Here is a 57,308-nt window from a genome sequence, read left to right as displayed (position 1 = left end):
ACGGGCCCTGGCGACGTCTACATCGGCACGCAACTACAGGACTCGGACAAACCAGCTTTCCGCCGAGTCGCCGAGGACCAACTCCGTCGACTGCGCTACGTACTGGTCGCTCCGCCGCGTATGGGCGAGGCTCGTGCCGTACTCGCCGACACCGGCACCGTCATCCTGGACGGTGTCCCGGGCATCGGCCGGTCGGCTGTGGCCCGTGTACTGCTGCACGAACACCACCGGGACAGTGGTGTCTTCCACGAACTCCTGCCCGGTGAGGAGGGCGAGCTCTCCCTCCAGGACCCTGCTCTGGTCGGGACCGGTGATCAGTTGCTGCTGGACCTTTCCGCCGCCCACGACCGTCGCTGGGCCGCGGCCCAGGCCGACCTCCCGGCGCTGCGCAAGGCCGTGCAGGAGCAGCGGGCTCATCTGGTCGTGGTCATGCCGCACCGCGGCGTTCTCGACCCGGACCTGCAGTACTGCCGCGTGGTGCTCGAACGGCCATCCGGTATCGGCGTTCTCCGGCGGCATCTGCGCCTGCACGGTGTGCCGCCTGATCAGTATCTCCGGCCGGACGGCACCGTCACCGGGTTCCTGACGGCGAACAGGCCGATGCGGGAGATCGCGGAATTCGCCGACCTGGTGCGCCGGGCACGCGAGGGCGGTCAGCCCGGGGATGGATTCGGTCAGTGGTGCGAGGCGGCCGGGCGGGCGCGGAATGACGGCCGAAGGGAAGCCGCCGCGCTCGTCACCACGCTGCGGGAGGCGCCGCAACGAGCTCTGCTGATCGCCGTGTCCATGCTGCACGGGGCGCATGCCGATGTCGTTCACCGCGCGGCCGAGCAACTGCTGAGCGCCCTCGGACCTCCGCCGGCGGGCGACTCGCCTCTGCAGCACCGAGACCTCGCCGAGCGACTCATCGAGATCTCGGCCACTGCCGCCCCCAACGGGCAGGTCCGGTTCGAGAAGCTGGACTTCGACTCCGCCGTTCGTGCCCATTTCTGGGACCACATGCCCGATCTCCGCCCCCACCTCGGCACCTGGGCCGCGAGTGTGGTGGAGCTGAACGACCCGCACGTCGTCACCGTCGTACGTGACGGCCTGGTGGAACGCGTGGCGGCTGAATACCTGCGGACCGGACGTGCGGACGGGCTCGGGGCCCTCGTCGAACGCTGGAGCACCGGCGCGACGAGCCGGCCTCGCCTGGAAGCGGCCGTTCATGCGCTCACCCGCGGGCTGGCGGACCCGGTGCACGCCAGGGACCTCCGCGAGCAGATCTACCAGTGGTGCGCCAACCGGCGCCTCAAGGGGGAGCTCGCGCAGGTGCTGGTCCGCGTCTGTGCCGACGTCCTCGCGACCAGTCATCCCGATCAAGCCCTGGTCAGGCTCTACCACCTGGCTCGGCGTGAGCGCAGCACGACGCGTGCCCGGCAGGCGCTGTGCGATCTGGTGGCGCGCAGCCGCCGGCTGCACCGCGTGCTGCTCGACCGTCTCGCCCGTTCCGACTTCTCACCCGCCAATCTCGGGATCTTCCTCCAGGCCAGCGACCCCGACCTGTTGACACTTCACCCCGGCACCTCGCACGCGCTGGTCGACGAGCAGAGCGTGCAGCGCTCCCTGACAACCTGCTGGCACGCGGTACTCACCGAGCTGCCGCCTCCGCAGTGGCAGGCCGAAGCACGACGCTGGCTCCACTGGGCGGCCGCCGGCACCGGACCGCACGGCGGGCTCCTGCTCGACCTCCTCGTCAGCGCGGCACAGCGGTGCACGGAGGAGCGGGGCAAGATCTTCGCCCTGCTGTACGCGTGCGCCCGCGACGCCGAGCGCACCGGTCCGGGGGATGCGGCGCGGGCCGCGGAGACCACCGGTCTGCTGCTCCACAAGATCAGTGCGGCTCAAGGCATCGCTCCGGCCACACCGCCGACAACCTCACCCAGGGGGACTCGACCATGACCACCGCACGGAAAACCACAACCGTCTTCCTCACCGTTCTGAGCGGTCTCCTGCTGAGCATCGTCGGTCTGACGCAGCGGTGGCCCGCATGGGCTTGGCCACTGCTGGCAGTGTTGCTGCTCGTCGTCCCCGCGGCCGTCTTCCGAATCGCCACGATGCGCCGCGGCACGGTACCGGTGGCTTTCCAGGAGCAGCTCACGGCCGCCCCCGTGGAACGCACGGAACACCGCGTCAGCCAGATAGTGCTGCCCAGCAAGTGGGCCGACTACGACTTCGTCTTCTCCGCGACGGTGCGCTGGTACCTCGTCGACGCTCCCACGACTGCCCCCGTCCTCAATCCGGCGGGCCTCGCCGTCGACGCGGTCCTGAAGCGGGCCCGCGCCATCACCGAGCAACGAGAACCGGTCCGGGCCTCACTCGTCGAGCAGGAACTGTCCGGCGCACTCAGCAGGATGGTGCCCGAGTCCACCGGGCACCTCCAGGCGATGGCGGAGAACATCCAGCTCGTCCTGGTGCAGCAGGACCAGGAGCGCCTCGACGAGCTCGCCGACGTACGCAAGGACGAGGCGGTCTGGGTGCACCAGCGCAAGTACGAACAGAGCAGGCGCCAGTACTTGGGCGAGGACGTCCTCAAGGACACCGGCAGCGCCGTGGTCTGGTGGCTCGCCAGGAACGACGAGCACGTGGAACGCACGGTGAACGACCTGGCCCTGCTCGCTCAGCTCACCTCGGCGGCCAATGACACCGACATTCCCGAACGGCTTCAGGATCTGATCTCTCAGCAGGGCGGCGAGCCGACGACATCGGACTCTCCCGAGACGGAGTCTCCCTCAGCGCCGCAGGGACGGGAGACGGCCACGATGCGCCTCTCCGACTTCCTCGACAGCATCGGTTTCACCGACGGAGATGTACGCCGCCCGATGCTCGCCGCACAGATCGCCGGCCTCATCAAGGAGCAGAACCGCCACGAGACCGCCGAGGAGATCCAGCACCACTTCGATCCACCGGCGTCCCTCGCTCCGGACGACGACGAGGCGCCCGCCTCCGGCTCCCCCCTCGCCTAGGAGAAGAACATGGACAGTGAACTGACCGTACTCGCGGCGTCGGGCGCCACCACACTGGTCTCCCTCATGGTCACCGACTCCTGGACACGCGCCAGGGAACTCGTCGGGCGGTACCTGACCCGCACAGGCGCGGACCCCGACGCGTTCGACGACCTACAGGACGCGAGGACCCGGCTCCTCGCCGCCGACGCCACGGAACGTGAACGGTCCGCCCGCGAGATCAGCCGACGATTCGGTAACCGTCTCCGCCGACTCGCGGAAGCCGACGACAGCAGTGACGACGGCAGCGACGAGGCCCTGCGCGCTCTGCTGACCTCGCTACTGCAACTCTCGGCGTCCACGGCAGACAACTGGCGCACGGTGGACAACCGCATCAGCGGCGGAGTCCAGCACGGTCCCGTCGTCCAGTCGGGCACCGTTGCCGGGCTGACCTTCCACCTGGATCACGTCGATCGCGTGGATCGCCAGTAGCGCCGGCACAGGGAGGGCACCGCGTGCTTCTGTGCTCGGTCAGTCGTCGACATTGCGTCGAGCGACCGGGCGGGGACCGGCAGGAGGTGTGTGTCGACCCAGGTATCCCGCCGCCGGCGGTGGCCCAGGAGTCGTCGATCACGACGGAGCCGGGTACGTGACGCCGTGGCAGAGCACTCATTGCGGGGCGTCGAAGCCTTTGATTGGCACAGTCCGTACTCCCGAACCAGCCAATGCGGCCACGTATAGCTGCTGGGCCGCTTCCACCGCGAGCACCCTGCTGTCTCCGTGCGTCTGGCCACCGCGGCGTCAGACGGCGGCTCACCCGGGCTCCTCTATGCGCTCACCGAGGGCAGCCTCGACCTCGCGTTCGTGTCGATTCCTGACTCGCCGCCGTCCAGCGTGCAGTGGAGAGACCTCACCGCCCACGCCGTTGGACCTCGTCGTTCCTGCGGGACACCGGCTTGCCGACCGGAGCCGGGTGGCGCTCGGGGAGCTGGCCGGTGAGGCGTTCATCGACTTCCCCTCCGGCTACGGCAACCGCGTTGTGACGGATCGCGCGTTCATCGCGGCCGGGCTTCGACGCCACGTCACCATCGAGATCACCGCCATCGGGGCCGGTGCCGACTTCGTCCGTCACGGCCTGGGCGTCGCCCTGTTACCCCGGGGCAGTGTCGCGCCCGACGCCCCGCGCCGCACGGTGGAAGCCGCGGACCCAGACCACCTTGTGCACCTGTGTCGGACGTCGCAGCCCTCGGCGACGTCGGGCAGCCCGAAAAGCCTCCCTCAGTGCCTGCGGGGAGGGCCGTGTGTCACGGCCCTCCGGCGTGGGCCAGGATCGCTTCCAGCCCGCCGATGACCATGGCCACGGAGAACTCGGTCGCGGTGGCCAGGTCGTAGCGCGAGTGGTCCACTGATGCGGTGTAGGCGGGAAGGGTCTCGCGGATGCGGTCGGACATGACCGGTGCCGGCAGTCCCTGGGCGAGACCGAACGCCTGGAACTCCACCATGGCGACGACCAAGCGCAGTTGGTCTCGCCGGAAGCCCCCTTCGATCAGTGCGGCGAACATCGGCTCGTACACCGCGAGGGAACGGTCGCAGGCCATCGCGGTGGTGGACAGGAGCGGCAGGATGCGTCGGTGTGTGGAGTACAGGGTGGCGAGCCGGCGCAGGAGGTTGGCCACGGCTTCGCGCCAGTCGTGCGCGGGGCCGACGGGTTCCATCCGTTCCAGCATCCGCTGCCGGGCGAGGTCGATGACCTTCGCCCGGCCTGTGACGTGGGAGTAGAGGGAGGACGGGGCGACGCCGAGGTGCCGGGCCAGTTGAGTCATCTGAACGTCACCGGTGCGGTCGGCGAGTTCGATCGCGCCGTCCGCGATCCGTGCGGCGGACAACAGCGGCGTCTTCGGCCTGGCCACGCCCGGCGCCCTCACTTCCCGTCGAATGCCCTTCAGCGCAGCAGGTAGCCGCGCTCCTCCAGCGTACGACGCAGGTTCTCACGCCCGTCCATGTAATCCAGGCCTGTGCCCACCACGACGGAGTGGCTCCACGTCTTGTCACGCAGTCCGTACTCGGCGCGGAAGTCCTTGAACGCGGTCTCGTAGTCCTCGATCCACTCCTTGGTCGGCCGTGTCCGGTAGCGCTCGCGGTGCAGCACGACGTCCTGCGCCGGGCGGGGATGCACCGCGCTGGGGCGGTGCGGGTCCGGGGTGCCGATGGCCATGCCGAATACGACGTAGGCGTACGCGGGAAGTCCGATCAGGTCGGCGAGCTCCTTGGCGTGGTTGCGCAGCGAGCCCAGGTACACGCCTCCCAGGCCGATCGCCTCTGCCGCGACGAGACCGTTCTGGGCGGCCAGGGCCGCGTCGATCGACGCCATCAGGAAGGCGTCGACGTAGTCGGTGACGACGGGCTTGGCGCCCTGCTCGACGCTGATCGCGTGGGTGCGCGACATGTCCGCCACCCACAGCAGCACGCTGGGGGCCTGGGCGACGAAGTCGAACCCGGCGAACTCCACGCCGTGTGTCAGTCTCGCGAGTTCTGCCTTCGTCTCCGGGTCCGAGACGGCCACGAGGCTCCACTGGTGAAGGTTCGACGACGTGGACGCCGACTGGGCGGCCGCCACCACCGTCTCCAGAGCGCCTTCGGGCAGCGGTTCGTCGGTGAACGCGCGCACTGAGCGGTGCGCGAGCAGCGCTTCGACCTGCTCGTTCCAGATGATGTTCCCCGGTGTCGCCTGCTGCCCGTAGCGGGCTTCCAGGAGTGCGTCCCGCCGCGAGGAGTCAGTCATGGCTGTCCTTCCATTAACCGAATCAGATTCGGTTACGGGAACCATGAGCCGGCCGGGTTCATTCCCCGCTGTCCTGGCCTGTCGGCAAGAAGCTGGACAGACGCCGCGCCAAGGGCCGCGTACGGCTTCGGCCGAGGTTGGGGGACCGAGCGGTCGGAGAGATGCTGCTGGAGGCCAAGGAAGAGCCGGCCGCGTTCGCAGACCTCCCGCGCCAGAAGTACAAGAAGAACCAGCCAACGAACCCGCTGGAACGGCCGAACCGGGAAATCAAACGCCGCACCGACGTCGTCCAGGTCTTCCCGAACCCGATCGTCCTGCCCGCATGCCGTTGGAGCGCCGGCAAGGCAGGGCCGGCGCTCCAACGCCCGTCACGTTGCCGAACGTTTCCGCTGCACCAACCAAGTAACCCCTGTCACCGCCCCCGTTATCAAAAAGCCCACCATCAGCGACATCCTGAATTCTTCCATCTTGCTGCCGTCGTCCGCCATAACCACCGACAGCGTCGTCATGACGGTCGTGATCACTAATCCAATGGCCAGATTCTTGCGCACCAGCGATTTCAGCATTTTCTCCTCGTTTCTCGATGAGCGTGCCGCGGTATCGTCCTCAATTCGGCGACACACCTGGGTTGTCATTGGTTCGGGTCGCCCCCCCCTTTGGCGGGGCCCTATGATTTCCAACGGCAGTTCTCCGATGGCCGGCGCCTCGAACGCGGACGCCACCGGGTACGCGCAGGCGAAGAACCCCAGGGCGCCGCGCCAGTCGACGCGGACACCGTCGTCACCGCGACGTGTCGGACAGCGCCATGGCTTGCGGTCCGCCCGCCTCCGTCGCCGGCCGGCGGCCTCGGATCCTTCGGGCCAGACCGACGAGGACTGAGCGCAGCGCCTCGGCCCGACGGCTGGACGGGACGAACATCTGCTGCTTGAGCCGCGCGGTGCGCTGGTGCTTGGTGATGAACGGACGCAGGCCGGTCTCCCAGGCGTCCAGGGCGGCGGCGAGGTCGTCGGGGTGCTCCCGCAGGGCCACGCCCAGTGCGGCGCCGCCGCGCAGCGAGGACGTGGCGCCCATGCCCGAGTAGAGGTTCATGCACCAGGCCGCGTCCCCCACCAGCACGACCCGTCCCGTACTCCACCGCGGCATCCGCACCTGGTGCACCGAGTCGAAGACGTGGTCGGGGGCCTCTTCCAGGGAGTCCAGGACGTGGCGCACCACGGGGTCGTCGTCCATCCCGGAGAAGACCGCGCGCAGCCGCTCGACCCGCGATCCGCTGAACTGCTCCTGGATGTCCCTCGTCCGGTAGGTCAGCAGCGCGGTGGGCGCGTGGTCGGCGAGCCCGAACACCCACACCGCCCGCTTGGCGCGCGCGATGATGACGCTGTCGCTCGCCTCGTACGTGGGCACCTGCTCCTTGAGCTGGAAGGCGCAGATCATCGCGTTCCAGGTGGTCAGGTGGTCCTCGTGCGGACCGAACACCATCCGGCGCACGCTCGAACGCATCCCGTCCGCGCCGACCACCAGGTCGAAGCTCTCGCGGTACTGGGCACCGGTGGCGGCGTTCTCGAGCAGGACCTGCGCCTCGGCAGGACCCTCGGTGATCGCGACCGGAGTGGTCGCGAACCGCACCTCGACCGCGTCCTCGGTCCCGTCGCCGGTGATGCCCTGCCACAACGCGGCCTCGATGTCGCCGCGCAGCACCGCTGCCGGCTCTCCGGGCTGGTCCAGGAATCCCAGAGCCGGCCTGCGCCTGCCCCGGCGATCCGCCGACCACGAGTTCCCGCCCGGTCGCCGTTCCGGGTTGCGGGTGTGCAGGTGGTCGGCGACCCCCAGGTCGACCGCGGCCTGCACACCCTCCGGGAACAGCCCGACGAAGTAGCCCCCGGTGCGCCGCTCGGGCGCCCGTTCGACGATCACCGGCGTCCAACCGGCCCGGCGCAGCCCGATCGCCGCAGACATCCCCGCGATCCCGAGCCCCACCACCAACGCCCTCTTCCGCACGGCCGTCACCGTGCCGTGCCGGACGGGACAGTGGCCGCCGCCGTGGTGAATTCCGCCGCCAGCCGGCGGTGGACGACCCTGCGGATCAGCTCGAGAACGCCCGAAACCAGCACCTGGACCGGGCGGCTGGACGGCACGAACCGCTGTTGCTTGATCCGTGCGGAGCGCCGCTGGCTGGTGATGTAGGGACGCAGGCCGGTCTCCCAGGCGTCCAGGGCGGCGGCGAGGTCGCCGGGGTGCTCCCGCAGGGCCACGCCCAGTGCGGCGCCGCCGCGCAGCGAGGACGAAGAGCCCATGGCCGAGTAGGTGTTCATGCACCAGGCCGCGTCGCCGACCAGCACGACCCGCCCCTTGCTCCACCGGTCCATCTTCACCTGGTGGATCGAGTCGAACACGTGGTCAGGGGCCTGTTCCAGGGAGTCCAGGACGTGGCGCACCACGGGGTCGTCGTCCATCCCGGAGAAGGCCGCGCGCACCTGCTCGATCGACGGCCCGGCGAACCGGTCCGGGATGTCCTCGGTGCGGTAGGTCAACCACGCGCAGGGCGCGTGGTCGGCGAGTCCGAACACCCACATCGCACGCTTGGGGCGCGAGACGATGATGCTGTCGCTCGCCTCGTACGTGGGCACCTGCTCCTTGAGCTGGAAGGCGCAGATCATCGCCTTCCAGTTCGCCAGGTAGTCCTCGTCCGGACCGAACACCATCCGGCGCACGCTCGAACGCATCCCGTCGGCGCCGACCACGAGATCGAAGTCCTCGCGGTACTGCTTCCCGGTGCCGGCGTCCTCGAGCAGGACCCGCACCCCGTCGGCGCCCTCGGTGATCTCGGCCGGAGTGGTCGCGAACCGCACCTCGACCGCGTCCTCGGTCCCGTCGCCGGTGATGCCCTGCCACAAAGCGGCCTCGATGTCACTGCGCAGCACCGCCGCCAGCCCGCTGGGCGCGTCCAGCAATCCCAGAGCCGGCTTCCGCCTGCCCCGGCGATCCACCGACCACGAGTTCCCGCCCGGTCGCCACTCCGGGTTGCGGGTGTGCAGGTGGTCGGCGATCCCCAGGTCGGCCGCGGCCCGCACGCCCTCCGGGAACATGAAGATGAAGTAGCCCCCGGTACGTCGCTCTGGTGCCCGTTCGACGATCACCGGCGTCCAGCCGGCCCGGCGCAGCCCGATCGCCGCGGACATCCCCGCGATCCCGAGCCTCACCACTAATGCCCTCTCCTGCTTCTGCATGGCTTTCCTTTTCAGGTCACGTTCCGATGAATGGATTGCTCAATCCGGCACGACGACGGCGCGGCTGCGGCCTGTGTGTGCCCATGCCTCACCGACCAGGCTCAGCGGGAAGGTGGTGCAGGGCGGTTGCAGGGCCGTTGCAGGGCGGTTGCAGGGACCCGTCGGCGAAGCGGGCCATGACTTCGGGCGCCTCGGCGAGCATCTCCTCGGCTGACCGCGATCCGACGCCGCTCCCGGTGATCCGGATTCGCCGGCTGCGCAGCAGGTCCGTGGGCAGCGACGCCTCCAGGCCCGCGAGCCGGCCGATCTACACGTAGGCCGTGTTCGCCTCGGTGTCCTCGCCGTCGCGACCCACCCCAGCGCGGCGAAGGCGGCCTCGGTGCCGAGCCCTCACAGGCAGTCCGGCACGGGACCGGGCGACGTCTCGGACACCGCATCGGCCAGGGCCTTCTCCGGGGCGTCGGGCCAGTCCTGGGCCGGCGACACGGTCGTCGCTCCCGTGCCGCGCAGCCGCTCCAGCACCTTCGGACGGCGCCCGGCGGCGGTGCCCCGCTCCGCCCCGAAAGCCGGCGCCCCTGCACGGCGAGGCTGCCCGACATCCTGTGGCGCCCAGCACCAGCACGGTGCCCGACGCCCCCACTTCCTTGCGCCGCGTGGTGGGGACCATTTCCTTGCGCCGCGTGGTGGGGACCATCCCAGCCGCCCCCGCCGCCGGAACCTCCGCCTGGAAGGGAGCGACCAGCCGCTCGGCCATCGCCCATCGCCCATCGCCCATCGCCCCGAAGGGCAGACGCGCGCACCCGGTGCAGACCAGTCGCCCGTACCGGCGGACACCTCATCCGGACGCGGCCGTAGTGCCGCCGGGTGGCCGGCCCGCGCAGGTTGCCGTCCGGGCCGACTCCGACGAGATGCAGGGGCTCGGAACCGGGCGGGACCGTCGGCTCGGGCAAGTCGGGGCAGACGGGCGACGCATCGGGCGCGGTGACGACTACAGCACGCATCACGGGCTCTCCTTAACTAAGTTCAGGGCCGTGACCAGCATTACTGAACGCTGTTAAGGTGTCAAGCATGACCAAGGGCATCACCCGGGAGCAGATCGTCACGACGGCGCTCGAACTCCTCGACGACCAGGGCATGGACGCCCTCACCGTCCGCACACTCGCCTCCCGACTGGACGTCCGCCCCTCCGCCCTCTACTGGCACGTGCGCAACAAGCAGGAGCTGCTCGACGAGATGGCCACCGAGGTCATGCGCCGCGTGGCCGGCGCCTTCGCCGCGATCCCGCCGGGCGACGGGTGGCGCGACGACCTCGCCGCCTACGCCCGCGTGCTGCGCTCGGAGTACCTGCTCCACCGCGACGGGGCCCGCATCTTCAGCGGAACCCGGATCACCGACCCGGACGTAATCCGCATGAAGGAGCCGTTGTTCGAACGCTGGACCGCGTCCGGCTGGAAGCCCGCCGACGCGGACGACGCCATCGACCTGGTCACCGCGTTCGCCGTCGGCTTCGTCATCGAGGAGCAGGAGAGGCGCCAGGCCGCCGGGGCCGATCCGTCGCGCTACTCGATCGACCAGCGCGACGCCTGGCTCGGCGAAGGCGCGTCACTGGTCAAGGAGGCCGGGCACCTCCGAGACGACGGCGACCGGCGTTTCGAACGGCTCCTCGGCATGGTCCTCGACGGGATCGCCGCCCGGCTGGACACATGACTCACCCGCGCCTGCGCACCAGCACCGCGGCCGCGACGAGCGCCGCGCCACCCATCAGGATGCAGAGCCGCACCGCGGCCAGGGACGCCGGGGTGTTCTTCTGGGAGGGGACCATCCCCGCGGGCGCGGGGAGCAGTCACGCTGCTCGCGGACTGGCGGGAGGAGTGCGGGACCATCCCCGCGGGCGCGGGGAGCAGTTCGTCGCAGGAGCGGACGACGGCCAGGGTGCGGGACCATCCCCGCGGGCGCGGGGAGCAGACTGGTTGACCTGGGAGTTTCTTACGCCCAGACCCTGTTTTTCAGCACTTTCTTCAACTCCGACACATATACCAAAGCAACCATTTCGTGTTACTGGCGTCCGAAGCGCCGGCGCTTGGAAGCCCTGCTCCAACCGGTAGGCGGTCCGGACGGGGACGGTGCGCTTGCGGCCGGGAGGTTCGGAGCGGGGCGGTGGATGAGGGTGAGACCTTCGTGGTCGGTCGGGTGCCAGGCGTGGTCATGGGTGCGGAAGGTGAAGCCTTGTTCGTTGTCGGTGGTGTGGGCCAGCAGGGCGCGGCCCTGGCCGGCGTACTGCTGGACTTCGTGCCAGAGGACGTCACGAACACGGGCCGAGGGGTTGCCGACGAAGACGCCTGCGGAGATTTCCAGCAGCCAGCGGGTGAGGAAGCCGCGTAGGCCGACGGGGCAGTTGGTGAGGACGATGACGGTCACCAGAGCTCATCTCCGTAGTCTCCCGGCTCTTGGCCGCCGTAGTTGATTCCGGAGGCGACCTGGTGGCCGCCGTCGCTGTGGAGGGTGACTACGTCCTGGTCGGTTCCGGGAGCAGAAGCGGCGGTGCTGCTGATGGAGTCGGGGGGCAGGAGGAGGCGTTGGATGTCGTTGACGCACCGGTCGAGGAGGGACAGTTCGGTGATGCGGTCGCGCAGGGCGCGGCGGGTGCGGGGGCCGGTGTCTTCCTCGCTTTCGGCGGCTGTGTCGAAGGCGAGGGGGATGCCGATCTCGGTCTTGTAGAGGTCGGCGATGTCCAGGACGAAGGAGAGTTCGTGGCCGGAGTGGACGAAGCCGAGGGCCGGGCTGCATCCCAGGGAGGTGACGACGGCGTGGGCGATGCCGTACATGCACTGGGCGGCGGCGGTGATGGCCTGGTTGACGGCGTCGCCGCTGGCGTAGTCGCCGGGGGTGTAGCGGCGGCCGCGCCAGCGCAGGCCGGTGCGGGCGGCCTGGGCGCGGTAGCAGTCCTTGACGCGCCGTCCTTCCCGGCCCAGGAGTTCCTGGCGGGTGAGCCCGTCGGGATTCTCGTCGGGAAAGCGCAGCCGGTACATCGCGCGGGCCACCGCCAGGCGGCTGCGGGGGTTGGCCCACTGCTTTGCCTGTGCCTCCATCAGGGCCGAGGAGCGGCTGAGGGCCCGGCCGGAGGCGTAGTAGCGCACGCCGTGTTCGCCGACCCAGCAGACGGCCGCGCCTACTTCGCCCAGCACGGTCATGGCCTGGTGGGTGACGCGGGTTCCGGGGCCCAGGAGGAGTGTGCCGATGGTGGCCGCCGGGATGTGGGTGGTGCCTTCCGCGTCCTGGGCCGTGATGGCGTTGGCGTCGCGGTGCACCAGGCAGCGCTCCAGGTAGAGGAAGGACAGGCGGTCACCGGTGCGGGTGAGCTGGCGCGGGGTGAGGGCCGCACGCTTGGCGACCGAGGTCATGCCGTAGCCCGGCGGGCGGGGGTGAGCGGGGCCAGGGTGAGCAGGCCGCAGCCGTAGGCGCGGGCTTTGCCGAGGCCCTGGGTGAGGGTGCGGCGCAGCGCCTCGGGGTCGGTGACCTCCAGGCGTCCGTCGAAAGTGGCGGTCACCACGGTGACCGGCTTGCCCTGGCGGCTGCCGTTTGTTTCGCGGGATTTGGCGAAGGAAAGGGTGCGGGTGTCGGTGACTGCGAGTTCGTAGCGGTCACCAGAATGCGGGCGGCCCTTGTGGGTGGTGCCGTCGGGCAGGAGGCGGGCTTGTGCGGATTTTTCGAGGATGCGGAAGCCGCAGCGCTGCTGGCGCTGCTCATCGAGCAGCCAGCCCTTCTGGTGTACGGGGGTGAGGTGGGCGGTGATCTTGCGGGGCTCGTCCTTGGTGCGTCGGATGGTGTGTACGGGGTTCGCGGTGAGCCGGAAGGACCAGTGCTGACCTGCGGTCAGGCGGTCGAGGAGGGGCGTGTAGGGGCGGGTCTGCCAGCCGGGATTGTCCGGGTCGGCGGCCGCTGCGGCCGGCCAGCCGGCCTGCTCCACCAGGTGGGTGAGGTCGGGTGCGGCGGGGCTGACGACGTAGAGGATGACTTGGGCGCGGGCCTGCTGGTCCAGCCGCCACAGCACCCGGGGCGCGCCCGGGGCCGGGGTGTCGCCGGGCATGAGGTCGGGGAAGGCCGACAGGACGGCCGCGTGCATGGTCTGCGGGGAGGACAGCAGGCGCCGGGCGCCGGGGCGGGCGGTGTTGAGGCGGAAGCGGGTGAGGTACATCAGGCGCTCTCGTCGTTGAGGTGGGCGGCGGCCAGCGCCTCGAACGGATCGTGTACGGGGGGCGCCGGCGGGATCGGCCGGGGCACCGTGGTGGTGATGACGGTCCGCAGCGCGTGGCGGCGGTGGGCCGCGCTGAAGCTGACCGGCTGGTCGCGCAGTAGGTCGGAGGAGTGCTGTTCGCCGGCGGCCGCTTCGCGCAGCACGGTCAGCCGTCCCTGCTGGTGCGCCGCCGGGTCGGTGTCGTGCGCTCTGCGGTACCAGGCGGACGCCTGCCAGGGCACCTGTTCCAGGACGGACTCCAACGTTGCGTCGTGCAGGCCCAGTTCGAGAGGCAGGGCGGGCGGGCACGAGCGGCGGCCGAGAAACGGCGGATACACCGGGGTGCGGACCGCCTGGTCGAGTTCGGCGAGCAGGGCGGGCGGGCCTTCGAGGGCGGCGACGAAGACGGCATCGGCGAGGTAGAAGCGTTCCGACAGCGGCATCGACTTGCCGCTGACGGCGTGGTGTGCGGTGTGGAAGTCTCGGATACGGGTGCCGGGCTGGTCGATGCGCACGCCGAAGCGCAGCGCGGCGAGCGGGGCCAGGCGGGTGTCGTCGCCGCGCTCGATGCCGCGGGCGGCGGCAAGCAGGCCGACGACGCCGCTTTTGGTGGGCGCGGACTCGGTGGTGCGGCGGGTGAAGCGGGAGGAGGCCCCCCAGGACTGCAGGGGGCCGGCCAGCCGCAGGGCGAGCACGCTCATGCGCTCTGCTCCAGCCGGTCGGCCACCGCCTGCCCGACGGCGGTGACAAGGCCGGCGAGGGTGTCGGACTCGGTGCCCAGGTCCGCGAGCGGCAGGGTGTGGGGGCCCACGCGCAGGACCCAGGTCTGGGTGGAGTCAGGTTGGCCGTAGGCGCGTTCGAGGTCGGGGACGTAGGCGGCGAGCCGGTCGGCGGCCTCGCGCAGGTGGCCGCCGTCCTCGCCGCGGACGGGGTCTTCGAAGGCGGCGACGAAGCTGATGGGGCGGGTGGTGCGCAGCTTGACGATGACGGCGTCGGGCAGGGTGTGGTGCCCGAACGTGTTGATTTTTCCGGTGGGCAGGGAGGCGACGAAGCCGTGCAGGAATGCCTCGACCGCGCGGCGGACCGGTTCGCTGCCGGGCTCGTCCTCGCGCAGGCCGTGGCCGAGGTTGGCGGCGAGCTGGTGCACGCCCAGGGCGGCGTAGCGGTAGAGGGTGGCGGAGTTGAAGTCGATGGTGCCGATCATTCCGGCGCCGGTCTCCTCCTCCCGGTTCTCGTCATCGACGGCCGTGTAGTAGTCGGATTCGTTGTCCACGCGGTGCACGCTGAGGGCGTGCGCGACCTGGACGGCCGCGTCGACGTTGAAGTCCGCGGCGTCCGCGACCATCCGGCCGAACAGGGCGATGTCGACCGAGTGGCGGCTGTCGGCGATCTCCTTGATCTGCTCCTTGTGCTTCTTGTCCTTGACGTACGCGGTGATGTCGTCGGCGCCGTCGAGGGCGAGGCGGGCCAGGCCCTCGATCTGCCGGGCGCTGAGGAAGACGAGGTATTTCGCCTCTGGCGCGGCCGGCGTGCCGGTCTCTTTGGCGGCGTCCGCCTTCCGCTTGGGCACCTCGGTCTTCAGCCCGGCGGCCTTGACCGTCTCGTCCGCCAACAGAAGGGCCTGCTCGTCGGCGATCGTGGTGTCGAGGGCGGTGATCCGTCCGGCGATCAGCTCCACGATCTTCTTCGTCCGCACGCCCAGTTCGCTCGGATTCAGCAGTTCCTCGTCGCTGAAGTAGGTGCGGGTGGCCCGCTTCCACGCCTGGCTGGAGACCCGGGCCCGCGGTACACCGCCGTAGACGGCCGTCTTGGGGGCGCCGGTCTCGTCCCGGTTGAGGTTGCTGGGCGGGACGGTCTGCAGGGCGTGCACGTCCAAAAAGATGCGGCTCACGGCGTGTCCTTGTCACTGTCCGAGGGGGCGGGGGCGCTAGGGGCGGCGGAGGTGGTCGGGTCGTTGGCGGCGGGTTCCTGCCAGGCGTGAAAGGAGCGGCCCCATTCGGTACGGACCTGGTCCGCGCCGCCGGGCCACTGCCAGGCATACAACTGGCCGGCGAGCAGGCCGTAGTCGAGCGGGATGTCCGCGCGGCGCAGCAGGACAATCAGGTCCCGCAGCCGCTGGGACAGACTGGGCAGGTCGGGCGCGCTGCCCGCACGCACCAGGCGCTTGCGCACGGCATCGTCGATCTCGCCAGGCGGCATCAACCGCCGCACCGCCGCCCCCAAACCGGTGGGGCGACCGGCTGCGTTGGGGCGGTGCATCCCTACCGGGCGGGACTGCTGGTGCAGCGCCCACAGGGTGACCGCCGCGTGCAAGGCGTCCTCCGCCCGCACCAGTTCCCCCTCGCGGAGCGGGCGGGAGCCCTCGGGCTGGGCGTGCAGCACAGTGGTGTCGATCAGCGCCCACAGATCGGGCAGGGCGCCGGCATTGCGGCCCGCACCCCGGCGCAGCCGGGCCAGGGCCGCCACGTGCTTGGGTTTGTCGTCCAGGTAGCCCCGCTGCCAGGGGGCGATGTGGGAGGCGGCGAGGTCGGCCACCTGCTTGCGGACGGTTGGGGTGTCGGTGGCACTCGTCATGCGGGCACCTCCAGGTCGGTAATGGATGAGGAGGAGTCCGGCTCGGCCGGTGCGCGATCGGCGGCCTGTTGCTGCGGGCCCGCAACAGTGCTCTGTCCCAGGGCGGTGGTCAGGCGCGCGCGGAACCATCGTTCGGCCAGGCCGGCGTTGAGCCACAGCGTGCCCGTCTTGGCGGCCACGGTCCGGCCCTGCCAGGCGGCCGGTCCCGCCTGCGCGATAAGACGCTGCCCGAGCCGGACGATCAGCTTGTGCACGTCCCTCTGCCAGGCGGAGCGCTGCTCGAACGGGTCCCCGGCCTGCGCCAGACCAGCCAGCCACAGCCGGTAGGGGTTCTCCAGGGCGGAGAATCCCGCCTCCCGTGCCGCGGTACGTGCCCCGGCCCCGTCCGAGCCGGCCGCGCGGGCCAGATCGGTGGCCAGATCACCCAGCGCGCGCACTGCCTCGTCGGCGTCCTTGGCCGCGTCGATCGCCTGCCGGGCATAGGCGCGCTCCTGACGGTGCAAGAGCACCACCGGCATCGCCAGATGATCGTCGACCACGTCGTCGATGACCGACTGCTGCGTCCCGTACACGGCGCCGATCACCCGGGCCCGGACGAGGAAATGGCGCGGCAGCGCCCCGTCCGTGACCAGCCGGGCCACCCACTCCAGCACTCCGGGCCGCAGCCGCGCGGCCGCCTCCGTCCCCTGGCCGGGCACCGGCCGGTCGGTCAGCAGCGCCTCCACCCCGCGCCAGGCCGCCCGCGCCGGATCGTGCTCCAGCGGCAGGTAGACGGGCGAGCGGCGCAGCTTCTTCTCCTGCGCCTGGCTGCGCCGCCAGGCCGTCATCGGCTCCCGCCGGTGCTGATTGCGGGCCGACAGCGGATCCCCGTAGCCCAGCACCACGCCGGTGACGCCCTCACCGTCGTGCTGCAGCCGCAGCCGCCGCGTCTGCCAGGTGTACAGATCCCGCACCCCATCCGGAGTGCGCTCCGCACCGGCCGGTCCGCACGGCTCACGGCGCCAGGCCGGCCGGTCTGCGGCCGAAAACTCCAGGCCATCGGTGTCGGCCGCGATTAGATTCAGCAGCAGCGTCTCACGCAGGGTCTGCCCCTCCACGAACACCCCGCCCAGCGCCCCGGCCCAACCGGTACCCAGCGGGTACACCTTGCCGCCCTTGACCCGAGCGTCGCCGACCATGCCCGTCTTGATCCCGGAGGTGTCGTAGGCGTGGGCGTGCACCACCCAGCGGGCCGCCTCCGCGAACGTCAGCCGCTCCACCTCCGGCATCCGCGCGGTGAAGAACGCTTCCCCGTTGGGCACGTCGGCCACGATCCGGTTCAGCGAGAACACCTCGTCCCGCGCCGTGCGCAGGCCCGCCGTCTGGAGAAACGGGGCGACCGGGTGCAGCAGGTCGAAGCGGTCGCGATGGGTGTCCAGGTAACGGCCCACCGGGGCAAAGCATTCCGGGTCCTCCCACAACTCCGCCCAGCCGTCGATGTCCTGGGGCCCATCCAGTGCGTCGTGGGCGACGGCCAGTAGCAGGCGCAGCAGCGCGAATTCTTGCGTCGGCAGTTCTCCGACGATCCGGCGCAGCTCCCCGGCACGCATGAACACCTCGGCCAACGACAGGTCCCTCTGCGAGCCGTCGCACGCCATAACGCCGATCCAAGATTGGCGTGTCAAGTCAAAGGACCCACGGTTGCGGCCCTCATCCAATTCAGTCACACGGCCTCTCCGAACTCGTAGGCGCCTGCGCCCAGCAGCGACAGCCGGCTCATGCACCATGACTGCACTGAGGTCAACTTCACGCTGAGCAGGGGCATTTGACACCCGCCCACGGCGTCTCCACAGTGCAGCCCAAGACAACGGAACGATTTGACGGGACGTGGATGAGTGCCTGGATGGTTACGATGGGTGTTAGCGTCCATCGGCGTTGTAGCAACGTTCGCGTTGACCCTGTTAGTGGGGCGATGGCTGCCCTTCTTGCGCCCGGACAGCGCGACTCTGGCCAGCTCAGTCTCCGCTTTTGCGTGCCTGCCGATGGCTCGGTGGGCGAGCCGGGAGCCCCGTCCGCCCAGAGATCCACGAAACGCTGCAGACTGAGTGAACTGCACAGTGGCGACTCGGCTACGCTCACGCGTCGGATCAGCGGTATGCAAGATGAGTTCATCGAGGCCAAGGCCCTGCTCCCCGCTTCTGCTGGGATGGTCCCGATTTGACGGGACGTAACACCTTGCTCCCCGCTTCTGCGGGGATACACCTGACGGGGCAGCTAATGCCCCGTCAGGGCAGCTTTTCATCACGGGTCACCTCCAGGCCGTTCTCCGGGCTGTAGTGGAGTGCGTAGCCTGCCAGCTGGGTCTGACAATTCTCATCGAGCGCGAGAATGAGCTGGTCGGACAGCCAGGGGCTGTCCTTGCCCTGCCAGGCGGGCACGTACAGCTGCTCCAGTTCCGCGATCGCAGCATCCAAGGTTTGGGCGTAGGAGAACTGCAGCGGCAGCCGCAGCCCGCAACTGGCCGCCACGCGGCCCGCGAACGGCGTCGGTGCCTGATCCTGAGGCAGGACAAGACCGCCGCGCTGTCGGCCCTTGCCGTCTTCGGGCAGCCACGGGAGGGTCACCAGTGCGCCGTCGGCGCGCCGTTGCACGACGACGACCTCCAGGCTTTCCCGGCTGTCGCGGACCTGTGCCCGCCCCAGCCGGGTGTCGTCGGCATCGCCGACGCCGGCCGCTACCCACCCGAGCAACGGCCATCCCGCACGGCCGACTTCGCCGAGCCGGAACACCGCCGCCCGCTCGGCCTGGTCCACCTGGTGCGCCTCGAACCGTTTCCGCGCTTCCGCGAGCGCCGGCTGCCAGGACACGGGAGCATCCGGCTCCGGGCCGTAGGCGCCTTGCACGAGCGGGCTGATGTCGGCCGGCAGCCGCACCGGACGCCGACCGCCCTCCAGGTGCGGCAGCAGCACCGCCGCCGACCGCAGCAGCACGTATGCCCCGTACACCGCGATGGACCCGCGCACCGGAACCGGCACCGGCGCCTCCCAGTCCATCCCGGTCAGCCAACACCGCGCCCGCCGCAGCCGCTCCGGCCGCATCTCCTGGCCGGTGCCACGCTGGTGGCGGTGCAGCCGGCCCATCCGCTGCAGCAACAGGTCGACGGGGCACACATCGCTGACCAGCAAGTCGAAGTCCACATCCAGGGACTGTTCGGCCACCTGACTGGCCACCACGATATGAGGACCCTCCGGCCGGCCCACCGCCTGACCGGGCCGGCCAAACCGGCGCAGCAGATCGCGGTCCTTCGCCGCGCGGTCCACATCGACGAATGCGGAATGCGCCACCGTCACGGCCTTGTCGCCGAATCGCGCCCGCAGCACCTGAGCGGTCTCCAGCACACGCCTGACCGTGTTGCGGACCACCAGGACGCAGCCGCCGTCCTGCAGTTCCCGTTCCAGCCGGTCGGCCAGCACCTGCACATCGTCGGCGAGCCGCTCCACGTACACATCCGTGCCCCGGCCCGAGGGTCCAGGGCGCCGCGCCACCGGGGTGCCGCCCGGTGCGACCGCCGTCAGCAACGGATACGCGCCCGAGGACACCGCATCATCGCCGCCGTGAGCAGCCTCGCCGCCCGCGTACGCCGCCACCAACTCCCGCCGCCGTAGGGGCGGTAGCGTCGCCGACAGCACAATCACCGGCACCTGGTAGGCGCCCAGCCAGGCCAGCACCCGGTCCAGATAGACGCTCATGTAGGTGTCGTAGGCGTGCGCCTCGTCGATCACCACGACCTTGCCCGCCACCGCCAGGTGGCGCAGCGCCAGATGCCGGCTCTTCAGCCCGGCGAACAACAGCTGATCGATGGTCCCCGCGACGAACGAGGCCAGCATGGCCCGCTTACGGCCGCGCAACCACGCATGCGCTACCACCTCCCCACCAGCGCCGCTCCCTGCGCCGCCCGGCCGGCGCAGCGGCACGGCATTACCGTCCACCTCCACCGCGGCGACGTGCCCACTGCGGGCCAGCAGCGGCGCGAACTCCTGGTTCAACGCCGCCTTGGAATGCGCCAGATGCACCGAGTGACGCGCATGGTCGTCGCCGGAGAGCTGATGGATCCAGTCCAGCAGCCGCGGCCACATGGCGTTGCCCGTGGCCATCGTCGGCAGCGCGAAGAACACTCCGCCCGCGCCCGAGCGCGCCGCGAACACCTCGGCCACGGCCAGTGCCGCCTCTGTCTTGCCCTCCCCCATCGGCGCCTCGATGACCATCAGCCCAGGCACCGCCATGTCCCGGGCCAGCTCGACCGCGGCCGCCTGCACGGGCCTCACCTCAGCTCCATCCGGCAGACGAAACCGGGATGCGAACACCTCCTGCGCCGGCCCTGCCGGCTCCTGCGCCGCCCACGGCGCCGGAAGATCCAACCCCCGCCAGGCCGCCACCAGCCGCTGCTCCCCGCTCTGCGCCGCGGCCTCGGGAAAGTACGGGAACAGCTCGGGGTTGCTCGCGATCCAGTCCGCAACGATCACCACCGCCATCAGCAGCACCTGCGCCGGCTGCGGCAGCCTCACCCCCTGCCACTGCGCCAGCCGCTCACCCACCCCAAACTGCTCCGCGCACGCATCCAGCAGCTCCGTCTGCACCTGCCGCCACAAAACGCTGCTCGCCCCCGGCGTCCGCAGCAACTCCTCATGCTCGAACAGCGCCTTGACCTGACCCGACTCCGGCGGCACCCCGTGATGGCCGCCCACCACCACCGCGAACTGCCCCGCCTGGCGCACCGGCCAGCCGCACCGCTCCTCCAGCCACTCCCCCAGCAACACCTGCCCGGCCAGCCCGTGCGGAGCCAACCGCCGGTCGGGCCCCATGGCCTGCTGCGACCGCATCTCCAGCCCCGCAGCACGCATCCCCTCCGCCAACAGCTCCACCTGGCAGGCGAACGCCGGCGTGGCCTTGCCGATGTCATGCACCCCCGCCAGCCACACCACCAGCGCACGCCCACCCGCCTCACCACCCGGCAGAGCTGCCGCAATCACCCGGCGCACACTGGCAGGCAGCCACTCATCCCACAAAAGCCCCGCGACAGCGGCACTGTCCTCCATGTGCCGCCACAACGGCACCCAGCCGTCACTGTCACGGTCGTGCTTCGCCCACACCGACCGCACTACACCACTCAGCCGCGACAGCAGCGTCTGCCGGGCACCCCCACCCATCATGCACAGTGAGTATCACGGCAAACCGACCCACCACACCAAAACGAGTAAGCGCACCCAACCATGGCCAACCTCGCCCTACACACCGCCTGCTCTGCGCAACGCTAAGCTGCTAAGACCCACGGCGGGAGAAGGTCTACTTATGAGGGCTATGACCGAATCCGTGAAAGTGCACGAAACTCGGGTCTGCGCCGACTAAACCCGCAGCTCACGCAGCCTGCTCCCCGCGCCAGCGGAGGTAAGCCGGACAGCGTCTGCTGAGTGCGACGCGGCGTGACGTGCTTTCCACGCGAGCGGAGGCGAGCCGCTCATTATCCGCGGAGCGGCAAGGCCCGGGCCCACCATCAGCGGCACGGCCCCGTCCCCGCTGCCCTCACTGTCAGTCACTCAGCACGCTCTTGGCAACGCCTTGAATAGGATGACGTCCCGCATCACCACAGCCCGCCCCGACTGCGCTTGCGGCGCCTGCTCGACCTCGTGCCGCGCCTAGCCCGACGCCTCGGCGGGAGCTGTGACTGCGGCCTGGAACGCTTCGGCGGCGTCCCACCTGCGCGACTGCGCGGTGTACTCCTCGCCGTCGAAGCCCGCGAGCCGTGCGTACGTTTCCTCAGCGGAACGCTCCAGCTTGATCAGGTCGTCGGCCCTGCCAGCGTTAACGGCTTTTAAACGGACCCCATTCAGGTCTCACCGAGCGCCGGCAGGACATGAACGGACCCCCTCCGTCCTTCCCGCCGACGCGGGGGCGTTCCGCCGGCATGTGAGGCACGAGCGAGATCCTGCACATCCTTCCTGCCGAGGCGGGGGCCGCAGTTCACCCAGTTCGCCAGCGCGAGCGTCCCAGCCCTCGCGGCAGTCACCCAGCGTGCCTCGGCCACGGATGACGCTCCGCCGCGTCACCGCTGCTCATGTCTGCTCCCCTGGGGAGAGTCTGGGAAGTATCCGCCCCGTTGGGGAGCGCGTGGGGAGGGTCGGCTACGTAAAGCAGCACGAAGCCGAAGCAGCACGAAGCCGAAACGCTCCGAAAGAAGCGTCAGCGCAGGTCAGCGACGCGAGTCAGCGAATCGCCGCAGGTCAGCCCGACCCTGTGGACAACTTCATGACGTAGTCCACAGGGTCCAGCAAGGCCCACCTGAACCCTTCTCGTGCAGAGCCGACGACCGCGACCAAGATCAGGCCATACGCGGGCCGGACTCAGGAAACCGAGAGGCGCAGACAACGTTTCTGCTGGTCAGCGCAGCATAATCTCCGTACTGCCAACAGACGAAGAACATTCTTTGTTCCTACAGCCCTCAGGGGCTTGGGTTCTTCTAGAGATCTTTAACCGTGCAGGTTACGTCGGTTCGTGACGGTTGGTGTCGGCTGCGCTATGCCGGAGGAGTGAGGTATCCCGATGGCGGTGGGCTGACGGCTGATGAGCGCGACCGGCGTGAGCAGGACCGGCTCGCGGCAGCTGACTTGATCGAGGCGGGGGCCAGCGATCGGGAGGTGGCCCGGCGGTTCCGGGTGACCCGTATGTCGGCGAACCGCTGGCGCCGGGCCCTGGCCTCGGGCGGCCGCCAGGCGCTGGTACCCAAGGGCCCCGGCGGCACCCGCTGCAAGCTCAGTGTCGTACAACTACGTGCGTGGGAAACGGTGTTGGAGGCCGGGCCTGCGGCCTCCGGCTGGAGCGACCAGTGGTGGACACTGGCCCGCATCGGCGAGGTCGTGCGCCGCCGGTTCGGGGTCGAGTGCACCCTGGCCGGGCTCGACCTGCTGCTGCACCGCATCGGCTGGAGCGTGCAGGTCCCCTCCCGCAAGGCCACCGAGCGGGACGAGGTGAGGATCGCCGGATGGAAGGACGAGCAGTGGCCCGTCATAAAAAGAGGGCGGCGGACCTGTGCGCCTGGCTCTGCTTCGAGGGCGAGGCAGGTCAGGGCCTGAGCCGCCAAAGGGCCGAACCTGGCGCCACCGGGGCCGCACCCCAGTCGTGAAGGTCACCGCCGCAGGCACCGAACGGGTCTCGATGGCGGCGCTGATCTGCACGAAGGCCGGCCGCAGCCCACGGCTGATCTACGGCATTCACGTTGATCGTGGCCCCTCCAAAGGCCGGCGTAGGGCTTTACCGAGACCGACTACGCCCGCCTGCTCGATGCCGCTCATCAGCAGCTCGGCGGCCCCATCGTCCCGGTCTGGGGTAATTTGAACACGCACGTCAGCCACACCATGCGACGGCTGATCGCGACGCGACCATGGCTGACCGCCTACCAGTTGCCGCCATACGCTCCGGAGTTCAACCCAGTCGAGGGCGTGTGGTCGCACCTGAGGAGGTCACTGGCCAACCTCACCAAACACAGCCTCGACCAGCTCACCGCACTGGTGAAGACCCGGCTCAAACGGATTCAGTACCGACCCCGCCTCATCGAGGGCTTCATCGCCAAGACCGGGCTCGACTTCCAACCGCCCCGAGATCTGTAGATGGTGGGGTCGCGGCCCAGGAGGATGCAGCCGCGCCCTTCTTCTGGCCTGCCTGGTTGGCTAGTCGGCCTGCTTGACGCAGGTCTCGTCCTTCTTCGGCAGCTTGCCGGTGGCCAGGTAGGTGTTGACCTTGTTGTCCACGCAGTCGTTGCCGTAGAGCCCGTAGAGGGCGTGTCGGTTGGCGCCCTTGAGGGTGAGCAGTCTGGAGCTCGGCAGCTGCTTGTGCAGGTCGAGGCTGCTGCGGTAGGTGGTGCGGGGGTCGCCGGTGGCGGCGACGATCAGCATCTTGGCGTCACGGCGCACCTGGGTGGGCTGCTCACGGGGCGCATCCAGAAAGGCGCAGGTGCTGATGTTGTTGGCCACCGGGCCCATGATCGGGTGCTCGGCACGGCTGCGCTGGATGTCCTTCCAGTACGTTTCGGGGTCGCGAGGGGCCGGCTTGTCGCCGCAGATGATCGTGGCCTGCACGCCGGAGTTCGGCGATCCGCCGGTCAGGGCGGACTTCAGCGCGGCGGCGAACTCGGGCGACAGTTCAGTAAGCTGTCCCTTCGCCGCCGTGGCAAGTACGGAGACCTGCTCGGCGAACGAGGCCCGCGCTGCGGGGGTGTCGTCCGAGTTCCCCGCGATGAAGAGGAACGGCACCTGGGTGTCGTCGAGTTGGAAGGTACTGGCGCCCGTGCCGACGGACAGCGGGCCGCGCGCGGACGCCGCGACGATGCGGTCGAGGGTGGCGAGCACTGAGGCGCGGGTGCTGCCGAGGCCGTAGGTGGCGTGGCGCTTCGCGGCCCAGGCGGCCCAGTCGGAGAGAGCACGCTCGTTCTCGCGCTCGGAGCCCTTCAGCAGCCGGGGGCCGTAGTCGGCCGGGGCGATCGCCCCGTCGAGGACGAAGCGGTCGTACTTGGCGGGAAACATCTGGGTGTAGACGGTGCCGAGGTAACTGCCGTACGAGTAGCCCAGGTAGGAGATCTTGCGTTCGCCGAGCGCGCCCCTGATGACGTCCATGTCGCGGGCCGTGTTGCGGGTGCTGACGTGCGGCAGGACGGAGCCGCTGGTGGCGCGGCACTTGTCGGCCAGGCCCTTCTTGAAGGCGACCTGGCGCTCGAAACTCGCCCGGCTGAGACCGGCCGAGCGGATGTCGGTGTCGACGGGCCAGCGGCAGTCCAGTGGGGTGCTGCGGCCCACGAAGCGTGGGTCGAAGCCGATGATGTCGTAGCGCGGTCCGGTCTTCTTCATCATTTTGCGCACGTCCGGCGGGGACTGGACGGCGGGGCCGCCAGGGCCGCCGTTGTTGAGCAGGATCGAGCCGATGCGGTGGCGGGTGTCGGTGGCCTTGAGCCGGGATATCGCGACGGTGATTGTACGGCCCCGGGGGTCAGCGTAGTCCAGCGGTACGAGTATGTCGGCGCACTGCACGCCGGCCTTGTCCAGGTCGCGGCCCATCGCGTCGTCGGGGCCCTTGGCGCAACTGCCCCAGCCCGGACGCTGGTTGTAGTAGCGGTCGAGGCCGGTCCCGGTGCTGCTCTTGGCCGTGGCCGAGGTCGTGGCCGTGGTCGTGGTCGTGCTGGTACTCGCGGCCGTGCTCGTGGCCGTGGCCAGGGCGGGAGTCGCGGTGAGGGCGGCGGTGAGGGCGAGGCACGCGGCCGAAGCGCGGCGTACGGTGGTGGTGCTGAGCATGGTCACGCGGTCTTCTCCTGGAACGGGTGGGTGCGGTTGGTGGGGCAGAAGGCGCCGTCCACGACGGCGCGGAAGTCGGCCTCGGCCTTGTCGGTGTCGGGGACCTGGTTGAGGGCGATGGCGATGCTGCGGCCGCCGGGTCCGCTCGCACCGAGCGCGCGGTGTCCGCCGGGCACGGTCCCGCCGTGTCCCCACCACGTGCCGCCGCACTTCACTGGCGACGAGACCAGGCCAAGGCCGTAGCGGGCGCCGGGCCACAGCCGGTCGGGGTCGGCGGGCACGGTGCGCTTCATCTCGGCGAGCCAGCGGGCGGGCACCAGCTTCCCGCCGAACAGCCCCTGGTAGAACCGGTTCACATCGGCCGGGCTGGAGACCAGGGCACCGCCCGCACCGCCGAAGGTCACGTTCCACTCGGTACCGTCGACCTGCCGGCCCGAGCCGCCCGGATCGGGGAAGTAGCTGCGCGAGTGCGCGCCCCGGACGCGAGTGGCATCGCCCGGCCAGTACGTGTCGCGCAGGCCAAGCGGCCCCAGGATCCGCCGCGAGACCTCCGCCTCGATGCCGTGCCCGCTCACCTTCTCGACGATGAGCCCGGCGACGAGGGTGTTGGTGGTCGCGTAGTGCCACTTCTTGGCCGGGCGCTCCATCGTGAGCGCGGTCGCGATCAGCTCACGCGGCTCGAAGTGGCGGTAGCGCCAATCGTTCACGGGTTTGTCGGCGATGGCCTCGACGTAGTCGGGAAGGCCACTGGTGTGCTGGAGCAGCTGCCGAACGGTGATCTTCCGCCCGTCGTAGCCGTTGCCCCGGATCAGCTCCGGCAGATACCGCTCGACCGGAGCGTCCAGCTCGATCCGGCCCTCGGCGGCCAGTTGCACCACCACCGTCACGGTGAACGTCTTGGTGACACTGCCGATGCGCAGTCGGTCGTCGGCGTTCATCGGGCGCCCGGTGTCCCGGTCGGCGACGCCCCGCGCGGCCTTCCAGCGGCCGCACTCGGGGCCGGCCACCTCGGCTGCCGCACCCGCGATCCCGTGCCGGGTGACGAGGGTGTCCAGGGATGCCGTGAGCGCTCCACGTGCCGCCACGTCGCACCCGGCGGGCGCGCTGGGCCCGGGCACCGCAGCCGAGGCGATAGAAGCGTTCGAGGCGTTCGCGCTGGGAACGGCGACCGCCAACACAGCCGATGCCGCGGCCAAAGCCACCGCGTACCGGTTCGGCCGGGCTTTTCTGATGAGGGATTTCTCTGCTCTGAGGCGTGTATGTGTCACACCGTCAGACGCTAGAGTCAGAGCCGCCCCTACTCACTACAGCCCGCACCCCGATCCCCCAAGGAGCCACCTATACCCACAGGGTGGGGTGATCCCCCCCCAACGGGACGGAGCCGTCGGCCTCATGAACTCGTCCCTCGCCCGCGTAGGTGGCGCCCAGTGGCGCCGGTGGCGTGTCGTCCCCGGTGAGCGTCAGGCCACTGCCGGACATGCTGCGGGTCGATGACCAAGCGCCAGGTGCGATCGGAATCGTCGGGGATGACGACCTGCTCGGAGATCTCCATGCCTTGACCGCAACGCGGCCGAGTGACAGGGCGACCGCAACAGCTCGCGCAAACAAGCGGCGCGTTCAAAGTCCAGGTTCACGATGCCCGACGCGATGGACTGACCTGGCCAGGGCGGCGCCGGGATGGTCCGATCACGCTTGGAGCGACAGGCCACCCTCGCCGCCCCCACATTCGCCCGCTGCCCCGCCGACCCAAGCCGCCAGAAGCGCCTCAGGCGTCACCGGCGTGACACCAACCCCGTAGACGCTCCGGGGCCACAGAATCCGCCTACGCAAACGACATCGTTTCGGACCACGTGGACGTCAGAAGACGGCTCCGCCTACCTGTGCCATGTCGTACCGCAGGAGTCGCACCTCAGCGCCACAAACCACGCCTCAAGATCCGGACCAGGTGCGGACCAACTCGGCCCAGTAGCAGGCGCCCGACGCCTTGCCACACCCGCGCAGCCAGGAGGCCGCCTGATCAGCGGGGCAAGGCGCCTGACGGGCCATCAGAACGAGCGTCAAATGAGCGTCACGATGCCTCTGAGAGCGTCATTTCAGCGTCAAGATATCGCCCGTAACGCCCACAGTACACATAACGCACACCGCACGAACCCGCAGGTCAGACGCCCTTTGCGGCAGGCTCAAGGATCGCGACGCACTCCACGTGGTGCGTCATCGGGAACAGGTCGAACGCCCGCAGCGACCGCACCCGGTAGCCGTTCTTCTGGAAGTAGCCCAGGTCGCGGGCGAGGGCCGCCGGGTCGCAGGCCACGTAGGCGATGCGGCGCGGGGCCAGGCTCGCCAGGTGTTTGACCGTCTGCTTGCCCGCGCCCGCGCGCGGCGGGTCCAGGACGATCAGGTCGGCTTCGGTGATGCCCGTGCGCGGGAGGACCGATTCGACCTTGCCCTGCTCGATGCGGACGCGGTCGAAGGCGGCCAGGTTGTGGCGGGCGTCCTCCACCGCGCGCTTGCTGGACTCGATGCCGAGCACCGCGCCCTTCTCGCCGACGCGGTCGGCCAGCGCGCCCGCGAAGAGGCCGACGCCGCAGTAGAGGTCGAGGGCCGTGTCGCCCTTGCGGGGCGTGAGGCCCTGCATCACGGCGAGCATCAGCGTGTCCGCCGCCTTCGGGTGGATCTGCCAGAAGCCGCCGCTGCCGACGCGGTAGGTGCGGCCGTCCGCCCGCTCGCGCACGAAGGCGCGGCCGTGGACGCGGTGCGTTCCGCCGTCCTTCTCGCCGATCCTCATCACGGACACCGGCTTGTCCAGCTCGACGATCGGCAGGCGCGCGCCGGGCTTCGGGGCCAGGATCACCTGGCGGTCCTGCGAACCCGTCGCCGCGATCGCCTCGATCGACTCCATGCCCGACCAGTCGCGCTTCTCGATGCCGAGCTCCGAGACGCCCTCCGCCGCGATCATGCAGTGCTCGATCGGCTCGATCTCGTGCGAGCGGTGGCGGCGAAGCCCCGCGTTGCCGTCCTCGTCCACCGCGTACTGCACGCGCGTACGCCAGGACGGGACCTCTCCGGCAGGGACCTTGTCGCCCTCCGCCGGCATGACCGTGCCGTCCCAGCCGGCCTCCTCGGGGGTCAGCCCCGCCAGGTGCTTCAGCTGCTCGGCGATGACCTCGCCCTTGAGGCGGCGCTGCGCGCCCGGCTTCGCGTGCTGCCAGTCGCAGCCGCCGCAGCGGCCGGGGCCGGCGTAGGGGCAGGGGGCCTCGACGCGGTCCTTGGACGCCGTCAGGATCCGCACCGCGTCCGCGCGGAGGAAGCGGGCCCCCTCCTCGCCCTCCGTCACACGGGCGACGACCTTCTCGCCCGGCAGCGTGTGCCGTACGAAGAGCACCTGGCCCTCGGCGGTACGGGCGATGCAGTGGCCGCCGTGCGCGACGGGGCCGATCTCCACCTCGTACTCCTGGCCGATCAGCGACGTGGCCGCGGGCCGCGCGTCCTCCGCGTTCCCCGCCTGCGTCTTCTTCGGTTCTGCCTGCATGGCGGGTGGCTCCACAACGTAAAAAGGGGTACGGCCGGACAACAGCCCACCAGTCTACGTGGGTGCCGCCCGGCCGCTCGCCATAAGCCTTGCCTAAGCCACGCCAGCGCCATGCCTAAGCAGTGTCGAAGCCGTGCCCGGAGGCGTGCCTGGGAGCCGTGCCCGAAGCCCTGCCCACGGCCGTGCCGCAAGCCCGTGCCGCAAGCCGTGCCCGAAGCCCTGCCCCCGGCCTCAGCCCTTCTTGCTGGTCGGCTCCTTCTTGCTCGTCGGCTCCTTCGTCCGCTTCGGCTTCTCCACCGGGCCCCGGCGCACCGCACCCGGCGCGTTCCACTCCGAGCGCTTGCGGGCCCGCTTCTTCGCGGCCTCGGAGGAGTCGAGCTGGTAGGGGACGGACGTCACCATGACGCCGGGGGTGAAGAGTAGGCGGCCCTTCAGGCGCAGCGCGCTCTGGTTGTGCAGGAGGTGCTCGTACCAGTGGCCCACCACGTACTCCGGGATGACCACGCTGACCACGTCGCGCGGGCTCTCGCGGCGCAGGTTCTTGACGTACTCGATGATCGGCCGGGTGATCTCGCGGTAGGGCGAGTCGAGGACCTTCAGCGGGACCGTGATCCCGCGCCGCTCCCACTCCTCCTTGAGGGCCTTGGTCTCCGCCGGGTCGACGTTGATGCTGAGCGCCTCAAGGGTGTTCGAGCGCATCAGCTTCGCGTACGCGAGGGCGCGCAGCGTCGGGCGGTGGATCTTGGAGACGAGGACGATCGAGTGGACCCGGGACGGGCGCATGCTGTCGTCGTCGGGGGTCTCCGGGGCGGCGATCTCCTCGGCCACACGGTCGTAGTGGCGGCGGATCGCGCTCATCGTCACGTAGAAGATGCACATGCCGAGCAGCGCGACCCAGGCGCCGTGCGTGAACTTGGTGACGAGTACGACGACCAGGACGAGGCCGGTGAAGAACGCGCCGAAGGTGTTGATCGCGCGGGAGCGGATCATGTGGCGGCGCTTGTTCGGGTCCCGCTCGCCCGCCAGGTGGCGGTTCCAGTGCCGGACCATGCCGATCTGGCTGAGCGTGAAGGAGACGAAGACACCGACGATGTAGAGCTGGATGAGGCGGGTCGAGTCCGCGCCGTAGATGACGACCAGCAGGGCCGCGGCTCCGGAGAGGAGCACGATGCCGTTGGAGAAGGCCAGGCGGTCGCCGCGGGTGTGGAGCTGGCGCGGCAGGTAGCGGTCCTGCGCGAGGATCGAGCCGAGCAGCGGGAAGCCGTTGTACGCCGTGTTGGCCGCGAGGAAGAGGACCAGCGCGGTGGCGGCGGCGAGGATCATGAAGAGGAAGCTGCCGTGGCCGAAGACGGCTTCGGCGACCTGGGAGATCACCGGGTTCTGGACGTAGTCGGCGCCGACCGGCACTCCGTTGTGGAAGAGGTCCTTGCCCGGGTACTCCGCCATGCGGACCTTGGTCGTCATGGCGAGCGCGATGATGCCGCAGAACATGGTGACGGCGAGGACGCCCATCAGCGTCAGGGTGCTCGCCGCGTTCTTGCTCTTCGGCTTGCGGAAGGCCGGGACGCCGTTGCTGATCGCCTCGACGCCGGTGAGCGCGGCGCAGCCGGAGGAGAAGGCGCGCAGGAGCAGGAAGACCAGCGCGAAGCCCGCCAGGCCCCCGTGCTCGGGCTTGATCTCGTAGTCGGCGGTCGGCGCCTTCATCGTCTCGTCGAGGACGATGCCCCGGAAGGCGCCCCACACGATCATGATGAAGACGCCGGCCACGAACACGTAGGTCGGGATGGCGAAGAGCTTGCCCGACTCCTTCACGCCGCGCAGGTTCATCACCGTGAGGAGAAGGATCACGGCCGCGGCGCAGAGCACCTTGTGTTCGACCACGAAGGGAACCGCCGAGCCGAGGTTCTCGATGCCGGAGGAGATCGAGACGGCGACGGTCAGGACGTAGTCGACGAGCAGGGCGCTCGCGACGGTGAGGCCGGCCTTGGGGCCGAGGTTGGTGGTGGCGACCTCGTAGTCGCCACCACCGCTCGGGTAGGCGTGCACGTTCTGTCTGTACGACGCGACGACGGTGAACATCAGGACCACGACCGCGACGGCGATCCACGGGCTGAAGTGGTACGCCGAGACGCCCGCGATGGAGAGGACGAGAAGAACCTCTCCCGGCGCATACGCCACGGAGGAGAGCGGGTCGGACGCGAAGACGGGGAGTGCGATGCGCTTCGGCAGGAGCGTTTCTCCGAGCCGATCACTGCGCAGTGCGCGCCCGATGAGAATCCGTTTGGGCACGTCGGTCAGTTTGGACACGCAGAGGATCGTAAGCGGTGGAATGGGTGGCCGCCCACCCACCACCCCCATCTGCTCCGGTGAACCGCTCTGTGCGATCCTGCACCGCCCTCGCCTGTGCGCGGCGGACCGCGCCGGACGGCCACCAGGTGGCGCGGCCGAGCAGGAGCAGCGCGGAGGGCAGGATCATGACACGGATCACGAAGGCGTCGAGCAGGACGGCTGCCGCGAGGACGAAGCCCATCTGCTTCATCTCCAGGATGTGCAGCATCACGAAGCTCGCGAAGACGGTGACCATGACGATCGCGGCGCTGGTGACGACCTTGGCGGAGGACGCGATGCCGCCGAGGACAGCCTCCCTGGTGGGCACGCCGTTCAGGGCGGCCTCACGGATCCGGCTGACCACGAAGACCTGGTAGTCCATCGAGAGCCCGAAGAGGATCACGAAGAGGAAGAGCGGCACCCGGGAGGAGATCCCGCCGAGGGAGACGAAGGAGAGCAGCTCCTCGGCCCAGTCGCCCTGGAAGACGAGGACGAGCAGCCCGAGCGCGGAGGCGGCGGAGAGCAGGTTGAGCCCGACGCCGAGCAGTCCGAGGACGACCGAGCGGAACGCGTACACCGTCATCGCGAAGGTCATCAGGAGCAGGAAGCCGAGGACCAGCGGCAGCTTCTGGTTCTGGTGCTCGATGTAGTCGGTGCCGCGCGGCACCTCGCCGGTGACGGCGGTCTCGACGCCGCCGGACAGCTTGCCGACGGTCGCGGGCAGGTAGTCGTCGCGGAGGTGGGCCAGGGAGGTGGCGGCCTTGTCCGAGTACGTGGGGTGCGGCGCGTTGAGTTCGAGTGTCGTGGTCCTCAGGTCCTCCGAGGAGCGGAGGAGCGGACCACCTGAGGAGTCACCGCCCGAGCCGTCGGCCGCCGAGCGGTCGCCCTCCGGTCCGCCGCGCGCCGAGTGGTCCGAGAAGAGCGGATCGGCCTGCGCCAAGCGGTCGAGCCGGCGGAGGGCCGCCTTGACCTCGTCGGCCCGCGAGGCCTCGGCGCGCACCACGACCTGGTGGCGCATACGCTGCTCGGGGAAGGCGGCGAGCAGCCGGTCGTACCCCTTCATCGCCGGGATCCCGCGCGAGAAGCTGTCGCGGGCGGGGTCCTTGAGCTTCATGTCAAGCGCGGGCAGCGCCAGGCCGAGCAGGACGAGGACCGACAGGCCGAGCGTGAGCGCGGGCCGCTTGCGCGCGGGCGTGAGCAGTGCGTTCCAGAGGCGTCCGGGCTTCTCCTCCGCGTACGGGCGTACCGGCTTGCCCCGTGCCACGCGCTTGGCCGCACGGCGTTCCGTGCGCTTGCCGAGCTTGACGAGCAGCGCGGGCAGCACGGTCACGGAGCTGACCACGGCGACGGCGACGACCAGGATGGTGCCGGTGGCGAGGGAGTCGAAGATGACGTCACCGGCCAGGTAGAGCGCGGCGGTGGAGACGATCACGGCGAGACCCGAGACCACGATCGCGCGGCCGGCCGTCGCGGCGGCGGCCTCGACGAGCGCCTCGGAGGTCAGGCGGCCACCCGCGCGGGCCCGTTCCTCGCGTTCCCGCTTGAGGTAGAAGAGCGTGTAGTCGACGCCCACGGCCATGCCGATCAGCAGGATCATGTTCATCCCGACCCCGGCGTCGGGCAGCAGGTGCGAGGCCGCCATCGCCAGGCCCATCGTCGCCATGATCGAGGTGACGGCGAGCAGCAGCGGTACGCCGACCATGACCACCGAGCCGAAGACCACGGCCAGCGTGATGAGCGTGATGGGCAGGGTGATCGTCTCGGAGAAGGCGAGGTCCTTGCCGCGCTGGTCGTTGACGCCCCTGCTCACGGAGCCCGAGCCGGTCTCCTCGATCACCAGGTCCGGGTGGGCCTTCTTGATCTTCTCGGTCGCGTCCTGCAACGGGATGACGTTCTTCTTGGCGTCCTGGTCGGGGCCGTGCAGCTCCACCTGGACGCGCAGGACCCGTCCGTCGGCGGAGCGCACCGGCGGCGCCACCGACGCGACCTCGGGCAGCGCCTTCATCCGCGCGGTGACGTCCTTCACCGCCTCGCCGGCCGCCGCCTCGTCGAGCCGGCCCGTCTCCGCGCGGATCAGCACCTGCTCGGTGGGCCGCAGTTGGACACCGCCCTCGGCCGCCAGGGCTTCGGCCCGGCCCGCCTCACCGACGCGGTAGTCCTCCGTGGTGGCGCTATTCATGCCGGCGGCGATGCCGCCCCCGAGGCACAGCACCACGAAGGCCAGCCAGCCGATGATCGCCCGCCACGGGTGCAGCGCGCTCCATCGTGCGACGCGCACCGTGACCGATCGTCTGCCCCTGCTCGTCCCGCCCCTTGCCATGCTTCTCCACCCCTCGTCCTTCATTCATCCTTCATGCCATGCCATGTGTAAGAGGACACTGACAGGTGAAGGTTCGAGATGTCAACCATCAGCGGGACCGCTACAGGTGGTGCTACAGGTGGCGCTACAGATGGGGTTTGACAGCCGTTCCCGTCATGCGTAAGTCTTGGCTGACAGGTTTCGGGACCAGCGCGAAGGCGGACCATGGACAGCGAGGAGCTCCTGGCTTTTCTCGCGGCGGTCGGCCACGCCCAGCGCATCCGGATCATCAACGAGCTCTCGTCCGGCCAGCTGTACGTCAGCGAACTGGCCCGGCGGCTCGGGGTATCCCGCCCCCTGCTCTACATGCACCTCGAACGCATGGAGAAGGCGGGCCTCGTCGTCGGCCGCCTGGAACTCTCCGACGACGGCAAGGCGCTCAAGTACTTCGAACTCGCGCCGTTCGACGTGCGTCTGAACGTGGACACGATCACCGCTGCCGCCCGTCAGGCCCAGAAAGCCCGGCCTGACGGGACGGACCGGACCGGTGACGACGAACAGCACTCAGAAAAGGGGACGCCCTAGTGGACGACGTGATCATCCCGGTCGCATTCTTCCTGATACTCGCCGGCGCGATCGTCGCCGTCGCCTACTTCCAGACGCAGCGCAACCGCGAGCGCGACCGGCAGTACGCCGACGCCATGCACGAGTACCGCACGGTCGTCGAACGCGCCAGGTCCGAGCAGGAGGCGACCCGTCTCCAGCTCGTGGAGATCGGCCACCGACTGCGGACCGTCGAGGGACTGCTGCGCAGCGTGGACTGAGGCCGGGACCGACCCGTCCGGCAGGTGCACGGGGGTGCCGTCCGCGGACCGCGCGTGTGTAGCTTGGGCTCCGGTCTGAGACGCTTTTACCGTTCAGCCCGAGCACAGAGTATTGACACAGCCGGAAGGACGGTCGTGCACATCGTCATCATGGGCTGCGGGAGAGTCGGTTCGGCTCTCGCGCAGACCCTGGAACAACAGGGGCATACGGTCGCCGTCGTCGACCAGGACCCCACGGCCTTCCGCCGCCTGGGCTCCGGCTTCGGCGGTCGCCGCGTCACCGGCGTCGGCTTCGACCAGGACACCCTGCGCGAGGCCGGCATCGAGGAGGCGGGCGCCTTCGCCGCCGTCAGCAGCGGCGACAACTCGAACATCATCGCCGCGCGCGTCGCCCGCGAGATGTTCGGCATCGAGAACGTCGCGGCCCGCATCTACGACCCGCGCCGCGCCGAGGTCTACCAGCGCCTCGGCATCCCCACGGTCGCCACGGTCCGCTGGACCGCCGACCAGATGCTGCGCAGGCTGCTCCCCTCCGGGGCCGAGCCGCTCTGGCGCGACCCCACCGGCGGTGTGCAGCTCGCCGAGGTGCACACCTCCCCCGCCTGGATCGGGCACAAGATCAGCCGGCTCCAGGAGGACACCGGCGTACGCGTGGCCTTCCTCACCCGGCTGGGCGAGGCGGTCCTGCCGACCTCGCAGACGGTCCTGCAAGAAGGCGACCTGGTGCACGTGATGATGCGTACCGACCAGGTCGACAAGGTCGAAGCGGCGTTCGCCGAAGGCCCTGAGGAGGGCGGTCACTGATGAGGGTCGCCATTGCCGGAGCCGGCGCGGTGGGCCGTTCCATCGCCGGTGAGCTCCTGGAGAACGGGCACGAGATTCTGCTCATCGACAAGGCGCCGACCGCCATCTCGGTCGAGCGCGTCCCGCAGGCGGAGTGGCTGCTCGCCGACGCCTGCGAGATCACCTCCCTCGACGAGGCCGCGCTCCAGCGCTGCAACGTGGTGATCGCCGCGACCGGCGACGACAAGGTCAACCTCGTCGTCTCGCTGCTCGCCAAGACCGAGTACGGCGTCCCGCGGGTCGTGGCCCGCGTGAACAACCCCAAGAACGAGTGGCTCTTCAACGAGTCCTGGGGCGTCGACGTCGCGGTCTCCACGCCGCGTCTGATGTCCGCACTCGTGGAGGAGGCGGTGAGCGTCGGCGACCTCGTCCGGCTGCTCCGCTTCAGCCACGGCGACGCGAACCTCGTCGAGCTGACGCTGCCGCCCGAGTCGGCCCTCGCGGGCACGCAGGTCGGCGCCGTGCAGTGGCCCGAGGACACCTCGCTCGTCACGATCATCCGCGGTACGCGCGTCCTCGCGCCGACCGCGGACGACTCCCTGGAGGCGGGCGACGAGCTCCTCTTCGTCGCGGCCCAGGCCCGCGAGGAGCAGCTCGAGGACCTGCTCTCCGTGCGCCGCGAGGACGCGGTGGGCTAGCCGCCACGGCCTGTACGTGGATGGGGGGCGCCCGGTGAAGTCACCGGGCGCCCCCCATCTCGTACGGGCAAGGAACCTCAGGCCTCGCGGCGCTCCCGCTTGCGCTCCTCCTCCGCCTTCTCGGCGGCCTCCATCTCGGCGAAGACGTCGATCGGCGGCGGGGCCTTCGCCAGGAAGACCCAGGTGAGGTAGACGGCGAGCAGGAACGGCGGGATCTTCAGGGCGACCAGGACCCAGCCGAACTGCGTCGTGTCACCCCACCAGTACAGCGGGAAGAGGATCGCGCACTTGGCGAGCAGGATGAGGCCCCAGGCATAGCTGGCCTTCGCGTACGCCTTCTTGCGGCCGGGGTTGCGGGTGCGCCAGGAGAGGTTCTCCTTGAAGACCGGGCCGAGGATGAGGCCGATCAGCGGCACGCCCGCGAGGGTCGTGATGATGTAGGCCAGGGCGAGGCCCAGGGTGTAGAGCATGCCCGGCAGGTAGAAGTCCTTGGCGTTGCCGGTCATCATCGCGAAGACCACACCGAAGGCGACCCCGAAGACGCCGCTGAAGGCGTGCTTGACGGTGCCCTTCATGGCCAGGCGGACCACGACGAGCACCACGGACACCGCGAGGGCCGCGATGGCCGACATGTGCAGGTCCTTGTTGATCGTGAAGATGGTCACGAAGAGCAGGCCGGGGACGACCGTCTCCACCATGCCCCGCACGCCGCCGAAGGCCTCGAAGAGCGCTGCTTCGGTCACGGACCTGGAATCCGCGTCCCGGTCGTCGTTCCCATGGTCCTTCGGCTTGTCGTCGAGGGACGTCACCGGCTACTCCCGTCCGAGCGGTCTGAGTTCGTACTTGGGGTTGAACAGCACCCGGCGGCCCCGGCTCATCGAGATCCGGCCGGACGCGATCAGCTTGCGCCCCGGCTCTATTCCCACGATGGAGCGCCTGCCGAGCCACACCACGTCCAGCGCCGCCGAGCCGTCGAACAGCTCGGCCTCCAGCGCGGGGACCCCGGCGCGCGGCCGGAGGGTGACCGTGCGCAAGGTACCAGTAACGGTGACTATCTGGCGGTCGTGGCAGTCGCCGATGCGGACACAGCCCGCGGTCTCGGCGTCCTCCCGCAGCTCCTCCGACTCCAGATCCTCCTGCGAGGAGGACAGCCGGTCGAGCATGCGCCGGAAACGGCCTGCCGGCTTTTCGGAATCTGAGGCAGCACTCATACACAAAGCCTACCGGGGGCCGCTGACACCGGATGAAGCAGTGCGCTCATCTGTGCGTATGCCCGCTCGGTCACTTCTCGAACCGGTATCCCATCCCCGGCTCGGTGATGAAGTGGCGCGGGTGCGCCGGGTCGGCCTCCAGCTTGCGACGGAGCTGCGCCATGTAGACGCGGAGGTAGTTGGTCTCCGTTCCGTAGGAGGGCCCCCACACCTCCTGGAGGAGCTGCTTCTGGCTGACCAGGCGGCCCGTGTTGCGCACCAGGACCTCCAGGAGGTGCCACTCCGTGGGGGTCAGGCGGACGTCGCGGCCGTTCCTGTTGACCTTCTTGGCGGCCAGGTCGACGGAGAAGTCCGCGGTGTCCACGAGGACGTCGTCCTCGCCGGGCCCGGTGGGCTCGGCCCTGCGGACGGCGGCGCGGAGCCGGGCGAGGAGCTCGTCCATGCCGAACGGCTTGGTCACGTAGTCGTCGGCGCCCGCGTCCAGCGCCTCGACCTTCTCGTCGGAGCTGTGCCGTGCGGAGAGGACCAGGATCGGCACCCGCGTCCAGCCGCGCAGGCCCCTGATGACCTCGACGCCGTCCATGTCGGGCAGGCCGAGGTCGAGCACGACCACATCGGGGTGGCGGGCGGCGGCCACCTGGAGGGCCGTGGCGCCGTCGGGGGCCGAGTCCACCTCGTACTTGCGCGCCTTCAGGTTGATCACGAGCGCGCGGACGATCTGCGGCTCGTCGTCGACCACGAGCACCCGGGTCATGCTGGCCTGCCTTTCGGACCTACGGTCGGACTGCTGGTGCGGGGTCACGAGGTGACCTGCGCGGAGAGATCGGGGCGGGCGGGTGGCCGGCCGGCCGCCGCCCGCAGGGTGAGGACCATGGTGAGGCCGCCGCCGGGGGTGTCCTCGGCGGTGAGGGTGCCGCCCATGGCCTCGGCGAAGCCGCGGGCGACGGCCAGGCCGAGGCCCACGCCCGCGCCGCGGGGGGCGTCACCGTACCGCTGGAAGGGGGCGAAGATGCGGTCCTTGGCGATGTCGGGCACCCCGGGGCCGCGGTCCACCACGCGCAGCTCCACCCGCTCGCCGAGGGCGCTGGCGGAGACCTTGACGGGCCGGCCCTCGGGGGCGTACTTGACGGCGTTCTCGACGATGTTCGCCACCGCCCGCTCCAGCAGGCCCTTGTCGACGGCCACCATCGGCAGCGTCTCGGGGACGTCCAGTTCCGCGCTGCCGGCGGGGACGCCGCCGAGCGCCATCGGGACGACCTCGTCCAGGTCGATCTCCCGGATCAGCGGGGTCACGGTGCCGGTCTGGAGGCGCGACATGTCGAGCAGGTTGCCCACGAGGTGCTCCAGGCGGTCGGCGCCGTCCTCGATGCCCGCCAGGAGCTCGGCCTCGTCCTCCTCGGACCACTCGACGTCGTCGGAGCGGAGCGAGGACACCGCCGCCTTGATGCCCGCGAGAGGCGTACGCAGGTCATGGCTGACGGCGGCGAGCAGCGCGGTGCGGATGCGGTTGCCCTCGGCGAGGGCGTGGGCCCGGTCCGCCTCGGACTGCAGGCGCTGGCGGTCCAGGACGACGGCCGCCTGCGCGGCGAACGCGGCGAGGACGCGGCGGTCGGCCGCCGGCAGGACCCGGCCGGTCAGGGCGAGCGCCATGTGGTCGCCGACCGGCACGTCCACGTCGGCGTCCTCGGGGCGGGCGGAGGGGCGGCCCTCGCCCACGCTGCCCGCGCAGGTCCAGGGATCGTTGTCGCCCGCCCGCTCCAGGAGCGCCACGGAGTCCATGGCGAAGGTCTCGCGGACCCGCTCCAGGAGGGCGTCCAGGCTGGTCTCGCCGCGCAGGACGCTGCCCGCGAGGAAGGAGAGTATCTCCGACTCGGCGCGCAGCCGGGCCGCCTGGTGGGTGCGCCGGGCCGCCAGGTCCACGACGGAGGCGACGGCCACGGCGACGCCCACGAAGACGGCGATGGCGACGATGTTCTTGTTGTCGGAGACCGTCCACAGGTGCAGCGGCTGCGTGAAGTAGTAGTTCAGGAGCAGCGAGCCGACCGCCGCGGCCGCGAGCGCGGGGAACAGCCCGCCGAGGAGCGCGGCGGCCACCGTCAGCGTCAGGAAGAGCAGCATGTCGTTGGCGAGGCCGAGGTCGGCGTCGACATGGGTGAGCAGCAGTGTCAGGAGCACCGGCCCCGCGACGCCCACCAGCCAGCCCGAGACGATCCGGGACCTGCCGAGGCGCGCGCCGCGGGCGACGGGCAGGCCGCGGCCCTTGGCGACCTCGCCGTGCGTGACGATGTGCACGTCCAGGTCGGGCCCCGAGTCGCGCGCGACGGTCACGCCGACACCGGGCCCGAAGACGTACTGCCAGGTCTTGCGGCGCGAGGAGCCGAGGACGATCTGGGTGGCGTTGACACCGCGCGCGAAGTCGAGCAGCGCGGACGGTATGTCGTCCCCGATGACGTGGTGGAAGGTGCCGCCCAGGTCCTCGACCAGGGTGCGCTGGACGGCGAGCTCCTTGGGCGACGCGGCCGTCAGGCCGTCGCTGCGGGCGATGTAGACGGCGAGGATCTCGCTGCCGGAGCCCTTGGCGGCCATCCGGGACGCCCGCCTGATCAGCGTACGGCCCTCGGGACCGCCGGTCAGGCCGACGACGATGCGCTCGCGGGCCTGCCAGGTGGAGCGGATGTTGTGCTCGCCCCGGTACTGCTGGAGGTACTCGTCGACGCGGTCGGCGACCCAGAGCAGCGCCAGCTCGCGCAGCGCCGTCAGGTTGCCGGGCCGGAAGTAGTTCGAGAGTGAGGCGTCGATCCGGTCGGGCTTGTAGATGTTGCCGTGCGCCATGCGGCGGCGCAGCGCCTGGGGCGACATGTCGACCAGCTCGATCTGGTCGGCGCGGCGCACCACCTCGTCCGGCACGGTCTCGCGCTGGCGCACCCCGGTGATCGACTCGACGACGTCGCCGAGGGACTCCAGGTGCTGGATGTTGACGGTGGAGACGACATCGATGCCGGCGGCGAGCAGCTCCTCCACGTCCTGCCAGCGCTTGGCGTTGCGCGAGCCCGGGACGTTGGTGTGCGCGAGTTCGTCGACCAGGGCGACGGCGGGAGCACGCTCCAGGACGGCGTCGACGTCCATCTCGGTGAAGACGGTGCCGCGGTACTCCAGGGTGGAGCGTGGCACCTCCTCCAGGCCGTGCAGCATCACCTCGGTGCGCGGCCGGTCGTGGTGCTCCACGAAGCCGACGGCGCAGTCGGTGCCCCGCTCCACACGACGGTGTGCCTCGGAGAGCATCGCGTACGTCTTGCCGACGCCCGGTGCCGCACCGAGGTATATCCGAAGCTTGCCGCGTGCCATGGCCTCATTGTCTTTCTGGAACCGCTGTGTACGCAGGGCCGACCTTACGGCCAGCAAACCCGGCAATGCGGACGGAGGGTCGCCGGAAGGCCACCCTTGACACAACCCTGATACGCCTCGCCCCGCGACGTCCGGTGGCGCGGCGGGGCAGGTCACCGCCGGGCGATGTCGCCGTCGCGCAGTTCCAGGACCCGGTCGGCCAGGTCGAGCAGGGCCGCGTCGTGCGTGGCGACGAGGGCGGTGACGCCCTGGCTGCGCACGACCGCGCGCAGCAGCTCCATCACGGCGTGCCCGGTCTCCGCGTCGAGCTGACCGGTGGGTTCGTCGGCGATCAGCAGGGCGGGTTCGTTGGCGAGGGCGCGGGCGATGGCCACGCGCTGCTGCTGGCCCCCGGAGAGCTCGCCCGGCCGCTGGGCGGCGTGGTCGGTGAGGCCGACGAGGGCGAGGAGCAGGGCGACGCGTTCCTCACGCGCGCGTGGGTCGGCCCTGCGCAGCCGCAGGGGAACGCCGGCGTTCTCGGCGGCGGTGAGCACGGGGATGAGGCCGAAGGACTGGAAGACGAACCCCAGACGGTCACGGCGCAGTTCGAGCAGGCCCCTCTCCCCCAGCGCCGTGAGCTCCACGCCGTCTACGGTGACCTTCCCCCGGTCCGGGGTGTCGAGCCCGCCGACCAGATTGAGCAGCGTCGTCTTGCCGGACCCCGAGCGCCCCTTGAGGGCCACGAGTTCGCCGCGGGGCACCGCGAAGGAGACGCCGCGCAGCGCGTGCACGGCGGCGGCGCCGCTGCCGTAGGTCCGGTGGAGATCCTCGACGACGACCATGGCCCCTGCCATCCGCATCACACCCTGTATTACGTATCGAGATATTACGTATCGGGCCATATCCCCACATGGCCGGTCTCCGCGGTGAGCCGTACCCGCCCCCGCAACCCGTACCGCTCCACCAGGTCGCCCGGCAGTTGCAGGCGTCCGGTCCGGTCCAGGACCGTGAACTCCTCGCCCGCACCGCCCTCTTCGCGCAGTGTCTCCGCGGAGGTGCGCCCGTCGCGGATGCGTACGGTGCGCCGCACCTGCCCGGAGACGAGCGGGTCATGGGTGACGACGAGCACGGTCGCGCCGAGCTCCTCGTTCGCGCGGCGCAGGGCGGCAAAGACCTCCTCGCCGCCGGCCGTGTCCAGTTCACCGGTCGGCTCGTCGGCGAGCAGCACGCGCGGGGAGTTGGCCGTGGCCACCGCGACGGCGACGCGCTGCTGCTCGCCGCCGGACAGCTCGCCGGGCCGCCGGTCACGGCAGTGGGCGACGCCGAGCACGCCGAGCAGCTCGGCGGCCCTCTCGCCCCGCGTACGCCGTGGCACGCGCGCGTACCGCATCGGCAGCGCCACGTTCTCCAGCGCGGTCAGATGGGGAAGGAGATTCCGCCCGGTCTGCTGCCACACGAAGCCGACGGTCCGCCTCCGGTACTCCAGGCGCTCTCGGCGCCCCATGGCGAGCAGATCGTGTCCGGCGACCCGTACGCGGCCCGCGGTGGGCAGGTCGAGCCCGGACAGAATCGACAGGAGCGTGGACTTCCCCGACCCCGAGGCGCCGACCAGAGCGACGCACTCACCGTCCGCGACGACGAGGTCGAGCCCTTGCAGCGCCTGCACCTCGACCTCGTCGGTCCGGTAGATCCGCACGAGGTTGTCGCAGACGACGAGCCCGTCCTCCTCCGCGGGCCGGCTCCGGGCGCGGGCCCGCGCCTCAAGGTCCGCAAGACCGCTCACAGGGTCATCAGTCATCACTTCTCCCGAGCCGCAGGACAGCGCCCAGCCGCCGCCGGCGCCCGATCCGGCTCTCCACGGCGACGGCCGCGGCGCCCAGCACAGCGAGCCCCGCGCCGAGGGCGGCGACGAAGAACACATCGACGTGCCGCTCCGGCACGACCGGCCCACCGGTGAACGCCCGCAGGTCGACCACCGGCCCGAGCAGCGAGGGCAGGCCGAGCCCGAGCGCGACACCGCCCACGACGGCCGCGCACACCATCGGCAGCAGTTGCAGCAGATGCAGCGCGGAGGCGGCACGGCCGCCGAGTCCGAGCGTCCGGAGATACGAGGCGACGCGCCCACGCGACCGGGCCGACAGCGACAGATCGATGACCAGGGCGAGCAGCGCGAGAACGACGGCGAGGGCGGTGCACGCGGTGTAGGCGGCGGCCACGGCGGCGACAAGCCCGTCGTCCGCCGCCTCGGCCCGCTCCTCGGCGAGGACGCGCAGCTCACCGCCGGCGGCTCCGGGCGCCGTGCGCGGCACGAGCGAACGCAGCGCGGCGGTGTCGAGCCGCTCCCCGTAGAGCAGCAGCGCGCTCTCCTCGGACTCGGAGGCCGCGAACCCCTCCAGGTCACTGGAGTCGGCGAGCAGCAGACGCTGCCGGGCCTCGGTGGCACCGCGTACGGGGCCGAGGGCGGGGTCACCCGCCACGCCGTCGGGCAGCGCCCCTACGACGCGTATCCGCGTCTCCTTCCCGTGCCGGGTGAAGGTCAGCAGCTCACCGGCCCGCCCCTCGGAGGCCAGCACCCGGATGTCACCGCCCTCGCCGCCCCCGTCGAGTCCGGCGTCGTCCAGCGCACGGGCGGCGGCTGAACCCGGGTCCGCGCCGCGCAACGCGCTCGTGTCCACCCCGACCAGGCTGGAGATCCCGTACCGCTCCCCGTCGGCCTCGCTCAGGGGATCGATCCGCAACTGCCGCACCGCGACCGTTTCCCGCACGCCACGCGCGCGCGTGAGCCGCTCCGCCATGGCGGGGTCCTCCCCCGCCCCCAGAAACGACGCGTCGGCGCCGACCTGCCAGGCGGCGGCCGCCCGCCGCCCCTCCACCAAGGTCCCCGAGACGAGCCCCCCGAAGACGGCTCCCGCGAGCGTCACCACCAGTACGAGCAGCGCGAGCCCGCGCGCGGGAGCCTCCTTGGCCGCCCGGGACAGCGCGACGAGCGGTACGACACCCCGCCGCCCGGCCGACCACCGTGCCACGGCCCGCACCGGCCAGGGGTAGCACCGCACCAGCAGGACCACGGTGGCGACTCCGAGCAGCACGGGCACGGCGGCGACCAGCGGATCCGGCCCCGCGCTCCCCTCGGTCCCCCGCGCCCGCAACGCGAACACTCCGCCCACGGCGAGCACCAGCACGACGGCCTCACCGACCAGCCGCCGCCCGCCCCGGTGCCCGGCGCGCCCACGCGTCAGGGCCGCATCCCGTAAGGCACCCCACGTGAGCACGGGCAGCGGCACCGAGCACAGCAGGGCGACGACCAGCCCGCCCCCGTACGAGGGCGGGCTCCCCGTCACCGCCCCGGCGAGCGCGCAGCCACCACCGAACCCGGCAAGGACGGCGGGCGCGCTCCACACGGCACGTCCCAGGGCGATCCCGCCGGCCGACGCCCCGCGCGCCCGCCGCAACCGGTCCCCGCCGAGCGCCCGCCGCACCACCAGCAAGGCCGTCACGACCAGGGCGGCGAGCCCCACTCCGAGCAGCGTGGCCCAGGCGAACGAGATCACGACACGGGCCTGCGTCCACCGCCGGGAGAACTCCGCCATGGCGTCCGGTAGCTCCGTGGCGGTCTCCAGCTCCGTGGCGCGATGGTTCCCGAGAAGGCACAGCTTGCCTCCGTACGCCCCTTCGGCAGCGCAGAACGCCCCGCGCGCGGAGGGCGGATAGCGGGCCATGATCCGCTGGAACTCCCGCTCCCCGCCCGCGCCGGCGAACCGGCCCGCGGCCTCGCTCCCGAGCGCCAGTCGCATGTTCCAGTCGACGGTCAGCTCGACGCCGGCCTGCCGCTGAAGGACCTCGACGCCACGGGGAGCGATCAGCGCCCCGGCGTCCGCGTCACCCGCCGCCCGCGACGGGCGCACGACCAAGGGCAGTTCGGACCAGAGCCGCCGTTCGCCGTCGGCCCGGAAGACCCCCACGACACGCGCCACGGAGTCGACGTTCTCCAGGGCCTCGCCCCCGATCCTGACCCGCTGCCCGACCCGCAGCCCCAGCGCGTCACGCGTCCGCGTGGACACGGCGAGCTCGACCGCTTCCCCCCGCCCCCGAGGCGCCCGCCCGGCCACGTAACGAGCGGGCTCCGGGGCGTCGGAGGCGTACACGAGGGAGAGCGCGGCCTCGCCGGCGGGACCGAAGTCGGCCCGTACGGTGGGCAGGACGATCCGCGTGGCGTCATGCGTGAGCCCGCCCGCCAGAGCCTTGGGCGAGGCGTTCTCGATGGCCGACGCGTACCGGCCGAGGACCTCCCCGAAGTCATCCCCCGTCGCCCCGGACCCGGCGTCCTCCGGATCGAAGCGCGCACTGTGCACCACCCCGGGGGCGGCCCGCTGGACCTGCGTCAGCCGCTCCCGCAGCGCCTCTCCCCCGAGCCGCTCAAGGACCCCGCCCCCGCCGGCCCCGACCGCCACCAGCACAGCGACCAACACGGCAAGGCCCACGGCGAGCGGCACGTCCCGCAGCGGCCCCCTCACCTCCCGTCCCCCGCCCGCAGCACCCGAGTCAGGTCCACTCGTCCCAGGACGCGCCCGGCCACGGCCACCACCGCGCAGATCACCGCCGCGGTGACCACCCCCGTGACCGCCACCCGTTCCCAGGGCACCCGCACCACCAGCGAAGGGAAGACCGGTCGCCCCTCGGCGTCCACCGTCACCACCGGCATGACCAGGGCCGCGAGCCCCGCCCCGAGCGCGGTGCCAAGCGCCGCCGCGACGCCCGCGAGCCCGATCTGCTCCACCCAGAGGCAGATGGCCGGCTCCCGCCGCCGTGCCCCGAGCGCCCGCAGCAGAGCGAACTCCCGTTCCCTGTCCCGCGCCGAGACCGCCGTATGCAGGGCAAACGCGATGACCGCGAAGGCGGGCGCGAGGACGAGGCACAGCGTCAACGCGCCCCGAGCCCCGCGCCGCAGCGGATCAGCCGCCAGGGCGTCCCGCGCCCGCGGCACGTCAACGGCTCGCCCGAGCCGCGGCTGCGCCCGCACGGCCGCGAGCGCCGGACGCGCGTCATCGCCCCTGACCCCCACCCACCAGGCCTCGTCGGCCCCGGGCAACGCCCCGCCGAACGCCCACTGCGCCGCCATCCACCGGGAGTCCGCGAGCAGCCGCGGCCGGTCACGCGGCACCCCCGGCACCCCGGCGATCCGCCCGACGACCCGGACCCGCGCGCTCCCGCCCGTACTGCGCCGCAAGGTCAGGGTGTCCCCGACCCGCACACTCCCGGAGCGCAGCAGGAGGTCGTCCGCGAGGACGGGCGCGGCGGGCCGTCCCTCGGCCCGGTCGGTGCCGAGCCGCACCGCCCACGGCGGGTATTCGAGCCGCCCGTCGGGCCCCCGGAGCACGGCGTCGATGAGCGTGCCTGCCGCGGCCCTGTCCCGGCAGAGCACGGGCCCGGGCGCGTCCCCCTCGGCGGCCCGCTGCCCCCGGGGCCGGCGCTCGGCCCCCGGGCACCCGGCCACGCCCCGGTCGGGCGCGTCGGCCCGCAGGTCCCGCCACCGCGCGGGCGTCCGCAACCCCGGCACCTGGTCGACGGTGACCCGGTAGGTCCGCCGCACGCGCTCACCGACCATGCTCAGCTCGACCTGGAGCACCCGCAGGGACGGCCCGCGCACCGCGACCCGCAACGGCACGACCCTGGCCCCACCCTCCTCGATCACCACGGAGGCGGAGCGCCCGAGCCCGTCCGCGTCCTCGTAGAAGACGGTGAGCCGTACGGGCACCGCCTCGCCACGGCCACTGGCGGACATCCGCACGCGCAACGGCACCTCCCGCTCGGCACCGCCGACCGGCAACCGCACCGGAAGCCCATGCGCGGGAATCCCCCGCCCCAGCCGCCCCACCAGCTCGCTCACGGGCACGTCCGCGAGATCACCGCGGAGCTCCGGCGCGGGGCCCCGCTCCGTGTTGACGGCCGTGACGGCCACCGCGTCCTGCCCCACGTACCCCTCGGAGGTGATCACGGGCGTGACGGCCTCGGCCCCCGGCAGCGCCTCGTACCGCGTGCGCCGCTCCCCGGCCGGTGTCCCCTCGCCCGGCTCGACCCGCAGGTCGGCGCCGACCTGGAACGCGGCCTGGTCCCGGTCGCCCCGGTCGAGGATCGCCAGCGCCGTGCTGCTGAGCGCCGCGACGGCGAGGGCGAGCGTCACCACGAGCGCGGGCCCCGCGTGCCGTGCCGCGCGCCGCGCGATCTGCCAGCCGCCGAGCGGCAGCGCGAGGCCCCTGCTCCGCCGCGCGAGGGGGTCGATGACACGGGCGAGGAGCGGCAGGAACCGCAGGGCGAGCAGCGCCGCGGCCACGGTCATCACGACGGGGGCGAGCACCAGGACGGGGTCGACTCCGTTGCCGCCGGTCACCGGGGACCGGTACTGCCGCAGCTGGAGCCAGCCGAGGACGGCGACCGCGGCGAGCGCCAGGTCGGCCCCCCACCGCTGGACCCCCGCGAACCGCGCGACCCGCAGCCGCAGCCGCGCCACCGCCCGCCGGTCGCGCACCGCCCGGGCCGTCGGCAGCAGCACCGCGGCGCCGTGCACGAGGAGGGCGGCCGACGCCGCCGCCCACCCGAGGCCGGTGGCCGCCGATCCCGGTGTCTCGCCCTCGACGAGTCCGGCCGCCGCGAGCCCGCGCAGGAGCGGCCCCGCGAGGAACGGCGCGGCCACCGCGGCGGGCACGGCCGCGCAGGCCCACAGCGCGGCCGTGGCGAGGACGAGCCGCCGGGCGCCCGCCCCGCGCGCGGCGAGCAGCGCGAGCTCCGGGCGCCGGTGTTCGGCGAGCTGCCGCGCGGTGAGGACGAGCACGGCCACGGCGAGCGCCGCGAGCAGCGTCGCGGGCACGTAGAGCCCCGCGCGGGCCACGGCGATCGGTGTGGTGAGCCGGCCGAGCGCCCCGCGCAGCCCCGCGGACACGGTGAGGTCCTTGCCGTCGACCCGGTCAACACCGTCGCCCGCGGCCCGCCCCGCGAGCACCGAGAGCGCGGCGTCACTGCCCGCGAACCGCCCGGCCCGCTCCCGCAGTGCCTCGATGTCCCCGAGCCGCAGCCCGTCGACGTCGGGCACGCCCAGCCACATCGCCGCCGCGTCCCCCGCGAGGCCGGGCCGCGCGGCGAACGCCCGGCGCGGCACCACCGCGATCGTGTCGGGCCCCCCGAACGTACTGCTCAGCGAGGCCCACACGGCGGGCGCCCGCTCCTTGGCCGCGTACAGCCCGACGACCCTCAGCCGTACGAGCCGTTCGCCCGCTCCCCGCACGACGAGCGGATCACCGGGCCGTACGGCCAGCTCGGCGGCGGCCGTCTCGGTCAGCGCCGCCTCGACCGCCCCGGCGCGGGAGCGCGGCCACCGCCCCGCCACGAGTGAGGCGTGCCGCCGTACGCCCTGTGGGGCGACGACGGAGAGCGTGGCGTCCCTGCGCGGGTGGCCCGCGGCCTCGGTGACGGTGAGCTCGTCGTTGCGGGCGGCGGGGGCCCGCAGGGCCGCCCAGGTGTGCTGGGGCGCGTCGCCGTAGGTACGGGCGAGGGCGGCGCGGGCGGCACGGTCCAGCTCCCGTACGCCGCCCGCCGCATAGGGTCCTGCGATCTCCACGACGGCGTCCCGGTCCGCGGCGAGCCGCCGCTGCACCGCGCCCTCGACGGACTTCTCGGAGAGGGCCGCGAGGGCGGCCAGCACGGTGGCCGCGAGCAGCACCGCGAGCCCGGCGGCCCCCAGGACAAGCCCGTGACGCCGGCTCCCCCGCACCGCCGCGGGTACGCCCGATCCCCTCACCGTCACGGTCTCCCCCCAGTGACCGGCACAGTATGGGCGGACACGTCTGTGGCCCGCAACGCTCCGGACACACCGGAACCGCCGCGGGCCACAAGGGAGTTGATCGGCCGTCAGCCCTCACGCCGCACCGGCACGAGGTGTCCGTCGGCCTCCGTGCCGCGCGGGCACGGGGTCCGAGGGGTCAGCGCACCTCGGTGATCTCGGGGCCCCGCTGGAGCTGGCCCATGCCGCCGGAGAAGCGCGAGCCCTCCTGCTGCTCCTCCTTGACACCCTCGGCGACCATCTGCGCGTCCTCGGGCAGCTTCAGGACGATCGGGTCGCGCGGCGCCATCGGGCCCTCGCCGCGCACGACGACGGTGTCCCGGAAGATCTGTTCGAGGAGCCCGGCGGCCTGCGGCTGCACCGCGCCCTGCCCGGAGATCACACCGCGCAGGAACCAGCGCGGGCCGTCGACACCGATGAAGCGCACGACCTGCACACCGCCCGTGCCGTCCGGCAGCTGCACCGGGACCTGGGCGCGCAGCTCCCAGCCGAGGGAGCCCTCGACCTCGTCGATGACACCGCCCTGCTGGGTGATGCCGGTGGCGATCTCCTCGCGGACCTCGCCCCAGATGCCCTCCTTCTTCGGGGCGGCGAAGCCCTGGAGCTGGATGGCGCTGTCCTGGAGGACGACGGTGGCCGCGACGATCGCGTCGCCCGCGACCTCCACCCGCAGCTCCATGCCCTCGACCCCCGGCACGAAGAGACCGCCGAGGTCCACCCGGCCCTCGCCGGGCTCGCGGACCTCGGAGATGTCCCAGGGTCCGTCGGGACGGGGCTCGGGTTCAAGCCTCACGCGCGAGCGCGTGGCGTCGGCCGATTCGCCGGCCGAGTCGTCGGCCACGCTGTCGACGACCTGCTCGTCCGCGCCCGCCGCGTCCTCGGCGGCACTGTCCTTCTTGCGACGTCCGAACACGTCACTGTCCTTCCCGATCGGATACGACCGATGCGTATCGATTCCCACCCGTTTGTTCGCCCGCGCTCGTGCTCGGGTCCACGCCCGTGCGCTCGCCCGAGCCGGCACCCACGGCGGCATGGCCGCCGGTGGACCCGAAGCCCCCCTCGGCCCGTGCCGATACGGGAAGCTCCGCCACCTCCTGGAAGCGCACCTTCTCGACCCGCTGGACCACCAGTTGGGCAATCCGGTCGAAGCGCTCGAACCGCACGCTGTCGCGCGGATCGAGATTTACCACGATCACCTTGATCTCTCCACGGTACCCGGCATCCACCGTCCCCGGGGCGTTCACCAGAGCGACACCGCAGCGGGCGGCGAGCCCGGAACGGGGGTGCACGAAGGCCGCGTACCCCTCGGGAAGCGCGATGGACACCCCGGTGGGCAGGACGGCGCGCTCGCCGGGCGCGAGTTCGCGGGACTCGGTCGTCCGCAGATCGGCACCCGCGTCACCGGGCCGCGCGTACGCGGGCAGCGGGACGTCGGGGTCGACGCGCCTGATGAGCACGTTCAGCTCGGCCAGGCCGTCGTCGGGGGCAGGGGACGTCACGGGTTCACCTCGAAGGCGCGGGAGCGCCGGATCCGGTCCGGGTCGTTCATGGCCGCCCGGATCTCCTCCTGGCGGCCGTTGTCGATGAAGTGGTCGACCTTCACCTCTATGAAGAGGGCGTCGGCGCGGACCGCCACGGGGCCCTCGGGGCCGCCGATCCGGCCGGTGGCGGTGGAGTAGATCTTCCGTCCGGCGACGGCGGTGACCTCGGCCTCCAGGAACAGCACGGTACCCAGCGGCACGGGCCGTACGAAGTCGGTCTCCAGGCGGCCGGTCACGGCGATCACCCGCAGCAGCCAGTTCAGCGAGCCCAGCGTCTCGTCGAGCGCGGTGGCGAGGACACCGCCGTGGGCGAGGCCCGGAGCGCCCTGGTGCGCCTCGCGCACGGTGAACTCGGCGGTGATCGCCACACCCTCCCCGGCGCGCGCCGCCAGGTGCAGTCCGTGCGCCTGCCCTCCCCCACAGCCGAAACAGTGTTCGTAGTGGGCACCGATGAGCTCGCCGGGAGCGGGCGCGTCAGGATGGCGTACGGGCGCTATGGCCTCGGCCGGGGGCGTCAGAGCTGAAGATGTACCACTCACAGGCGCAGACCTTACCTTCGCGTCAGCCTGTCGGCGCACCGTGCCAAGCTTGGTCGCATGCAGCCTTACGAAGAACGCCTGACCGCACCCCGCTCCTGGTGGCTCGCCTCGCTCCTGACAGGTGTCGCGATGGCCCTGGTCCTGCTGCCGTTCGGCACACTGCCGCTCCTCGGCGGCCTGGTCGGCGGGACCGCCGTGGCGGCGGTCGTCACCAGTGCGTACGGCTCGGTGCGGATCCGTGTGGTGGCGGGCTCGCTGGTCGCGGGAGACGCGAGGATCCCGGTGTCGGCGCTGGGTGACGCGGAGGTCCTCAAGGGCGAGGAGACGCGCGCGTGGCGCACCTACAAGGCCGATCCGCGCGCCTTCATGCTGCTGCGCGCCTACATCCCGACGGCTCTGCGCGTGAACATCACCGACCCGCAGGACCCGACTCCGTACGCCTACCTCTCCACGAGGCACCCGGAGGCCCTGGCGGAGGCCCTGAAGTCGGTACGGGACAGCGCCTCGTGAGCGCCCTCAGGAACCGAGCTCCTTGGGGAACTCCCCGGGCGGCAACGCGTTCGCGGGGGCTTCGAGAGAGGGCAGCTCCCGGAGGGAGTCCCACGGCACCTGGGCCTTCCGCAGGTCGTCACGGACCCGCGAGGCCAGCTTCTTGGTGTCCCGGCGGTTCATGACCGCCCCGACGGCGGCGCCCACCATGAAGGGCATGAGGTTCGGCAGGTTCCGGACCATGCGCTTCATGATCTGCTGGCGCAGCTCCCGCTTGACCTGCCCGCCGAGTGCCGCGTTGAGCGTCGACGGCTTGCCCACGTCGACGCCGCGCTCCTCCGTCCACGCGGTCAGATAGGCCGTGCTGCGCTGGGCGAGCGTGCCCTCGGGCCGTCGTCCGTAGACCTCGTGCAGCTCGGCGATCAGTTTCAGTTCGATGGCGGCGACGCCGGTGATCTCCGCCGCGAGTTCGGCGGGCATCGCGGGCGGCACCGGAAGCATCGCCGCGGCGCCCACTCCCGCGCCCACGGTGGACGAGGCGTTGGCCGCACCGGCGATGAGTTTGTCCGCGAGCTGCTCGGGGCCGAGGCCCGGGAACTGCTTGCGGAGGGTCGCCAGGTCGCGGACCGGGACCCGTGGGGCGATGTCGATGATCCGGTCGGCGAGCAGGCCGATGGCGGCCTTGGCGCCGCGCCCGCTCTTGCGCACGCCTTCCTTCATCCCGCCCGTGACGGCGGCAACACGGCCCTTGGCCCCGGCTCTCCGGGCAACCTCGGATTCCTTGTCGTCCGCCGTCTCGTCCGGCGCCGAGGTGAGGGCGCCCGCCGGTCCGAGCGAGGCTGATCCTGTGGGGGAAGAGCCTCGCCCGTCGTCACGCACGCCGTCGCCCGTGGCGCCGGCTTCGTCCGCTCCACGCCTGCGGAAGCGGCGCTTCCTGGACGGGGTCGAGCCAGTCATTGGCCGACCCCGCCTCAGTCGCAGTCGCGGCAGATCGGCTGGCCGTTCTTCTCGCGGGCCAGCTGGCTGCGGTGGTGGACCAGGAAGCAGCTCATGCAGGTGAACTCGTCCTGCTGCTTCGGGAGCACGCGGACGGCGAGCTCCTCGTTGGAAAGGTCCGCGCCGGGCAGCTCAAGGCCTTCGGCGGCCTCGAATTCGTCGACGTCCACTGCCGAGGTCGACTTGTCGTTCCGCCGCGCCTTCAGTTCCTCGATGCTGTCCTCGTTGACATCATCGTCGGTCTTGCGTGGGGTGTCGTAGTCCGTTGCCATGTGTCGCTCTCCCCCTCTGGGTGTCTGCGGTGTCTCAGCGCACGTAACGCGTGAGGAGCCGGACTTGTGCCCGACCCGAGGCGGAGATTTTGCCTCACATCAAGGTCTGTTACTCAATCGACACCCAACCGCACCCCTGAAGAGGCGATGGGTTGGATGGCGATGGGGACCGTACACGGTCCGAATGTCGCGCTTCACGGGCGCCACCCCGTGTACTTCCCGTGATCAGGACCCCTGAAAACCCGGATTTTCCCGGCTTTCCGGGGACTTTTATGATCACGGAGAGTAGGTGGTAAAAAAATCGTATATGTGATCGATCGCACAGGGATTCGCCGGGAACAGGTCCCGAAAATTCCGCGTAAAGCGAACAGACGCTCGCGTCCGCGCCGCCTTCTCAGATGGGCAGGGTGACACGCATCACGAGCCCTCCCCCTTCGCGCGGCTCCGCGATGATACGGCCACCGTGGGCCCGAGCGACCGACCGGGCGATCGACAGGCCGAGCCCGACGCCCTTGTCACTGCCCGTGCGCTCGGTCCGCAGCCGCCGGAATGGCTCGAAGAGGTTGTCGATCTCGTACGCGGGCACGACGGGCCCCGTGTTGGAGACCACCAGGACCGCCTGGCCGTGCTGGGCCTCCGTGGTGACCTCGACCCAGCCGGCCTCCTGCACGTTGTACCTGACGGCGTTCTGTACGAGGTTCAGGGCGATGCGCTCCAGGAGGACGCCGTTGCCCTGGACGACGGCCACCCCGCGCTCACCGCGTATCTCCACGCCCTTGGCGTCGGCCTCGGCCAGCACCTGGTCGACGGCGCGGTCGGCGACCTCGGCGAGGTCGACCGGCTTGCGCTCGACGATCTGGTTGTCGCTGCGGGCGAGCAGCAGCAGGCCCTCCACGAGCTGCTCACTGCGCTCGTTGGTGGCGAGCAGCGTCTTGCCGAGCTGGTGGAGCTCGGGCGGCGCCCCGGGGTCGGAGAGGTGGACCTCCAGGAGCGTGCGGTTGATCGCCAGGGGCGTGCGCAGCTCGTGCGAGGCGTTGCCGACGAACCGCTGCTGGGCGGTGAAGGCCCGCTCAAGACGGTCCAGCATCTCGTCGAAGGTGTCCGAGAGCTCCTTCAGCTCGTCGTCGGGGCCGTCCAGCTCGATGCGGCGGGACAGGTCCGTGCCGGCCACCCTGCGGGCGGTACGGGTGATGCGGCCGAGCGGCGAGAGCACGCGGCCCGCCATCGCGTACCCGAAGGCGAAGGCGATCACGGCGAGGCCGAGGAGAGCGAGCAGCGAACGGCTCAGGAGGTTGTCGAGGGCGTGCTGGCGCTGTTCGTTGACGCAGGCGCCGAGGGCCTGGTTGAGGTCGTCGGCCGAGGGCTTGGGCGGCAGGTTGCAGACCGTGCTGGCCACCCGGCCCTCGACGATCTTGAACGGCAGCTCGCTGCCCACGTTCAGCGCCTGCGCGGCGAGCAGGTAGATGATCGAGAGCAGCAGGATGCCCGCGATCAGGAACATGCCGCCGTACAGCAGGGTGAGGCGTATACGGATCGTGGGCCGCAGCCACGGGAAGGGCGGTTCGACCTTTCTCGGGTCCCACGTCGGCTTCGGTGGCGCTGTCGGTGGCGCCGGGGTCGAGGCCACCGGGGGTCAGATCCGGTAGCCCGAGCCGGGGACCGTCACGATGACGGCGGGCTCACCGAGCTTGCGGCGCAGGGTCATGACGGTCACCCGGACGACGTTCGTGAACGGGTCGGTGTTCTCGTCCCACGCCTTCTCCAGGAGCTGCTCCGCGGAGACGACCGCTCCCTCGCTGCGCAGCAGCACCTCCAGGACGGCGAACTCCTTGGGGGCGAGCTGGATCTCCCTGCCTTCGCGGAAGACCTCGCGGCGGTTGGGGTCGAGCTTGATCCCGGCGCGCTCCAGGACGGGCGGGAGCGGCAGGCTCGTACGCCGGCCGAGGGCACGCACGCGTGCCGTCAGCTCGCTGAACGCGAAGGGCTTGGGCAGATAGTCGTCGGCGCCGATCTCCAGGCCCTCGACGCGGTCGCTGACGTCGCCCGACGCGGTGAGCATCAGGACGCGGGTCGGCATGCCGAGCTCGACGATCTTGCGGCAGACGTCGTCGCCGTGCACGAGCGGGAGATCCCGGTCGAGCACCACGACGTCGTAGTCGTTGACGCCGATGCGCTCCAGGGCGGCCGCCCCGTCGTACACGACGTCGACGGCCATGGCCTCCCGGCGCAGTCCGGTTGCCACCGCATCGGCGAGCAGTTGCTCGTCCTCGACGACGAGTACGCGCACGTCGCTGTCCTTCCTCTGTGCCCCTGCGGGCAGGTCTGTCTGGGGGTAAGGCTCCATCCTGCCCCTTTCGGCCGTAAACCGGCTGTAAGGCGGCCTCGGCCCCCGGGAATGCCGGACTTTCTCGCAGGGTTGAGGTTTCTGCCGCGGCGAGCGGGGGGAGGACGGGCTTACACCCGCGATCACGCTTTGCCAGTGGCGTGCCACGAACCGCTTACTCCAGGGCGGCGCGAGACGTGATCGCCCCTTCTTGAGGGCACACCCCCGTGCCATCGACCCACGACCCAGCCGAGGGGGCGCAACCATGGACGCATTCACCGCAGGTCTTCTGCAGCGCATAAAGGCCACGGAGTCCGACCTCACGATGGCCCGTGAGACGGGAGACGACTTCCTTGCCGAGGTCGAGCAGGCGGAGCTGGAGGATCTCCACCGCCTCGCCGCCGAGCACGGCGTCGAGGTAAACGCTCTGCACGCCTGATCAATCGCGCGAAAGCCCCGGTATCCGTGGACAGGTACCGGGGCTTTCGCGTGTCCGCCGTGGGGCCGGGCGGGGTCAGTCGTGCCAGGCGCCGAGATCCTCCAGGCGGCCCTGGAGCGCCTCGAAGAGGCCGGGCGGGGCCGCGACGGCCAGCTCGCCCGAGAGGCGCTCTCCGGGGCGGCCACCGGTCAGCGCGCCCGCTTCCCTGGCGATGAGGTCGCCCGCCGCGAAGTCCCAGGGGTTGAGGCCCCGCTCGTAGTACGCGTCGAGGCGGCCCGCCGCGACGTCGCACAGGTCGATCGCGGCCGAACCGCCGCGCCTGATGTCCCGCACCCGCGGGATGAGCTGCCTGGCCACCTCGGCCTGCTGGGCGCGGCGCTCGGCGACGTACCCGAAGCCGGTGCCGACCAGGGCCTGCTCGAACGGCGGCGCGGGGCGCACGCGCGTGGGCTCGTCGTCGAGGAAGGCGCCCTCGCCGAGGACGGCGCGCCAGGTCTCCCCGCGCACCGGGGCGTGCACCACGCCGACGAGGGTCTCGCCGTCCTTGCGGGCGGCGATGGACACCGACCAGTCGGGGCGGCCGTACAGGTAGTTCACCGTGCCGTCGATCGGGTCGATGACCCACTGCACGCCGCTGCTGCCCTCGGAGTTCGCGCCCTCCTCGCCGAGCACGCCGTCCTCGGGCCTGCGCTCGGCGAGGTAGCCGGTGATCAGCTTCTCGGAGGCGATGTCCATCTCGGTGACGACGTCGACGGCGCTGGTCTTGGTGGCGGCCACGCCGAGGTCGGCGGGGCGGCCGTCGCGCAGGAAGGCCCCGGCCCGGTACGCGGCCTCCAGGGCGACGTCGAGCAGTTCGGCCTTCAACGCCTTCAGGGCGTCCGTCATGGTGCTCCTCATGCTCTGCGTGCTCTGGTTCACGCGTACGGGCTGTCGGCGCCGGCGGCCGCCGGCTTGGGCGCGCGGGCCGGGCAGCAGCCCACCGGGCACAGGTCGTGGCTGGCGCCGAGGGCTCCCAGGGCGCAGGGGGCGACGGCGGTGCCGCTCTCGCGCGCGGCGCGCTCCAGGACCAGCTCCCTGATCGCCGCGGCGAACCGCGGGTCGGCGCCGACCGTCGCCGAACGGCGCACCGGAAGGCCGAGCTCCGCCGCCTTTGCCTCGGCCTCGGTGTCGAGGTCGTACAGGACCTCCATGTGGTCCGAGACGAAACCGATGGGGACCATGACCACCGCCGGGACCCCGGCGCCGTGCCGCTCCTCCAGGTGGTCGCAGATGTCGGGCTCCAGCCACGGGATGTGCGGGGCGCCGCTGCGCGACTGGTAGACGAGCTGCCAGGGGTGCTCGGTGCCGGTCTCCTCGCGGACCGCGTCGGCGATCAGCCGGGCCACGTCCAGGTGCTCCTTGACGTACGCCCCGCCGTCCCCGTGCTGCTCGACCGGGCCCGAGGTGTCGGCCGCGGAGTCCGGGATGGAGTGGGTCGTGAAGGCCAGGTGCGCGCCGTCCCGCACGTCGTCGGGGAGCTCGGAGAGGGACTTCAGGACACCGTCGATCATGGGGCGCACGAACCCGGGGTGGTTGAAGTAGTGCCGCAGCTTGTCGACGCGCGGCACGTCGAGCCCCTCGGCCTCCAGGGTCGCCAGGGCGTCCGCGAGGTTCTCGCGGTACTGGCGGCAGCCCGAGTACGAGGCATAGGCACTCGTGGCCAGGACCAGGATGCGGCGGCGGCCGTCGCCGGCCATCTCGCGCAGGGTGTCGGTGAGGTAGGGCGCCCAGTTGCGGTTGCCCCAGTACACCGGCAGGTCGAGGCCGTGCTCCGCGAAGTCCTTGCGCAGGGCGTCGAGCAGGGCGCGGTTCTGGTCGTTGATCGGGCTGACCCCGCCGAACAGGAAGTAGTGCTGCCCCACCTCCTTGAGCCGCTCCTTGGGGATGCCGCGTCCACGCGTCACGTTCTCCAGGAACGGGACGACGTCATCAGGGCCTTCTGGACCGCCGAACGAGAGCAGCAGCAGGGCGTCGTAGGGAGTGGGGTCGAGCGCATCGGACATGAAACCGATCCTGCCACCCGCCACTGACAGCCGTGGAAAGGGGCTCGCCGGATACGCCGGAGCAGGGCCTCCGCCCCGGCCACGCCCGGCCGGCCCACGTCCGGCCAGGCCACATCCGCCCGGCCGGAACTCGTGCGTCCCGCCCCGGAAATTTCGGTGCGGCACTCCCCTCGGGGACCGTAAGCTGTATGGGCCACCTTTACGCCTTACCGGAGCCGCTCCCCTCAGGAGCCGCTCCGGCGCTCCCGTGGAGTCCACGTGCCCAGCCCCTACCGCGCCATCTTCGCCGCCCCCGGCACGAAGGCCTTCTCCACCGCCGGGTTCCTCGGCCGTATGCCGCTGTCGATGATGGGCATCGGCATCGTGACCATGGTGTCCCAGCTGACCGGGCGGTACGGCCTCGCGGGCGCGCTCTCGGCGACCGTCGCGCTGTCCGCCGCCGCGATCGGGCCGCAGATCTCACGCCTGGTGGACCGGCACGGCCAGCGCCGGGTGCTCCGGCCCGCGACGCTGGTCTCGCTGGCCGCGGTCTCCGGGCTGCTGCTCTGCGCCAAGTTCGAGGCGCCCGACTGGACGCTGTTCCTCTTCGCCGCGCTGGTCGGCTGCGTGCCGAGCGTCGGCTCGATGATCAGGGCGCGCTGGGCGGCGCTCTACCGCGACACCCCGCAGCTCCACACCGCGTACTCCTTCGAGTCGGTGGTGGACGAGGTCTGCTTCATCTT

At 71.2% G+C, this 57,308-nt stretch carries 47 protein-coding genes and 2 pseudogenes (2 of these 49 running past the window's edge); 14 read left to right on the top strand and 35 right to left on the bottom strand.

Translation table 11 applies throughout. The features are described 5' to 3' along the window. The 4 genes from ACRAKF_RS29065 to ACRAKF_RS29050 form a co-directional block, all read left to right on the top strand. Positions 1-1,941 carry the 3' portion of a hypothetical protein gene (locus ACRAKF_RS29065; protein ID WP_447040494.1) on the top strand. It extends 48 nt beyond the left edge of the window, so the window shows 1,941 of its 1,989 coding nt (coding positions 49-1,989); its start codon lies beyond the left edge, outside the window; its stop codon occupies positions 1,939-1,941. Further along, positions 1,938-3,005 carry a hypothetical protein gene (locus tag ACRAKF_RS29060; protein WP_447040493.1) on the top strand — a complete coding sequence of 356 codons (1,068 nt, stop codon included), beginning with the start codon at positions 1,938-1,940 and terminating at the stop codon, positions 3,003-3,005. The genes ACRAKF_RS29065 and ACRAKF_RS29060 overlap by 4 nt, the downstream gene beginning before the upstream one ends. Positions 3,006-3,014: 9 nt before the next feature. Then, on the top strand, positions 3,015-3,476 hold the full coding sequence (locus ACRAKF_RS29055) for a hypothetical protein (RefSeq protein ID WP_447040492.1): 462 nt from the start codon (positions 3,015-3,017) through the stop codon (positions 3,474-3,476). A 337-nt stretch (positions 3,477-3,813) separates the two neighbouring features. After that, positions 3,814-4,335, top strand: a complete 522-nt coding sequence (locus ACRAKF_RS29050) for a LysR substrate-binding domain-containing protein (protein WP_447040491.1) — start codon at positions 3,814-3,816, stop codon at positions 4,333-4,335. Here ACRAKF_RS29050 and ACRAKF_RS29045 read toward each other — a convergent pair. Then, entirely contained in the window at positions 4,289-4,894 is a 606-nt protein-coding gene (locus tag ACRAKF_RS29045) for a TetR/AcrR family transcriptional regulator (RefSeq protein ID WP_447040490.1), read from the bottom strand. The two genes, ACRAKF_RS29050 and ACRAKF_RS29045, sit on opposite strands and share 47 nt — an antisense overlap. A gap of 32 nt (positions 4,895-4,926) precedes the next feature. Next, a complete protein-coding gene (locus tag ACRAKF_RS29040) occupies positions 4,927-5,766 on the bottom strand; it encodes an NADPH-dependent oxidoreductase (RefSeq protein ID WP_447040489.1) in 840 nt (279 codons plus the stop codon). 152 nt (positions 5,767-5,918) lie between these two features. On the opposite strand from ACRAKF_RS29040, the pseudogene ACRAKF_RS29035 reads away from it, so the two are divergent. Then, positions 5,919-6,083: pseudogene (locus tag ACRAKF_RS29035) on the top strand (transposase); the annotation flags it as partial. Between the two features lie 51 nt (positions 6,084-6,134). On the opposite strand, the gene ACRAKF_RS29030 reads toward ACRAKF_RS29035, so the two are convergent. The 3 genes from ACRAKF_RS29030 to ACRAKF_RS29020 all read right to left on the bottom strand — a co-directional run bounded on the left by ACRAKF_RS29030 (position 6,135) and on the right by ACRAKF_RS29020 (position 8,993). Beyond that, complete coding sequence (locus ACRAKF_RS29030; RefSeq protein WP_447040488.1) at positions 6,135-6,332, bottom strand: hypothetical protein; 198 nt, start codon at positions 6,330-6,332, stop codon at positions 6,135-6,137. Between the two features lie 214 nt (positions 6,333-6,546). Next, positions 6,547-7,764, bottom strand: a complete 1,218-nt coding sequence (locus ACRAKF_RS29025; protein ID WP_447040487.1) for an FAD-dependent monooxygenase — start codon at positions 7,762-7,764, stop codon at positions 6,547-6,549. 5 nt (positions 7,765-7,769) lie between these two features. Next, a complete protein-coding gene (locus ACRAKF_RS29020; protein WP_447040486.1) occupies positions 7,770-8,993 on the bottom strand; it encodes an FAD-dependent monooxygenase in 1,224 nt (407 codons plus the stop codon). Positions 8,994-10,061: 1,068 nt separating this feature from the next. Between ACRAKF_RS29020 and ACRAKF_RS29015 the strand changes: the two genes are divergently transcribed. Beyond that, entirely contained in the window at positions 10,062-10,700 is a 639-nt protein-coding gene (locus tag ACRAKF_RS29015) for a TetR/AcrR family transcriptional regulator C-terminal domain-containing protein (protein WP_447040485.1), read from the top strand. Positions 10,701-11,048: 348 nt separating this feature from the next. Here ACRAKF_RS29015 and cas2e read toward each other — a convergent pair whose 3' ends face one another. From cas2e to cas3, 8 genes are all read right to left on the bottom strand, one after another. Beyond that, a complete protein-coding gene (cas2e, locus tag ACRAKF_RS29010) occupies positions 11,049-11,411 on the bottom strand; it encodes a type I-E CRISPR-associated endoribonuclease Cas2e (RefSeq protein ID WP_447040484.1) in 363 nt (120 codons plus the stop codon). Further along, positions 11,408-12,394: a type I-E CRISPR-associated endonuclease Cas1e gene (gene cas1e, locus ACRAKF_RS29005; RefSeq protein ID WP_447040483.1), complete on the bottom strand. Its 987-nt coding sequence runs from the start codon at positions 12,392-12,394 to the stop codon at positions 11,408-11,410. The genes cas2e and cas1e overlap by 4 nt, the downstream gene beginning before the upstream one ends. Further along, positions 12,391-13,188: a type I-E CRISPR-associated protein Cas6/Cse3/CasE gene (cas6e, locus tag ACRAKF_RS29000; protein WP_447040482.1), complete on the bottom strand. Its 798-nt coding sequence runs from the start codon at positions 13,186-13,188 to the stop codon at positions 12,391-12,393. Before cas6e ends, cas1e begins: the two co-directional genes overlap by 4 nt. Continuing rightward, the gene (gene cas5e / locus ACRAKF_RS28995) at positions 13,188-13,928 is read right to left on the bottom strand and encodes a type I-E CRISPR-associated protein Cas5/CasD (RefSeq protein WP_447040481.1); all 741 of its coding nucleotides are present in this window, start codon (positions 13,926-13,928) and stop codon (positions 13,188-13,190) included. Before cas5e ends, cas6e begins: the two co-directional genes overlap by 1 nt. Next, positions 13,925-15,118 (bottom strand): type I-E CRISPR-associated protein Cas7/Cse4/CasC, encoded by a 1,194-nt coding sequence (gene cas7e / locus ACRAKF_RS28990; RefSeq protein WP_447040480.1) that lies wholly within the window; start codon positions 15,116-15,118, stop codon positions 13,925-13,927. Before cas7e ends, cas5e begins: the two co-directional genes overlap by 4 nt. Then, positions 15,115-15,801, bottom strand: a complete 687-nt coding sequence (gene casB / locus ACRAKF_RS28985) for a type I-E CRISPR-associated protein Cse2/CasB (protein WP_447040479.1) — start codon at positions 15,799-15,801, stop codon at positions 15,115-15,117. The genes cas7e and casB overlap by 4 nt, the downstream gene beginning before the upstream one ends. Further along, entirely contained in the window at positions 15,798-17,567 is a 1,770-nt protein-coding gene (casA, locus tag ACRAKF_RS28980; RefSeq protein ID WP_447040478.1) for a type I-E CRISPR-associated protein Cse1/CasA, read from the bottom strand. Before casA ends, casB begins: the two co-directional genes overlap by 4 nt. Positions 17,568-18,065: 498 nt before the next feature. After that, a complete protein-coding gene (cas3, locus tag ACRAKF_RS28975; RefSeq protein WP_447042229.1) occupies positions 18,066-20,987 on the bottom strand; it encodes a CRISPR-associated helicase Cas3' in 2,922 nt (973 codons plus the stop codon). A gap of 1,377 nt (positions 20,988-22,364) precedes the next feature. On the opposite strand from cas3, the pseudogene ACRAKF_RS28970 reads away from it, so the two are divergent. Next, positions 22,365-23,441, top strand: a pseudogene (locus ACRAKF_RS28970) (IS630 family transposase). A 60-nt stretch (positions 23,442-23,501) separates the two neighbouring features. Here the strand turns inward: ACRAKF_RS28970 and ACRAKF_RS28965 are convergent. The 5 genes from ACRAKF_RS28965 to ACRAKF_RS28945 all read right to left on the bottom strand — a co-directional run bounded on the left by ACRAKF_RS28965 (position 23,502) and on the right by ACRAKF_RS28945 (position 33,292). Further along, positions 23,502-25,115: an alpha/beta fold hydrolase gene (locus ACRAKF_RS28965; RefSeq protein ID WP_447042227.1), complete on the bottom strand. Its 1,614-nt coding sequence runs from the start codon at positions 25,113-25,115 to the stop codon at positions 23,502-23,504. Between the two features lie 2 nt (positions 25,116-25,117). Continuing rightward, on the bottom strand, positions 25,118-26,200 hold the full coding sequence (locus ACRAKF_RS28960; RefSeq protein ID WP_447040477.1) for a serine hydrolase domain-containing protein: 1,083 nt from the start codon (positions 26,198-26,200) through the stop codon (positions 25,118-25,120). 1,073 nt (positions 26,201-27,273) lie between these two features. After that, positions 27,274-28,644 carry a class I SAM-dependent RNA methyltransferase gene (locus ACRAKF_RS28955; RefSeq protein ID WP_447040476.1) on the bottom strand — a complete coding sequence of 457 codons (1,371 nt, stop codon included), beginning with the start codon at positions 28,642-28,644 and terminating at the stop codon, positions 27,274-27,276. Positions 28,645-28,875: 231 nt separating this feature from the next. Further along, entirely contained in the window at positions 28,876-30,951 is a 2,076-nt protein-coding gene (locus tag ACRAKF_RS28950) for an APC family permease (RefSeq protein WP_447040475.1), read from the bottom strand. Beyond that, entirely contained in the window at positions 30,893-33,292 is a 2,400-nt protein-coding gene (locus ACRAKF_RS28945) for an MMPL family transporter (protein ID WP_447040474.1), read from the bottom strand. The genes ACRAKF_RS28950 and ACRAKF_RS28945 overlap by 59 nt, the downstream gene beginning before the upstream one ends. Before the next feature lie 204 nt (positions 33,293-33,496). Between ACRAKF_RS28945 and ACRAKF_RS28940 the strand changes: the two genes are divergently transcribed. From ACRAKF_RS28940 to ACRAKF_RS28925, 4 genes are all read left to right on the top strand, one after another. After that, positions 33,497-33,856, top strand: a complete 360-nt coding sequence (locus tag ACRAKF_RS28940) for an ArsR/SmtB family transcription factor (protein WP_447040473.1) — start codon at positions 33,497-33,499, stop codon at positions 33,854-33,856. Further along, positions 33,856-34,095, top strand: a complete 240-nt coding sequence (locus tag ACRAKF_RS28935) for a hypothetical protein (protein WP_447040472.1) — start codon at positions 33,856-33,858, stop codon at positions 34,093-34,095. Before ACRAKF_RS28940 ends, ACRAKF_RS28935 begins: the two co-directional genes overlap by 1 nt. 135 nt (positions 34,096-34,230) lie before the next feature. Beyond that, entirely contained in the window at positions 34,231-34,899 is a 669-nt protein-coding gene (locus tag ACRAKF_RS28930) for a potassium channel family protein (RefSeq protein ID WP_447040471.1), read from the top strand. Continuing rightward, positions 34,899-35,576, top strand: coding sequence for a potassium channel family protein (locus ACRAKF_RS28925; RefSeq protein ID WP_447040470.1), 678 nt, complete (start codon positions 34,899-34,901; stop codon positions 35,574-35,576). The genes ACRAKF_RS28930 and ACRAKF_RS28925 overlap by 1 nt, the downstream gene beginning before the upstream one ends. Positions 35,577-35,653: 77 nt before the next feature. Here ACRAKF_RS28925 and ACRAKF_RS28920 read toward each other — a convergent pair whose 3' ends face one another. The 11 genes from ACRAKF_RS28920 to ACRAKF_RS28870 form a co-directional block, all read right to left on the bottom strand. Further along, the gene (locus tag ACRAKF_RS28920) at positions 35,654-36,385 is read right to left on the bottom strand and encodes a DUF3159 domain-containing protein (RefSeq protein WP_447040469.1); all 732 of its coding nucleotides are present in this window, start codon (positions 36,383-36,385) and stop codon (positions 35,654-35,656) included. A gap of 3 nt (positions 36,386-36,388) precedes the next feature. Further along, positions 36,389-36,787 carry an OB-fold nucleic acid binding domain-containing protein gene (locus tag ACRAKF_RS28915; RefSeq protein WP_447040468.1) on the bottom strand — a complete coding sequence of 133 codons (399 nt, stop codon included), beginning with the start codon at positions 36,785-36,787 and terminating at the stop codon, positions 36,389-36,391. Positions 36,788-36,857: 70 nt separating this feature from the next. After that, positions 36,858-37,541, bottom strand: a complete 684-nt coding sequence (locus ACRAKF_RS28910) for a response regulator (protein ID WP_447040467.1) — start codon at positions 37,539-37,541, stop codon at positions 36,858-36,860. A gap of 44 nt (positions 37,542-37,585) precedes the next feature. Then, positions 37,586-40,132 carry an ATP-binding protein gene (locus ACRAKF_RS28905; RefSeq protein ID WP_447040466.1) on the bottom strand — a complete coding sequence of 849 codons (2,547 nt, stop codon included), beginning with the start codon at positions 40,130-40,132 and terminating at the stop codon, positions 37,586-37,588. A 152-nt stretch (positions 40,133-40,284) separates the two neighbouring features. Beyond that, a complete protein-coding gene (locus ACRAKF_RS28900) occupies positions 40,285-40,965 on the bottom strand; it encodes an ABC transporter ATP-binding protein (protein ID WP_447040465.1) in 681 nt (226 codons plus the stop codon). A 32-nt stretch (positions 40,966-40,997) separates the two neighbouring features. After that, the gene (locus tag ACRAKF_RS28895) at positions 40,998-41,909 is read right to left on the bottom strand and encodes an ABC transporter ATP-binding protein (protein ID WP_447040464.1); all 912 of its coding nucleotides are present in this window, start codon (positions 41,907-41,909) and stop codon (positions 40,998-41,000) included. Further along, complete coding sequence (locus ACRAKF_RS28890; RefSeq protein ID WP_447040463.1) at positions 41,902-44,625, bottom strand: hypothetical protein; 2,724 nt, start codon at positions 44,623-44,625, stop codon at positions 41,902-41,904. The genes ACRAKF_RS28895 and ACRAKF_RS28890 overlap by 8 nt, the downstream gene beginning before the upstream one ends. Continuing rightward, positions 44,622-47,909, bottom strand: coding sequence for an FtsX-like permease family protein (locus ACRAKF_RS28885; RefSeq protein WP_447040462.1), 3,288 nt, complete (start codon positions 47,907-47,909; stop codon positions 44,622-44,624). Before ACRAKF_RS28885 ends, ACRAKF_RS28890 begins: the two co-directional genes overlap by 4 nt. 175 nt (positions 47,910-48,084) lie before the next feature. Beyond that, positions 48,085-48,858, bottom strand: coding sequence for a DUF3710 domain-containing protein (locus tag ACRAKF_RS28880; protein ID WP_447040461.1), 774 nt, complete (start codon positions 48,856-48,858; stop codon positions 48,085-48,087). Position 48,859: 1 nt separating this feature from the next. Further along, complete coding sequence (gene dut / locus ACRAKF_RS28875) at positions 48,860-49,444, bottom strand: dUTP diphosphatase (RefSeq protein WP_447040460.1); 585 nt, start codon at positions 49,442-49,444, stop codon at positions 48,860-48,862. Continuing rightward, positions 49,441-50,025: a PaaI family thioesterase gene (locus ACRAKF_RS28870; RefSeq protein ID WP_447040459.1), complete on the bottom strand. Its 585-nt coding sequence runs from the start codon at positions 50,023-50,025 to the stop codon at positions 49,441-49,443. Before ACRAKF_RS28870 ends, dut begins: the two co-directional genes overlap by 4 nt. A 57-nt stretch (positions 50,026-50,082) precedes the next feature. On the opposite strand from ACRAKF_RS28870, the gene ACRAKF_RS28865 reads away from it, so the two are divergent. Further along, positions 50,083-50,535 (top strand): DUF3093 domain-containing protein, encoded by a 453-nt coding sequence (locus ACRAKF_RS28865; RefSeq protein WP_447040458.1) that lies wholly within the window; start codon positions 50,083-50,085, stop codon positions 50,533-50,535. A 6-nt stretch (positions 50,536-50,541) separates the two neighbouring features. Here ACRAKF_RS28865 and ACRAKF_RS28860 read toward each other — a convergent pair whose 3' ends face one another. From ACRAKF_RS28860 to ACRAKF_RS28845, 4 genes are all read right to left on the bottom strand, one after another. Continuing rightward, complete coding sequence (locus tag ACRAKF_RS28860; RefSeq protein WP_447040457.1) at positions 50,542-51,471, bottom strand: hypothetical protein; 930 nt, start codon at positions 51,469-51,471, stop codon at positions 50,542-50,544. 14 nt (positions 51,472-51,485) lie between these two features. Next, on the bottom strand, positions 51,486-51,782 hold the full coding sequence (locus ACRAKF_RS28855) for a DUF4193 domain-containing protein (protein WP_055544889.1): 297 nt from the start codon (positions 51,780-51,782) through the stop codon (positions 51,486-51,488). Positions 51,783-52,176: 394 nt separating this feature from the next. Further along, positions 52,177-53,409 carry a sensor histidine kinase gene (locus tag ACRAKF_RS28850; RefSeq protein ID WP_447040456.1) on the bottom strand — a complete coding sequence of 411 codons (1,233 nt, stop codon included), beginning with the start codon at positions 53,407-53,409 and terminating at the stop codon, positions 52,177-52,179. Between the two features lie 6 nt (positions 53,410-53,415). Continuing rightward, positions 53,416-54,069, bottom strand: a complete 654-nt coding sequence (locus ACRAKF_RS28845) for a response regulator transcription factor (RefSeq protein WP_447040455.1) — start codon at positions 54,067-54,069, stop codon at positions 53,416-53,418. A gap of 301 nt (positions 54,070-54,370) precedes the next feature. Between ACRAKF_RS28845 and ACRAKF_RS28840 the strand changes: the two genes are divergently transcribed. Next, positions 54,371-54,544, top strand: coding sequence for a hypothetical protein (locus ACRAKF_RS28840; protein ID WP_164492989.1), 174 nt, complete (start codon positions 54,371-54,373; stop codon positions 54,542-54,544). Between the two features lie 75 nt (positions 54,545-54,619). On the opposite strand, the gene ACRAKF_RS28835 is transcribed toward ACRAKF_RS28840, so the two are convergent. After that, positions 54,620-55,429 carry an inositol monophosphatase family protein gene (locus tag ACRAKF_RS28835; RefSeq protein WP_447040454.1) on the bottom strand — a complete coding sequence of 270 codons (810 nt, stop codon included), beginning with the start codon at positions 55,427-55,429 and terminating at the stop codon, positions 54,620-54,622. 29 nt (positions 55,430-55,458) lie between these two features. Continuing rightward, positions 55,459-56,586: a ferrochelatase gene (locus ACRAKF_RS28830; protein WP_447040453.1), complete on the bottom strand. Its 1,128-nt coding sequence runs from the start codon at positions 56,584-56,586 to the stop codon at positions 55,459-55,461. Between the two features lie 258 nt (positions 56,587-56,844). Here ACRAKF_RS28830 and ACRAKF_RS28825 point away from each other — a divergent pair, with 258 nt between their 5' ends. Further along, positions 56,845-57,308, top strand: the 5' end (the start) of a protein-coding gene (locus ACRAKF_RS28825; RefSeq protein WP_447040452.1) for an MFS transporter. It continues 775 nt past the right edge of the window; the window shows 464 of its 1,239 coding nt (coding positions 1-464); the start codon lies at positions 56,845-56,847; the stop codon falls past the right edge of the window.

This window comes from Streptomyces sp. DSM 118878, assembly GCF_052936595.1.
This window is presented reverse-complemented; position numbering and strand designations above follow the sequence as displayed.

Bases quoted from the DNA above. Each gene is read 5' to 3' on its own strand.
- cas3 (WP_447042229.1), bottom strand. From the start codon at position 20,987: ATGGGTGGGGGTGCCCGGCAGACGCTGCTGTCGCGGCTGAGTGGTGTA.
- ACRAKF_RS28900 (WP_447040465.1), bottom strand. From the start codon at position 40,965: ATGGCAGGGGCCATGGTCGTCGTCGAGGATCTCCACCGGACCTACGGC.
- ACRAKF_RS28945 (WP_447040474.1), bottom strand. From the start codon at position 33,292: ATGGCAAGGGGCGGGACGAGCAGGGGCAGACGATCGGTCACGGTGCGC.
- cas6e (WP_447040482.1), bottom strand. From the start codon at position 13,188: ATGTACCTCACCCGCTTCCGCCTCAACACCGCCCGCCCCGGCGCCCGG.
- ACRAKF_RS28865 (WP_447040458.1), top strand. From the start codon at position 50,083: ATGCAGCCTTACGAAGAACGCCTGACCGCACCCCGCTCCTGGTGGCTC.
- casB (WP_447040479.1), bottom strand. From the start codon at position 15,801: ATGACGAGTGCCACCGACACCCCAACCGTCCGCAAGCAGGTGGCCGAC.
- ACRAKF_RS28915 (WP_447040468.1), bottom strand. From the start codon at position 36,787: ATGAGTGCTGCCTCAGATTCCGAAAAGCCGGCAGGCCGTTTCCGGCGC.
- ACRAKF_RS28840 (WP_164492989.1), top strand. From the start codon at position 54,371: ATGGACGCATTCACCGCAGGTCTTCTGCAGCGCATAAAGGCCACGGAG.
- ACRAKF_RS28955 (WP_447040476.1), bottom strand. From the start codon at position 28,644: ATGCAGGCAGAACCGAAGAAGACGCAGGCGGGGAACGCGGAGGACGCG.
- casA (WP_447040478.1), bottom strand. From the start codon at position 17,567: ATGGTGCATGAGCCGGCTGTCGCTGCTGGGCGCAGGCGCCTACGAGTT.
- ACRAKF_RS28940 (WP_447040473.1), top strand. From the start codon at position 33,497: ATGGACAGCGAGGAGCTCCTGGCTTTTCTCGCGGCGGTCGGCCACGCC.
- ACRAKF_RS28830 (WP_447040453.1), bottom strand. From the start codon at position 56,586: ATGTCCGATGCGCTCGACCCCACTCCCTACGACGCCCTGCTGCTGCTC.
- ACRAKF_RS29055 (WP_447040492.1), top strand. From the start codon at position 3,015: ATGGACAGTGAACTGACCGTACTCGCGGCGTCGGGCGCCACCACACTG.
- ACRAKF_RS29030 (WP_447040488.1), bottom strand. From the start codon at position 6,332: ATGCTGAAATCGCTGGTGCGCAAGAATCTGGCCATTGGATTAGTGATC.
- ACRAKF_RS29060 (WP_447040493.1), top strand. From the start codon at position 1,938: ATGACCACCGCACGGAAAACCACAACCGTCTTCCTCACCGTTCTGAGC.
- ACRAKF_RS29020 (WP_447040486.1), bottom strand. From the start codon at position 8,993: ATGCAGAAGCAGGAGAGGGCATTAGTGGTGAGGCTCGGGATCGCGGGG.
- cas1e (WP_447040483.1), bottom strand. From the start codon at position 12,394: ATGACCTCGGTCGCCAAGCGTGCGGCCCTCACCCCGCGCCAGCTCACC.
- ACRAKF_RS28925 (WP_447040470.1), top strand. From the start codon at position 34,899: ATGAGGGTCGCCATTGCCGGAGCCGGCGCGGTGGGCCGTTCCATCGCC.
- ACRAKF_RS28855 (WP_055544889.1), bottom strand. From the start codon at position 51,782: ATGGCAACGGACTACGACACCCCACGCAAGACCGACGATGATGTCAAC.
- ACRAKF_RS28860 (WP_447040457.1), bottom strand. From the start codon at position 51,471: ATGACTGGCTCGACCCCGTCCAGGAAGCGCCGCTTCCGCAGGCGTGGA.
- ACRAKF_RS28910 (WP_447040467.1), bottom strand. From the start codon at position 37,541: ATGACCCGGGTGCTCGTGGTCGACGACGAGCCGCAGATCGTCCGCGCG.
- ACRAKF_RS28965 (WP_447042227.1), bottom strand. From the start codon at position 25,115: ATGCTCAGCACCACCACCGTACGCCGCGCTTCGGCCGCGTGCCTCGCC.
- ACRAKF_RS28905 (WP_447040466.1), bottom strand. From the start codon at position 40,132: ATGGCACGCGGCAAGCTTCGGATATACCTCGGTGCGGCACCGGGCGTC.
- ACRAKF_RS29040 (WP_447040489.1), bottom strand. From the start codon at position 5,766: ATGACTGACTCCTCGCGGCGGGACGCACTCCTGGAAGCCCGCTACGGG.
- ACRAKF_RS28835 (WP_447040454.1), bottom strand. From the start codon at position 55,429: ATGACGGACGCCCTGAAGGCGTTGAAGGCCGAACTGCTCGACGTCGCC.
- ACRAKF_RS29015 (WP_447040485.1), top strand. From the start codon at position 10,062: ATGACCAAGGGCATCACCCGGGAGCAGATCGTCACGACGGCGCTCGAA.
- cas5e (WP_447040481.1), bottom strand. From the start codon at position 13,928: ATGAGCGTGCTCGCCCTGCGGCTGGCCGGCCCCCTGCAGTCCTGGGGG.
- ACRAKF_RS29050 (WP_447040491.1), top strand. From the start codon at position 3,814: ATGCGCTCACCGAGGGCAGCCTCGACCTCGCGTTCGTGTCGATTCCTG.
- ACRAKF_RS28895 (WP_447040464.1), bottom strand. From the start codon at position 41,909: ATGACTGATGACCCTGTGAGCGGTCTTGCGGACCTTGAGGCGCGGGCC.